Annotated in this window: 58 protein-coding genes, 1 tRNA gene and 4 pseudogenes (2 of these 63 only partly in view); 33 read left to right on the forward strand and 30 right to left on the reverse strand. The window is 31.7% G+C overall.

Annotation, left to right across the window (positions count from 1 at the left end; translation table 11 throughout):
- From AAHN00_RS01335 to AAHN00_RS01355, 5 genes are all read right to left on the reverse strand, one after another.
- On the reverse strand, nucleotides 1-168 hold the 5' end (the start) of the coding sequence (locus AAHN00_RS01335) for a type I secretion system permease/ATPase (RefSeq protein WP_342271886.1). 1,590 nt of this gene lie to the left of the window's left edge; 168 of the gene's 1,758 nt are visible here — the first part of the coding sequence; it begins with the start codon at nucleotides 166-168; the stop codon falls past the left edge of the window.
- A 175-nt stretch (nucleotides 169-343) separates the two neighbouring features.
- Nucleotides 344-523 (reverse strand): hypothetical protein, encoded by a 180-nt coding sequence (locus AAHN00_RS01340; RefSeq protein ID WP_342271887.1) that lies wholly within the window; start codon nucleotides 521-523, stop codon nucleotides 344-346.
- A 136-nt stretch (nucleotides 524-659) separates the two neighbouring features.
- The gene (gene asd, locus AAHN00_RS01345) at nucleotides 660-1,685 is read right to left on the reverse strand and encodes an aspartate-semialdehyde dehydrogenase (RefSeq protein WP_342271888.1); all 1,026 of its coding nucleotides are present in this window, start codon (nucleotides 1,683-1,685) and stop codon (nucleotides 660-662) included.
- 25 nt (nucleotides 1,686-1,710) lie between these two features.
- Nucleotides 1,711-2,061, reverse strand: coding sequence for an HIT domain-containing protein (locus AAHN00_RS01350; RefSeq protein WP_342271889.1), 351 nt, complete (start codon nucleotides 2,059-2,061; stop codon nucleotides 1,711-1,713).
- 51 nt (nucleotides 2,062-2,112) lie between these two features.
- Nucleotides 2,113-2,478, reverse strand: a complete 366-nt coding sequence (locus AAHN00_RS01355) for a DUF2628 domain-containing protein (RefSeq protein ID WP_342271890.1) — start codon at nucleotides 2,476-2,478, stop codon at nucleotides 2,113-2,115.
- Between the two features lie 90 nt (nucleotides 2,479-2,568).
- On the opposite strand from AAHN00_RS01355, the gene hslV reads away from it, so the two are divergent.
- From hslV to AAHN00_RS01390, 7 genes are all read left to right on the forward strand, one after another.
- Complete coding sequence (gene hslV / locus AAHN00_RS01360) at nucleotides 2,569-3,129, forward strand: ATP-dependent protease subunit HslV (RefSeq protein WP_342271891.1); 561 nt, start codon at nucleotides 2,569-2,571, stop codon at nucleotides 3,127-3,129.
- Entirely contained in the window at nucleotides 3,126-4,490 is a 1,365-nt protein-coding gene (gene hslU / locus AAHN00_RS01365; RefSeq protein ID WP_342271892.1) for an ATP-dependent protease ATPase subunit HslU, read from the forward strand. The genes hslV and hslU overlap by 4 nt, the downstream gene beginning before the upstream one ends.
- A gap of 2 nt (nucleotides 4,491-4,492) precedes the next feature.
- Nucleotides 4,493-5,086, forward strand: a complete 594-nt coding sequence (locus AAHN00_RS01370) for a magnesium chelatase domain-containing protein (protein WP_342271893.1) — start codon at nucleotides 4,493-4,495, stop codon at nucleotides 5,084-5,086.
- Nucleotides 5,087-5,127: 41 nt separating this feature from the next.
- Complete coding sequence (locus AAHN00_RS01375) at nucleotides 5,128-5,820, forward strand: ATP-binding protein (RefSeq protein ID WP_342271894.1); 693 nt, start codon at nucleotides 5,128-5,130, stop codon at nucleotides 5,818-5,820.
- A gap of 224 nt (nucleotides 5,821-6,044) precedes the next feature.
- The gene (locus AAHN00_RS01380) at nucleotides 6,045-7,127 is read left to right on the forward strand and encodes an IS5 family transposase (RefSeq protein WP_342271895.1); all 1,083 of its coding nucleotides are present in this window, start codon (nucleotides 6,045-6,047) and stop codon (nucleotides 7,125-7,127) included.
- A 277-nt stretch (nucleotides 7,128-7,404) separates the two neighbouring features.
- Nucleotides 7,405-7,638 carry a hypothetical protein gene (locus AAHN00_RS01385; RefSeq protein WP_250310741.1) on the forward strand — a complete coding sequence of 78 codons (234 nt, stop codon included), beginning with the start codon at nucleotides 7,405-7,407 and terminating at the stop codon, nucleotides 7,636-7,638.
- 215 nt (nucleotides 7,639-7,853) lie between these two features.
- Nucleotides 7,854-9,050, forward strand: a complete 1,197-nt coding sequence (locus AAHN00_RS01390) for an IS66 family transposase (RefSeq protein ID WP_342270935.1) — start codon at nucleotides 7,854-7,856, stop codon at nucleotides 9,048-9,050.
- On the opposite strand, the gene tnpB is transcribed toward AAHN00_RS01390, so the two are convergent.
- Both tnpB and AAHN00_RS01400 read right to left on the reverse strand, forming a co-directional pair.
- Nucleotides 9,047-9,400: an IS66 family insertion sequence element accessory protein TnpB gene (tnpB, locus tag AAHN00_RS01395; RefSeq protein ID WP_342271896.1), complete on the reverse strand. Its 354-nt coding sequence runs from the start codon at nucleotides 9,398-9,400 to the stop codon at nucleotides 9,047-9,049. The genes AAHN00_RS01390 and tnpB overlap by 4 nt on opposite strands.
- Nucleotides 9,388-9,813, reverse strand: a complete 426-nt coding sequence (locus AAHN00_RS01400) for a hypothetical protein (RefSeq protein ID WP_342271013.1) — start codon at nucleotides 9,811-9,813, stop codon at nucleotides 9,388-9,390. Before AAHN00_RS01400 ends, tnpB begins: the two co-directional genes overlap by 13 nt.
- Before the next feature lie 172 nt (nucleotides 9,814-9,985).
- Here AAHN00_RS01400 and AAHN00_RS14930 point away from each other — a divergent pair.
- Both AAHN00_RS14930 and AAHN00_RS01410 read left to right on the forward strand, forming a co-directional pair.
- Nucleotides 9,986-10,129, forward strand: a pseudogene (locus AAHN00_RS14930) (IS5/IS1182 family transposase); the annotation flags it as partial.
- Between the two features lie 212 nt (nucleotides 10,130-10,341).
- Nucleotides 10,342-11,604 (forward strand): IS256 family transposase, encoded by a 1,263-nt coding sequence (locus AAHN00_RS01410; protein WP_342270914.1) that lies wholly within the window; start codon nucleotides 10,342-10,344, stop codon nucleotides 11,602-11,604.
- Nucleotides 11,605-12,015: 411 nt separating this feature from the next.
- Here the strand turns inward: AAHN00_RS01410 and AAHN00_RS01415 are convergent, their stop codons facing one another.
- The gene (locus AAHN00_RS01415; protein WP_342270950.1) at nucleotides 12,016-12,534 is read right to left on the reverse strand and encodes a transposase; all 519 of its coding nucleotides are present in this window, start codon (nucleotides 12,532-12,534) and stop codon (nucleotides 12,016-12,018) included.
- A gap of 118 nt (nucleotides 12,535-12,652) precedes the next feature.
- Between AAHN00_RS01415 and AAHN00_RS01420 the strand changes: the two are divergent.
- Nucleotides 12,653-12,874, forward strand: a pseudogene (locus tag AAHN00_RS01420) (DNA adenine methylase); the annotation flags it as partial.
- Between the two features lie 285 nt (nucleotides 12,875-13,159).
- Here the strand turns inward: AAHN00_RS01420 and AAHN00_RS01425 are convergent.
- On the reverse strand, nucleotides 13,160-16,144 hold the full coding sequence (locus AAHN00_RS01425; protein WP_342271898.1) for an NB-ARC domain-containing protein: 2,985 nt from the start codon (nucleotides 16,142-16,144) through the stop codon (nucleotides 13,160-13,162).
- Nucleotides 16,145-16,419: 275 nt separating this feature from the next.
- Between AAHN00_RS01425 and AAHN00_RS01430 the strand changes: the two genes are divergently transcribed.
- Nucleotides 16,420-17,055, forward strand: coding sequence for a bifunctional (p)ppGpp synthetase/guanosine-3',5'-bis(diphosphate) 3'-pyrophosphohydrolase (locus AAHN00_RS01430; RefSeq protein WP_342271899.1), 636 nt, complete (start codon nucleotides 16,420-16,422; stop codon nucleotides 17,053-17,055).
- Nucleotides 17,056-17,152: 97 nt separating this feature from the next.
- Here AAHN00_RS01430 and AAHN00_RS01435 read toward each other — a convergent pair whose 3' ends face one another.
- Together AAHN00_RS01435 and AAHN00_RS01440 are read right to left on the reverse strand one after the other, a co-directional pair.
- Nucleotides 17,153-18,871 carry a hypothetical protein gene (locus AAHN00_RS01435; protein ID WP_342271900.1) on the reverse strand — a complete coding sequence of 573 codons (1,719 nt, stop codon included), beginning with the start codon at nucleotides 18,869-18,871 and terminating at the stop codon, nucleotides 17,153-17,155.
- A 44-nt stretch (nucleotides 18,872-18,915) separates the two neighbouring features.
- Complete coding sequence (locus AAHN00_RS01440; RefSeq protein WP_342271901.1) at nucleotides 18,916-19,155, reverse strand: hypothetical protein; 240 nt, start codon at nucleotides 19,153-19,155, stop codon at nucleotides 18,916-18,918.
- Between the two features lie 781 nt (nucleotides 19,156-19,936).
- On the opposite strand from AAHN00_RS01440, the gene AAHN00_RS01445 reads away from it, so the two are divergent.
- Together AAHN00_RS01445 and AAHN00_RS01450 are read left to right on the forward strand one after the other, a co-directional pair.
- Nucleotides 19,937-20,080 (forward strand): hypothetical protein, encoded by a 144-nt coding sequence (locus tag AAHN00_RS01445; protein ID WP_342271902.1) that lies wholly within the window; start codon nucleotides 19,937-19,939, stop codon nucleotides 20,078-20,080.
- Nucleotides 20,077-20,400 (forward strand): Arm DNA-binding domain-containing protein, encoded by a 324-nt coding sequence (locus AAHN00_RS01450; protein WP_342271903.1) that lies wholly within the window; start codon nucleotides 20,077-20,079, stop codon nucleotides 20,398-20,400. Before AAHN00_RS01445 ends, AAHN00_RS01450 begins: the two co-directional genes overlap by 4 nt.
- Here AAHN00_RS01450 and AAHN00_RS01455 read toward each other — a convergent pair.
- On the reverse strand, nucleotides 20,368-21,258 hold the full coding sequence (locus AAHN00_RS01455; RefSeq protein WP_342271904.1) for an IS982 family transposase: 891 nt from the start codon (nucleotides 21,256-21,258) through the stop codon (nucleotides 20,368-20,370). The two genes, AAHN00_RS01450 and AAHN00_RS01455, sit on opposite strands and share 33 nt — an antisense overlap.
- An 83-nt stretch (nucleotides 21,259-21,341) precedes the next feature.
- Nucleotides 21,342-22,457 carry a hypothetical protein gene (locus AAHN00_RS01460; protein WP_342271905.1) on the reverse strand — a complete coding sequence of 372 codons (1,116 nt, stop codon included), beginning with the start codon at nucleotides 22,455-22,457 and terminating at the stop codon, nucleotides 21,342-21,344.
- A gap of 429 nt (nucleotides 22,458-22,886) precedes the next feature.
- Here AAHN00_RS01460 and AAHN00_RS01465 point away from each other — a divergent pair, with 429 nt between their 5' ends.
- From AAHN00_RS01465 to AAHN00_RS01490, 6 genes and pseudogenes are all read left to right on the forward strand, one after another.
- Entirely contained in the window at nucleotides 22,887-23,333 is a 447-nt protein-coding gene (locus AAHN00_RS01465; protein ID WP_342271906.1) for a DUF6978 family protein, read from the forward strand.
- Nucleotides 23,330-24,100: a DUF1828 domain-containing protein gene (locus AAHN00_RS01470; protein ID WP_342271907.1), complete on the forward strand. Its 771-nt coding sequence runs from the start codon at nucleotides 23,330-23,332 to the stop codon at nucleotides 24,098-24,100. The genes AAHN00_RS01465 and AAHN00_RS01470 overlap by 4 nt, the downstream gene beginning before the upstream one ends.
- Nucleotides 24,101-24,419: 319 nt before the next feature.
- Nucleotides 24,420-24,995: pseudogene (locus tag AAHN00_RS01475) on the forward strand (IS110 family transposase); the annotation flags it as partial.
- Nucleotides 24,996-25,100: 105 nt separating this feature from the next.
- Nucleotides 25,101-25,295, forward strand: coding sequence for a hypothetical protein (locus AAHN00_RS01480; RefSeq protein WP_342271908.1), 195 nt, complete (start codon nucleotides 25,101-25,103; stop codon nucleotides 25,293-25,295).
- Complete coding sequence (locus AAHN00_RS01485; RefSeq protein WP_342272716.1) at nucleotides 25,291-25,806, forward strand: transposase; 516 nt, start codon at nucleotides 25,291-25,293, stop codon at nucleotides 25,804-25,806. Before AAHN00_RS01480 ends, AAHN00_RS01485 begins: the two co-directional genes overlap by 5 nt.
- Before the next feature lie 36 nt (nucleotides 25,807-25,842).
- A complete protein-coding gene (locus AAHN00_RS01490) occupies nucleotides 25,843-26,721 on the forward strand; it encodes a transposase (protein ID WP_342271909.1) in 879 nt (292 codons plus the stop codon).
- Nucleotides 26,722-26,849: 128 nt separating this feature from the next.
- Here AAHN00_RS01490 and AAHN00_RS01495 read toward each other — a convergent pair whose 3' ends face one another.
- A complete protein-coding gene (locus AAHN00_RS01495; protein WP_342271910.1) occupies nucleotides 26,850-27,020 on the reverse strand; it encodes a hypothetical protein in 171 nt (56 codons plus the stop codon).
- Nucleotides 27,021-28,221: 1,201 nt separating this feature from the next.
- Here AAHN00_RS01495 and AAHN00_RS01500 point away from each other — a divergent pair.
- The gene (locus AAHN00_RS01500) at nucleotides 28,222-29,175 is read left to right on the forward strand and encodes an IS982 family transposase (RefSeq protein ID WP_342271911.1); all 954 of its coding nucleotides are present in this window, start codon (nucleotides 28,222-28,224) and stop codon (nucleotides 29,173-29,175) included.
- Between the two features lie 411 nt (nucleotides 29,176-29,586).
- Here the strand turns inward: AAHN00_RS01500 and pheT are convergent, their stop codons facing one another.
- Together pheT and pheS are read right to left on the reverse strand one after the other, a co-directional pair.
- Entirely contained in the window at nucleotides 29,587-31,968 is a 2,382-nt protein-coding gene (gene pheT, locus AAHN00_RS01505) for a phenylalanine--tRNA ligase subunit beta (RefSeq protein ID WP_342271912.1), read from the reverse strand.
- Entirely contained in the window at nucleotides 31,965-33,014 is a 1,050-nt protein-coding gene (gene pheS, locus AAHN00_RS01510; protein ID WP_342271913.1) for a phenylalanine--tRNA ligase subunit alpha, read from the reverse strand. Before pheS ends, pheT begins: the two co-directional genes overlap by 4 nt.
- A 223-nt stretch (nucleotides 33,015-33,237) precedes the next feature.
- Between pheS and AAHN00_RS01515 the strand changes: the two genes are divergently transcribed.
- From AAHN00_RS01515 to AAHN00_RS01535, 5 genes and pseudogenes are all read left to right on the forward strand, one after another.
- The gene (locus AAHN00_RS01515) at nucleotides 33,238-34,317 is read left to right on the forward strand and encodes an LptF/LptG family permease (protein WP_342271914.1); all 1,080 of its coding nucleotides are present in this window, start codon (nucleotides 33,238-33,240) and stop codon (nucleotides 34,315-34,317) included.
- Between the two features lie 300 nt (nucleotides 34,318-34,617).
- Nucleotides 34,618-35,658: a rod shape-determining protein gene (locus tag AAHN00_RS01520; protein WP_341751642.1), complete on the forward strand. Its 1,041-nt coding sequence runs from the start codon at nucleotides 34,618-34,620 to the stop codon at nucleotides 35,656-35,658.
- Between the two features lie 3 nt (nucleotides 35,659-35,661).
- A pseudogene (mreC, locus tag AAHN00_RS01525) lies at nucleotides 35,662-36,496 on the forward strand (rod shape-determining protein MreC).
- Between the two features lie 175 nt (nucleotides 36,497-36,671).
- The gene (locus tag AAHN00_RS01530) at nucleotides 36,672-37,478 is read left to right on the forward strand and encodes a palindromic element RPE1 domain-containing protein (protein WP_342271915.1); all 807 of its coding nucleotides are present in this window, start codon (nucleotides 36,672-36,674) and stop codon (nucleotides 37,476-37,478) included.
- 116 nt (nucleotides 37,479-37,594) lie between these two features.
- Nucleotides 37,595-38,485, forward strand: a complete 891-nt coding sequence (locus tag AAHN00_RS01535) for an IS982 family transposase (protein ID WP_342271500.1) — start codon at nucleotides 37,595-37,597, stop codon at nucleotides 38,483-38,485.
- Between the two features lie 70 nt (nucleotides 38,486-38,555).
- Here AAHN00_RS01535 and AAHN00_RS01540 read toward each other — a convergent pair whose 3' ends face one another.
- The gene (locus tag AAHN00_RS01540; protein ID WP_342270914.1) at nucleotides 38,556-39,818 is read right to left on the reverse strand and encodes an IS256 family transposase; all 1,263 of its coding nucleotides are present in this window, start codon (nucleotides 39,816-39,818) and stop codon (nucleotides 38,556-38,558) included.
- A 255-nt stretch (nucleotides 39,819-40,073) separates the two neighbouring features.
- On the reverse strand, nucleotides 40,074-40,274 hold the full coding sequence (locus AAHN00_RS14935) for a PH domain-containing protein (RefSeq protein WP_410521465.1): 201 nt from the start codon (nucleotides 40,272-40,274) through the stop codon (nucleotides 40,074-40,076).
- 119 nt (nucleotides 40,275-40,393) lie between these two features.
- Between AAHN00_RS14935 and AAHN00_RS01545 the strand changes: the two genes are divergently transcribed.
- Complete coding sequence (locus AAHN00_RS01545) at nucleotides 40,394-40,564, forward strand: hypothetical protein (protein ID WP_342271910.1); 171 nt, start codon at nucleotides 40,394-40,396, stop codon at nucleotides 40,562-40,564.
- Between the two features lie 128 nt (nucleotides 40,565-40,692).
- On the opposite strand, the gene AAHN00_RS01550 is transcribed toward AAHN00_RS01545, so the two are convergent.
- The 10 genes from AAHN00_RS01550 to AAHN00_RS01595 form a co-directional block, all read right to left on the reverse strand.
- Nucleotides 40,693-41,523: a transposase gene (locus tag AAHN00_RS01550; RefSeq protein WP_342271916.1), complete on the reverse strand. Its 831-nt coding sequence runs from the start codon at nucleotides 41,521-41,523 to the stop codon at nucleotides 40,693-40,695.
- 192 nt (nucleotides 41,524-41,715) lie between these two features.
- Entirely contained in the window at nucleotides 41,716-42,276 is a 561-nt protein-coding gene (locus tag AAHN00_RS01555; RefSeq protein WP_342271917.1) for a transposase, read from the reverse strand.
- 202 nt (nucleotides 42,277-42,478) lie between these two features.
- Nucleotides 42,479-44,533 carry a S9 family peptidase gene (locus AAHN00_RS01560; RefSeq protein ID WP_342271918.1) on the reverse strand — a complete coding sequence of 685 codons (2,055 nt, stop codon included), beginning with the start codon at nucleotides 44,531-44,533 and terminating at the stop codon, nucleotides 42,479-42,481.
- Nucleotides 44,534-44,540: 7 nt separating this feature from the next.
- Complete coding sequence (locus AAHN00_RS01565) at nucleotides 44,541-46,157, reverse strand: proton-conducting transporter membrane subunit (RefSeq protein ID WP_342271919.1); 1,617 nt, start codon at nucleotides 46,155-46,157, stop codon at nucleotides 44,541-44,543.
- Nucleotides 46,158-46,197: 40 nt separating this feature from the next.
- Complete coding sequence (locus tag AAHN00_RS01570; RefSeq protein WP_342271920.1) at nucleotides 46,198-47,025, reverse strand: type II CAAX endopeptidase family protein; 828 nt, start codon at nucleotides 47,023-47,025, stop codon at nucleotides 46,198-46,200.
- 335 nt (nucleotides 47,026-47,360) lie between these two features.
- Complete coding sequence (locus AAHN00_RS01575; RefSeq protein WP_342271921.1) at nucleotides 47,361-48,830, reverse strand: proton-conducting transporter membrane subunit; 1,470 nt, start codon at nucleotides 48,828-48,830, stop codon at nucleotides 47,361-47,363.
- Nucleotides 48,830-50,236, reverse strand: coding sequence for a proton-conducting transporter membrane subunit (locus AAHN00_RS01580; RefSeq protein ID WP_342271922.1), 1,407 nt, complete (start codon nucleotides 50,234-50,236; stop codon nucleotides 48,830-48,832). The genes AAHN00_RS01575 and AAHN00_RS01580 overlap by 1 nt, the downstream gene beginning before the upstream one ends.
- A complete protein-coding gene (locus tag AAHN00_RS01585; RefSeq protein ID WP_341752284.1) occupies nucleotides 50,233-50,589 on the reverse strand; it encodes a Na+/H+ antiporter subunit C in 357 nt (118 codons plus the stop codon). Before AAHN00_RS01585 ends, AAHN00_RS01580 begins: the two co-directional genes overlap by 4 nt.
- 36 nt (nucleotides 50,590-50,625) lie before the next feature.
- Nucleotides 50,626-51,372: a P-type conjugative transfer protein VirB9 gene (gene virB9, locus AAHN00_RS01590; RefSeq protein WP_342271923.1), complete on the reverse strand. Its 747-nt coding sequence runs from the start codon at nucleotides 51,370-51,372 to the stop codon at nucleotides 50,626-50,628.
- Nucleotides 51,369-52,070 (reverse strand): VirB8/TrbF family protein, encoded by a 702-nt coding sequence (locus AAHN00_RS01595; protein WP_341747699.1) that lies wholly within the window; start codon nucleotides 52,068-52,070, stop codon nucleotides 51,369-51,371. The genes virB9 and AAHN00_RS01595 overlap by 4 nt, the downstream gene beginning before the upstream one ends.
- A gap of 236 nt (nucleotides 52,071-52,306) precedes the next feature.
- Between AAHN00_RS01595 and AAHN00_RS01600 the strand changes: the two genes are divergently transcribed.
- From AAHN00_RS01600 to AAHN00_RS01610, 3 genes are all read left to right on the forward strand, one after another.
- Nucleotides 52,307-52,381, forward strand: a tRNA-Gln gene (locus AAHN00_RS01600).
- Nucleotides 52,382-52,916: 535 nt separating this feature from the next.
- Nucleotides 52,917-53,084, forward strand: coding sequence for a hypothetical protein (locus AAHN00_RS01605; RefSeq protein ID WP_342271924.1), 168 nt, complete (start codon nucleotides 52,917-52,919; stop codon nucleotides 53,082-53,084).
- A 20-nt stretch (nucleotides 53,085-53,104) separates the two neighbouring features.
- Nucleotides 53,105-53,278 (forward strand): hypothetical protein, encoded by a 174-nt coding sequence (locus tag AAHN00_RS01610; protein ID WP_342271925.1) that lies wholly within the window; start codon nucleotides 53,105-53,107, stop codon nucleotides 53,276-53,278.
- 11 nt (nucleotides 53,279-53,289) lie between these two features.
- Here the strand turns inward: AAHN00_RS01610 and AAHN00_RS01615 are convergent, their stop codons facing one another.
- Entirely contained in the window at nucleotides 53,290-54,552 is a 1,263-nt protein-coding gene (locus tag AAHN00_RS01615) for an IS256 family transposase (RefSeq protein ID WP_342270914.1), read from the reverse strand.
- Nucleotides 54,553-54,686: 134 nt separating this feature from the next.
- Entirely contained in the window at nucleotides 54,687-55,871 is a 1,185-nt protein-coding gene (locus tag AAHN00_RS01620; RefSeq protein WP_342270912.1) for an IS3 family transposase, read from the reverse strand.
- A 185-nt stretch (nucleotides 55,872-56,056) separates the two neighbouring features.
- Between AAHN00_RS01620 and AAHN00_RS01625 the strand changes: the two genes are divergently transcribed.
- The 4 genes from AAHN00_RS01625 to AAHN00_RS01640 all read left to right on the forward strand — a co-directional run.
- Nucleotides 56,057-56,866, forward strand: a complete 810-nt coding sequence (locus AAHN00_RS01625; protein ID WP_342271585.1) for a transposase — start codon at nucleotides 56,057-56,059, stop codon at nucleotides 56,864-56,866.
- Between the two features lie 34 nt (nucleotides 56,867-56,900).
- Nucleotides 56,901-57,044 (forward strand): hypothetical protein, encoded by a 144-nt coding sequence (locus AAHN00_RS01630; RefSeq protein ID WP_342271926.1) that lies wholly within the window; start codon nucleotides 56,901-56,903, stop codon nucleotides 57,042-57,044.
- A 36-nt stretch (nucleotides 57,045-57,080) separates the two neighbouring features.
- On the forward strand, nucleotides 57,081-57,266 hold the full coding sequence (locus AAHN00_RS01635) for a hypothetical protein (RefSeq protein WP_342271927.1): 186 nt from the start codon (nucleotides 57,081-57,083) through the stop codon (nucleotides 57,264-57,266).
- 157 nt (nucleotides 57,267-57,423) lie between these two features.
- Nucleotides 57,424-57,671: the 5' portion of a transposase gene (locus AAHN00_RS01640; RefSeq protein WP_342271928.1), read on the forward strand. The gene runs 82 nt beyond the window's last position; 248 of the gene's 330 nt are visible here — the first part of the coding sequence; the start codon lies at nucleotides 57,424-57,426; its stop codon lies off the right edge, out of view.

Genomic DNA, 57,671 nt, shown 5'->3' on the forward strand with positions numbered 1-57,671 from the left:
TCCTATAACCCGATCAAGAACTTGCAAGGAATAAAGAGGTGTTATCAACATTAACAAGTTAATAACAAACGCAAAACTAAAAACTATCCAAAACGCAATTTTGCACTTCTCAAGAGCAGTAGTTAGGGGATTTATTACTTGAGATACTAATGCACTATTATTTCTCATATTACCATTGTTATATTATATTTTTCTGAATTAATAATCTATATCATCTAACACAAATTAAATTAGCCTGTCCTGATAATAGTAGTTATCCGAACCTGATGGCTTCCTGGCTCTATTATATTTTTTACTGCTAATTGGTAAAAATTATACTATTTGTAATATTTTTTATTTGACTCTACACTATACGCAAAATAAATAATATGGCAACCTCTTTATTGTCCCACTTTGGGAGAAAAACCCCGCACTTGCAGTGCGTCGTTTCAACATAAATTTTAAATATCTTATCAAGAAAAGATAGGATATTTTTTAACAAAATCTTACACTTCACAGATATATTCTTTTTGTGTTGTGACACTTTCTAAATGAGCCATACACAAATAGTTTCTAACTTTTAAGTTAGTACATACATGAGGCATTCATGCCGTAATATTAAGCTCTGCACTTGCAGTGCAGAGTGGTTAACTAGACTTAGAGCCTAAAATATAACCTAATTACTTTTTCGACAAATATCCTTTTATCAACTCCTCAGCAATTTGTACAGCGTTTAAAGCTGCTCCTTTCCGTAAATTATCTGCTGTAATCCATAAATTAATGGTATTTTTTTGACTATGATCATTTCTAATTCGCGAAACATAAACAATATCTTTACCAACAACATCTATGGGAGAAACATATTGTGTTTTATCCAAATGAGAATTAACTACAATAGAGTCTGATTCTTTTAGTATTTCTTCTATTTCTTTAGCATCTATCTCTCCGCTAAACTCAACATTCACTGAAATAGAATGACCAACAAACACTGGCACTCTTACGCAAGTTATACTAAATTTAGCATGTGATCCTATAATTTTTTTTAACTCCAAAGCAATCTTAGATTCTTCACTAGTAGAACCATCTTCATTAAAACTACCTATATAAGGAAATAAATTAAAAGCTATTTGCCTAGGGAAAATTTTAGGCTCGATGTCCTTAAAGACATATTTTGCCTTGGTTTGCTCATAAAGCTCTTCCATTCCTTTTTTGCCCGCTCCTGAAGTCGATTGATAAGTCGATATCACCATTCTCTTAATCTTTACTGCATTATCCAAAGGCTTTAATACAGTAGCTATAGGAGCAGTACAACAATTTGGATTAGCTATAATATTTTTAATAGTATAATCTTTTAGGCTGGCTAGATTAGCTTCTGGAACTATCAAAGGAACATTAGGATCAAGTCTAAAAAATGACGATTTATCAATAACTATGCAACCTTGTTCTGCAACCTTGGGTACATATTTCTTTGATATTTCTGAACCAGCTGAGAAAAAAGCAATATCGATTTTACTAAAATCTACACTGTCTATGTCAGATATTTTTATAGTGCCATCTCCAAAGCTAACCTCTTTACCATTAGACTCACTCGAAGCTATAGCGTGGATATTATTAATTGGAAAATTTCTCTCAAACAAAATTTCTAAAGTTTCTCGCCCAACATTACCCGACGCACCAATTACCGCAATATTATATTGTTTTGTCATCTACATTTATCTTTTTATCAATTGACTATATCAGCTTAGAAATAGTTTTTCCCCCTATAATATGGAAATGAAAATGGAACACACTCTGTCCAGACTTTACCCCTTTATTAGTAATCAAACGATAGCCATCTTGATCTAAACCAACTAGCGATGCAATATAGGCTAGTTTGGTGAAATAATCTTTAATTTCATCGCTAGAAGCTTTAAGGATAAAATCACTATAGTCAATATACTCTTTTTTTGGTATAATTATTATATGTACTGGAGCTACAGGATTTATATCATTAAATGCTATTAGATTATCATCTTCATATATTATCTCTGCTGGAATATCTTTACCAATAATTTTTATAAAAACATTATTCTTGTCATACATATTATACTCTCATTTTTATTATCTACTCCCAAATGTTAATATTTGAGATTACTATAACACATTTTTTTTATCCACTAAGCGTTCTAAAAATTTTAATTCAGCTTCTATCTCAGATTTTGCTAATATTATGTCTGTAAGTTGGTATTTCTTTTTTTGCAAATCATATTCTCTCATATCATCGCTGAAAAAACCAAATATCAACATAATGGCGAGTTGACTTACAGAAATAAAATTAGTACAACCTAAACTTGATATAAAAATACTTAATATCAAAGTAGTTATTAGTGGTAACCACATTCTATGATATAATGCCCAAAACACGCTTAAAAACGCAGCAAATAATGAAAAACCTTGCTTGATAAGAATAAAATCATTATCTTTTTTTTGAGGATTAACATATATTGAATAAATATTCATAGGAAAGTCTTGTAATTACGATATTAAATGATTACTTAAATAGCATAATAATAAACAAATAGCCAAACATCAATATTTAAAAGATTCTTTATGTCAGATAACTCGCCCGGTCCTGTCACATTACACGGTACTACTATACTGTGCTTAAGAAAAGGTGGAAATGTTGTAATCGTAGCAGATGGTCAGGTCTCCCATGGTAATACAATTTTAAAATCTACAGCAAGAAAATTAAGAGTCATGTTCAATAATAGTATTATTGCTGGCTTCGCTGGATCTACTGCAGATGCTCTAACTTTATTTGAAAAATTAGAATTAAAGTTGGAGAAATATTCGTATCAGTTACTGAGAAGTGCTGTAGAACTGGCAAAAGATTGGCGTAGCGATAAATATTTACGTAAACTTGAAGCAATGATGATCGTTGCAGATCAAAAAAATATATTAATTTTAACTGGTAATGGTGATGTAGTTGAACCTGATGGTGACGTTGCTGCCATTGGCTCTGGTGGATTATATGCACTGTCTGCTGCTAGAGGTTTAATGTCTTTTGATAATAACTTAACTGCCGAAGAGATTGCTTTAAAATCAATGAATATTGCAGCCGACATCTGTGTTTTCTCCAATCATAATATTATTTTAGAAAAAGTTATATGAGTACTAATATTAAGAAAAAATCAGTGGGATTAACTCCCGCTAAATCTATGGGATTAACTCCCGCTAAAATCGTAGCTGAACTTGATAGATTCATTGTTGGGCAATATAAAGCTAAAAAAGCTGTTGCGATAGCGTTGCGGAATCGCTGTAGACGTAGAAATGTAGACGAACCACTTCGTCAAGAAATAGTGCCAAAAAATATTTTAATGATAGGGCCAACTGGCGTAGGTAAGACTGAAATCGCTAGGCGACTTGCTAAGCTTAGCGGCTCACCATTTCTTAAAGTAGAAGCAACAAAATTCACTGAAGTAGGATATGTTGGACGAGATGTTGAGTCAATAATACGAGACTTAGTGGAAATAGCTGTTAACACCCAAAAAGCTAATGCTAAAAAAGCAGTGATTGCTAATGCACATTTAAAAACTGTAGAGAGGATTTTGGATGCTTTAGTCGGCAAATCAGCATCAACTGAAACTAGAGAAAAATTTTGTCGCAAGCTTGAAAAAGGTGAACTTGACAATACTGAAATTGAAATAAGTATAACAGATTCAGGTGGCTTATTTGGTAGTAGTAATTTTGAGATTCCTGGTATGCCAGGAGCTGCCATGGGCGTATTAAATATTTCTGATATGATCGGCAAAGCTATTGGTACTAACAAAATAAAAACTAAGAAAATGCTGGTTAAAGATGCTCGTTTAATTATTTCTGCCGAAGAGTCAGAAAAATTGATCGATCAAGAAAAAATTATTCAAGATGCCTTAGTGCTAGTACAAAATGATGGTATAGTATTTTTGGATGAAATAGATAAAATCACCTCAAGAGCTGAGGGGAAAAGTTCAGAAATTAGTAGAGAAGGAGTACAAAGAGATTTATTACCTATTATTGAGGGTACAACTGTTAATACAAAACATGGACCTATAGAAACTGCACATATATTATTTATAGCATCAGGTGCTTTTCATTTATCAAAACCATCTGATTTGTTACCTGAATTGCAAGGAAGGCTACCTATTAGAGTAGAGTTAAGCTCACTTACTAAGGACGATATGATAAAAATTTTAATTGAACCAGAATCAAGTTTAATAAAACAATATTCAGCCTTAATTGCAACCGAAGGGGTAAAATTAAAATTTACTGATAATGCAATAGATAAAATTGCTACTTATGCAGCAAATGTTAACTTAGAAGTTGAAGATATTGGAGCAAGAAGATTACATACTATTCTAGAAAATTTATTGGAGGAGATAAGCTTCAATGCAAGTGATACGAAAGAAAAAGAGATAGTTATTGACGAACATTTTGTCGACCAGCAATTATCAAAAATTATCAAGAATCTTGATCTAGTAAAATTTATTTTATAAAAATGATAGTTCACCTTGGTAGTTTAACTTTTAGCGGTATAGATATTATCGATGTTGATGTGCAAGTACAGATATCGCCAGGTATACCTAATTTTACTATAGTAGGACTTGCTGATAAAACTATTGGCGAGTCTAAAGAACGAGTTAGAGCAGCACTTTCTTCAATAGGTCTTGCCTTGCCTGCTCAAAAAATACTGATAAATTTAGCTCCAGCTGATTTGGTTAAAGAAGGTAGTCATTTTGACCTTGCTATTGCTTGTGCTATACTTAGCAGCATGAAAATTTTACCAGCTGAGGAAATACAAGAATATCTAGTAATAGGCGAATTATCTCTAGATGGTTCTATTCTACCTGTCAGCGGTGCTTTGCCTGCTGCTATTGGTGCTTTGGCTAGAAATAAAGGGCTAATTTGTTCAAAATCTAATGGTCAGGAAGCTGCATGGTCGGGCAATAATAATATTTTGGTAGCAGGAAATTTAATAGAGTTAGTTAACCATTTTAAAGGCTCACAAATATTATCATCACCTGAATTAGAAATTGACTACTATAGCAAGCGTTGCAGGCAAGCTAGCAAACGGGAAACTATCAAGAGCTAGACCTTTTCGTACCCCCCCACCACTCATGCTCGATAGCAGCGATGGTCGGCGGTGGGGTTGGTAAAAGAGTAAAACCTGGAGAGATATCGTTAGCACATAACGGAGTGTTGTTTTTAGATGAATTACCAGAATTTCCACCTAACGTTATCGAATCTTTAAGGCAGCCAATTGAAACCGGAGAAATACTGATTGCTAGAGCAAATTCGCATATAAAATATCCTGCCAACTTTCAGCTAATAGCAGCAATGAATCCTTGTAAATGTGGTTATTTAAGCGATCCTCACAAAGCATGTTCTAAAGCCCCAAAATGTGGGAGCGATTATCAGATACGAATTTCTGGTCCTATCATGGATCGATTTGATCTACATATAGAGGTAGGATCTATCGACTCATATAACTATGATTTAATAGAAGATGATACAGAAGAAGAGTCGGGGCAGATAGCATACAGGGTCGAAATGGCTCGTAATATTCAACAAACTAGATATGAAGGATATAATATCAAAACAAATAACCGTTTGGATGGACAGTTGCTTATCGAACATGCATTGCCAGTAGATGACGGTAAGGATTTACTTAATGAAGCCGCGACAAAATTTCGTATATCCATGCGTGCTTATAACCGTATCTTACGGGTTGCAAGAACTATAGCGGATCTAGACGCTTCTTCCAACGTCTACAGGATACACATTGCTGAAGCACTAAACTATAGAAGAATAGGGGGTAGCTTTTGAATTAACCATTAGTCGTACTTCTGTATCATAGTACCCTAAATTTTTCTATAATCGTCATAGCAAGGCTCTTTAGATGCCGTGGAATCTGTATCACTTCTTAAAACAGTCTGTCCGGCAAAACTCTATAAGTCTTATAGATAATAGGTTTTAATGGCAGAAAATAATAAAGAAATCCATAAGAAAATGTTAAAATATGCTAATAAACCTTATGGATTTCAGTCAATATGCCAATAGAAAATATTATCAAATCACAAAAACAAGGAAAACTTTTTGGTTATAAATTAAAAGAAGAATTAAACTCAAATAATAAGCTATATAAATTAAGAGAATTAATAAATTGGTCTGGTCTAGAAGAATGGTTATCAAAAAATGTTTCTATTAAGAGATTTGGTAGAAATAGAAAATGTCATAGAGTGATGCTTGGTGTAACGATGCTACAAGCAATGTATAATTTTTCAGATTCATTAGCAGAGGAAGAACTAAAAGAAAACATGTATTGGCAATATTTCTGTGGGTGGGAATATATAGAAACAGATATAGCGATGTCGGAAACTAGCATAAGAAGATTTCGTAATTTATTAGGTGAATCTGGATATAACGAGATATTAGCAGAGTTGATAAGAGTTGGAATAAGAACTAACACAATTAAAAAAAAAGATTTGGAATTGATAATTGCTGATACAACGGTACAAATTAAGAATATCAAGCACCCACATGATGTTTATTTAATGGATAAAGCTAGGCTTAGTATTGTGAAGCTTTGCCAAAGTTTGGGTATAAGTTTAAACGAAACCTACGCTAGAACCTATAAGCGAGATATAATAAAGCTCTGGAAGTATAAAGAGCATAGCAAAGCCAAGAAGCGTTGGAAAATAATGAAGCATTTAAAAACGTTACTTGGTCGTTTGGTTAGAATATGTGAGCGTGAGATAAAAAATCAGAAATTAAACTTATCTATCAGAGATCAAGAAGTATTGAAAAAAGTAAAACAAATACATAGCCAATCTGTTTTAAAAAGAGAAGAGAAAAAGCAATACAAAGAACAGAATAAAATATTGTATAGTTTTCATGCCCCTGAGGTAGAGTGTATAGGGAAGGGAAAACGAAACAAGCCATATGAGTTTGGCAATAAAGTTGCGGTAGTAGTCAGTGGTCGTAGAAATTTTGTACTGTCAGCAAAATCGTTTCATAATAATCCTTATGATGGTCATACATTGCAGCAGAGTTTTGAAGCGGTAGAAAATGTAACTGGAATAAAGATAAAAAAATCGTTTGTTGATCTGTATACTTGCAGCAAAACTGCGTAACACTATCTAATTTTTTTGCTAGTATGAATTTATTGTATAAATTTGGGTTTCTACTATGCAAATATCACCGATTAATCAAAAGTTACGCTATGTTTTATGATAAGTGGCTTTGTACTGAGATATTATTAAAATTCTTTACTATGAAAAAATGGCTTTCAGCCAAGGTTTTTAGTCATACTTGAGATAACATAGCGTAAGTTTTGTAATAAAAACTAGTTGAAAAAGTACCAGTTATATTATAACATTTGAAATATTAATAATAATGATAATTAATCAAATGAAAAAACCAAAAGTAGCGACCTTAAGTGCTGAAGAACGAGAAGAACTAATACAACATGTCAAGGAAAGTTCATTAACGGGAGATGAACAGCAAACGATAGTAGAACTTGTGAAATTTTGTAATGAGCTAATAGACAAGCTAGCATCATCAAATATCAGTATAAATAAGCTTAAGGAAATGCTGATTGGTTTTAAGGCAGATAACAAAAAAAAGATAGTTCAGATTCATTAAAAGAACCGCCAAGTGAATCTGATAACGGGAATGGTGGTAATGAAGAAGAGTGCGATAAGCCCAAAAAGATAGATCGTAGTAATTGGCAAGGTAAATATGGGTTTGATGATTATAAGGATGCGAATACCAGCTATTTAACTCCTGAGAATTTTTGTAGTGGTGATAGCTGTCCTCACTGTTGTAATGGCAAACTATATAATAGTGAAGCTAGAAAATTGCTACAATTTACAGGTAATGCTCCAATTACAGTCAACAGATATGTAAAGAAAACGCTACGTTGTAATGCTTGTGATTATATAGTTATGAACAATAAAAATATCAACAAATGGACAAATAGTAGCAGAAGTGCAATAGTGTTACAAAAGACCTATGGTACTCCTTTCTACCGTTTATCTAGGCTGCAAAGTTTAAGTGGTGTTCCTGTGGCATATAGCTCGCTCTGGCAACAATATTTAGATGTTTGGCAAGAAGGTGGTGGAGCTGAAATTTACGGGGTATTATTGGAAATGGCTGCCGAATGTAGTTCACTGAACCTTGATGATACTAGAGCTAGGATTTTAGAAATTACTATAGCCAATAAGAAATTACGTACTCAAAATAAGAAAGGACGCAGCTGTTATACTACTACAATATGTGCTAAGACTGCAAATAATGAGGTGATAGTTTTATATTTTACCGGTAATAGGCATGGTGGAGAAAATATAGGTAACGTACTAAAGAATCGTAAGAATAGAACAGATTCTATCCAATTAATGACTGACGCAAGTAACAATAATAACCCGGTATTATCAGAAGCAGATCAAGAATTACTGGCAATAATAGTGATGATCAATTGTTTGTCACATGGTCAGAGAAAATTTACAGAGAATGAACTATATTACCCTGAAGAATGCGGATATTTTCTCAAACAAACACGAGGGATTTACCACAATGAACATCAATGTAAAGAGATGAGTCCTGAAGAAAAACTTGGGTATCATCAGGAACATAGCAGTAAATATATAGAAAACATATATAACAAAATAGACGAATTATTTAACGACAAGAAAGTTGAGCCTAATAGTAGGCTTGGACAAGCTATGAAATATTGGATAAATAATAAAGAAGGTTTGACCCAATTTTTAAAAATCCCAGTTAGCAATCTTGATAATAATTGGGCTGAGAGATCACTGCGTACCATTATTTTACAAAGGAAGAATTCATTATTCTTTAAAACAATCAATAGTGCTGAGATACATAGTGGTCTGTATAGTATAGTAAAGACTTGTAGTGAGAACGAGATCAATGCCTTTAAATATTTAAATTGGCTACAAGAGCAGAGTAGCAAAGCAAAGAAGCGTCCTGCGAATTATACGCCTTTTGCCTATGCAAGATATATGAATAATACGGAATTAATCGAGACAGCAGCTTAAACGACAGTAAGCCAATCATTAGAGAATTTGGCAGAACTAGGATCACCATTATGAATAAGAATGTGTAAGGTTCTATAACAAATTTGATAAGATGAATTATCAGATGGGAAAAGTTTTGCGGTAAATTTACCTTTGGATAGGCGTTTAGAGCATAGCCAAAAGCCTTGACCGTCAAAGGACAAAATTTTAATGGCAGTTCTGTTTTTATTATAGAATAAAAACAAGGAACCATTAAGAGGGTCAGAAGAAAGTTTTTGTCTACAAACAGCGATTAAGCCATCGATACCCTTGCGAAAATCGATGGCAATAGTGGCAACAAAAATAACTGACGCCGGGGTTAGTTGCAGCATAAAAATGTCTGAATTATGGTTTTTGGTTCTAGTGTTTGGATAATAAGTTTGGTACCATTTGGTTTAATAATGTGACAAGTATAGTGATTTTGTTTGGGTGCAGCTACAGGATCGGTATCTATAGAATTTAATAGTTGAAATGGGAGAAAATTAATATTTTGTTGTAGAGCTTGATTTGAAGTTGAGACAGGAGAAGTTTTGAGGGTAGGCTCATGGGCTTTTTTAATTGAACTGATTGTTGCTTTATTAATATTAAGATGTTTAGCTATCTCTTGGTAAGAATAATGATGGAGTAATTGGTAAACTAATTCCTTTAGATGGTTTGGTATAGGATCAAACTTATTAGTTTTAGTTTGACGCCAGGCTTTAAATTGCTGAGCTACTTGCTCAATAGTAATTGATGGTATTTGCATAGTATGAAACCCAAATGTATAAAAAATTCATACTAGCAAAAACATTAGATAAAGTTATGCAGTTTTGCTGCAGGTATACGTTGATCTTGGTTATACTGGCAGCAATGTTAAAGAGAAGAGTAAGGTATATACCCCAAAAACTCGGAAAAAGTTATTGAAAGAAGACAAGTGTATGATCAGGAGACGCAGTGCTATAGAACCAATAATAGGGCATTTGAAACAATATGGCAGGATGGGCAGAAACTTCTTGAAGGGTGTGATAGGAGATGTGATCAATCCAATAATCTCTGCTATAGGTTTGAATTTACGATGTATTGCCAATCATTTACACATCATGCCTAACTCTACATAAAAAAATTATCATTAAAAAACTTGCTAAACGATTAAAAAAAATCGTTAGAGTCTGTCCTATAGTTTGTGTAAGTTGCAAAGAAAGCAGTAAGAGATTACTGTTAGTTTGTGTAAGTTGCAAAGAAAGCAGTAAGAGATTACTGTAAAAAAAGTAACTTAAGCAAGCAAGGAGGAATTATGGCTAAAAAATTAGATACAGATAAAGATACATTAGACATCAGTAATCAGCTAGTAGAAGAATTATTATCAAAAGCAGATCCATCGGAGTTATTTGGTCGAGATGGTTTATTTCAACAGCTAAAGAAGCAAATAGTTGAGAAAATATTAGCAAGTGAGTTGGATCATGAATTAGGATATTCAAAACATAGCAAGATGCCAAAAGTAGATAATAATCGTCGTAATGGTAGCTATGAGAAGACAGTAATTGATGGGGATGGTCGTAAGCTGACAGTAGAAGTACCAAGAGATCGGGAAGGAGAGTATAATCCTCAATTAATACCAAAAGGGCTGAGGAGATTTAATGGATTTGATGAGAAAGTGATATCCCTTTATGGTCGCGGTATGACAGTCAGCGAGATCCGAGGGCATTTAGAAGAAATATATCAAACTGATGTATCTGGTGACTTGATATCCACCATAACAGATGGGGTGATAGAAGAAGTAACTAGGTGGCAAAATCGTTGTTTAGATAGGGTGTATCCAATATTATACTTGGACTGTATCTATGTAAAATCTAGAGACAATCACATAGTAATAAATAAAGCAGTATATTTAGCACTTGCTGTAAATATAGAAGGGAAAAAGGAGTTACTTGGCATTTGGATAGGCAAAAATGAAGGTGCTAAATTTTGGATGCAAGTAGTTACTGAGTTAAAGAATCGAGGAATTGAACAAATTTATGTTGCTTGTGTGGATGGTTTAAAGGGCTTTCCAGAAGCTATAAGCAGTGTATTCCCGAGTACTATAGTACAATTATGTATTGTACATATGGTTCGCAATTCAGTAAAGTATGTGTCATATAAAGATTTAAAAGAGGTCACATCAGATCTAAAACAAATTTATACAGCTAATAATGACGAAATGGCACGTTTAAAACTTCAGCAATTTGGTGTAAAATGGGATAAAAAATATCCGGTAATTTCTGATATTTGGCAACGTAATTGGTCTGGGATAATACCGTTTTTTGCCTTTCCTGAAGAGATCAGAAAGGTAATTTATACTACTAACACTATAGAATCTGTAAATCGTCAAATTAGAAAAATTATCAAAAATAAGGGGGTGTTTCCAGATGATAAGTCAATTCAAAAAATAATATTTTTATCCCTACAAAATGCAGCCAAAAAATGGACCATGCCTATTAAAGATTGGTCTTTAGCTTTAAATCAATTTGAAATACTTTGTGGAGATTTTAAATATGATTTATTGGAAAATAAAAAATGAACTTACACAAATTAAATGATTGACTCAATCGTTAACAATAAGCTCATGTAAAAATTTTACTAAAACAGAAATTTTTCACTCAATAACAACCAGCTGAAGCTGGTGGGTTGATATCTAGACTGGAAGTCGCTATTACTCTAAAGAGATATTACTAATGCCTGTGCTATCTCTCTGATCCTAATTCTTATAAGTTACCCTGCAATACTTTGTAGCGATATTTAGTGATCCAAACAACATGAAAGCGATGGTAAAATACAGTGTGGCTAGTCTTGTTATAATCTGTCATATATGATATTTTAATATACATAAGAGCAAGCTCTTCATGTATATTAAAATATCATATATTCAAGTTATAGTGAATTGAAATATTAGAACAAGGACTGAAGTCTTTCCCAGCTGAAGCTGGGGGTTTTAACCAAAAAGGTGACTATAAACATCATGTGGGTGCTTGATATTCTTAATTTGTACCGTTGTATCAGCAATTATCAATTCCAAATCTTTTTTTTTAATTGTGTTAGTTCTTATTCCAACTCTTATCAACTCTGCTAATATCTCGTTATATCCAGATTCACCTAATAAATTACGAAATCTTCTTATGCTAGTTTCCGACATCGCTATATCTGTTTCTATATATTCCCACCCACAGAAATATTGCCAATACATGTTTTCTTTTAGTTCTTCCTCTGCTAATGAATCTGAAAAATTATACATTGCTTGTAGCATCGTTACACCAAGCATCACTCTATGACATTTTCTATTTCTACCAAATCTCTTAATAGAAACATTTTTTGATAACCATTCTTCTAGACCAGACCAATTTATTAATTCTCTTAATTTATATAGCTTATTATTTGAGTTTAATTCTTCTTTTAATTTATAACCAAAAAGTTTTCCTTGTTTTTGTGATTTGATAATATTTTCTATTGGCATATTGACTGAAATCCATAAGGTTTATTAGCATATTTTAACATTTTCTTATGGATTTCTTTATTATTTTCTGCCATTAAACCCTATTATCTATAAGACTTATAGAGTTTTGCCGGACAGACTTTATACTAGATTGCCATTTGATGAACAAGAACAAATGAGACTAAGAGATTTTGCTAAGGAACTAGATAATAAAGCTGTTAAGTTTATGATTTCTAATAGTGATACTCCTTTTATTAGAAGTTTGTACAAAGATTTTAATATTAATACTATCAAGGTTACTTACTCTATGCCCCAAACAAGAAAAACTTCTAATGAGGTAATTGTTACAAATTATGTATGACAAGGTCGTGTTTAACATTTATAAGATGATTAAATCTATTGTTTTACTAACAGTACTGATACAAGTATTGTAGTAATTCTTTGTTTGAAGCTATCAGGACAATGTATTTGGCTCGTAAGAGAATCTAAGTTGTGTTTGATCATATCAAAACTACTTTTTATCAATATACAACAGCTGTAACTCAATTAATAGATACCTTATTACTACCTCCTACAAAAGAGCTTTTCCCACTCTACACTTTTCCTTACAAAAATTGTGGTACTATGCTGTAAGCCCTACTCAACTTTATTGCAGTGAGGCTTTAATAGTTTTCTCTTTATTGTTAATATTATTTAGTGCATCGTTAAGATGCAATCTTTCTGCTTGTTGTTTAGCCTTACCACAATACTCCAAAGCTTTATTGAAATCACCTTTACTAAAATAAGCATCTGAATAAGTTATATAAAAAAACATTTTAGTTCTGTTATCAGCTACTTGCTCAATTAAGTTATTATATTTATTAAACTCTATTATTACTTTATCAGCTTGGTTGGCTAAAATAAATAATTTTCCATATAATATTATGGATCGTAAAAAGTTTCTAGTGTTATGAGTTCCCTTGAATAAAAATATTGCTTCTTGAATTGATTTTATAGCAGTCTCTATTTCTAGTATATTTATATTGATTTTATCCTTTGCTTTATTTATGACTAAGATAAGACTAGCTTTATTCGACAATAAATTTGCCTTTAAATTTGTTATATCATTATCTTTTTCTGACTTACTTATTTTTATATTATTATACTCATAAAATGCTTCATTTATTTTTTCTTCAGCCTTGTGATAATTACCAATTTTACGAAAATATAGTGAGTATAAACCTAGAATTTTACACTTTAATATTTCTAAACCATCAGTTTTTTGCAAATATGTATTAACCTGATCAAGTATCTTTAGAAAATCTTCATATTTCTCTTGCTCAAAGTAGACCAAAGAAATTATTAAGTCCATTGCTGCAAGATTTTCATTATATTTATCCTTAAATTTAGTTTTAAATTGCTGACCAGTTTCAATAAGTTGTTGAAAAGAATTAGTTAGTTTAAATTCGTATTCATTATTTATAAAAAATTGTAATAGTGATTCAAACCATCTTAAATTTAAGGTAGAATAAATATTATTTTTGCTCTCTGACACTTGACTTATCTGGTGATATAAAACTGCTTGTACTAGGCGATGAATAGCAATATTATCATTATCATCATAATTGATCATAGAATATTGCCATAATAGAGCAATATGTTTATTTAATGTTAATTGTGGAGACAATAAATGTGGATAAGCTGTTTGTAGCCATGTCAGTAATAGTTTACGAGAGATTTTGTCTGGAGCTAGATATGCACATACCGCTAAAAGTTCAATAGCTATAGGGGGTTCATTATTAATTTTAGTATCTCTAACAATTGCCTCTAAGCTAATATTCCAGGTTATTGCCACTGGATAGTTATAGCCTTTTGTTTCTTCTAAAAAAGAATTATCCGCTAATAGTTCTGATTCATACCTCTTATAAAGACCTAAATATTCTGGAATAGTGATATGTTTTTGCTTAATATAAGAACCAGCTTGTACTAGTGCTAAGGGTAAATATCCTAAAACTTCTACTAATTCTTTTATAGCATCTTGTTCTTCTGCTGATATATCTCGCTCTATTAAAGTCTTTATTGTTTTGATAGCTTCCTCTTCTGTCATGATATTAACCGGTAATATTGAAAACTTTGTTGGCCAATAACGCTGACGAGTTGTTAAAATCACATGTCCACCAGCTTCTGGTAGAAATGGTTCAATTTCACGATAGTTGTTTACGTTGTCATAAACTAAAAGCCATCCTGGATTGTCAATTAGCCATTGTTTAATATAAGCAATAATGTTTTCTTTTGTATAGACGGCTTCTGTGTATCCTAATAACTTAGCAAATTCAACATATTTATTATACAAATCATCAATGTTCTCTGCAGAAAACCAAGCTTTAAGTGTATAAGGATGTTTTGTATGATTTATATATTGCAAGGCTAATTGTGTTTTACCAATTCCCCCAAGTCCAGCACATGCACTAATTGCTAAATTGCTTATTCCTTTTGGTGTATGATTCTTATGCAATTTATTGTATAAATCACTCAATAGTTTTTCTCTTCCAACAAAAACATTATCTTGTCTAGGTATATTCCAACTAGTCAAGTTCTTAGGAAGTATTACTGATTCTTGTGTTTTAAGATATGACACTTCTGCTTCTTGACTTTTAACCGTTTTTTTAATAGTTGGGCTAAATATTAAAAAATAAGTACTACAAATAATCAAAATCAATACACCAACTATTAGTAGATAAATATTCCTAGCTTTACCTTGAACACTTTTATTTGTCAAATAAGATTGAGGAGAAAGTGAAGCAGAATTATTTGATATAATATTATTATACCTTTCCTTGAACTTAATAATAATGTTGTTTACATTCATATTAGGAAAAATCTTTGTAATAATTTCTAAAAAAACAAAATAATATTGTTTGGACAAAGAGAGATTAATATATTCAAAATTAGTTTGTTTAGATGAAAATTTTATACATTCCTGCGGTATAAGAAAAAATACTTTAGATATATCCTGCTCATTAAACATAATAACAGAATTATCACCTTGCTGTTGTTTAGATATATTAGCTTCATTTACAGGTAAAATATAGACAGTACATTGCCTTAATTGCTTTCTGCCTTCATCATGTGTCTCCTTGTGCCTTAAAACTATAGGAGTGTTATCAAAATTTTCCCGTAGTTCTATAAAAACTGTTATGCCTATAAGTTGTAAATCACTACGTATCTTATTAATTATCAAGTTTAAATCATTGTTTTCTAGCATCTGTAAAACAATAAAAAATGATATATTATCAGACTTTGTTAATATTAAAATTTCCTTTAAGATTTTTTTAAATTCTTGTTGAATTAACAAACTTAAATAATAATTTTGTATTAGCTTGTATTTATCAGATGTTTCTATAAAGTTTATAATTCCCTCTCGGGTATTTGTTCGTATTTTCCGTTTGATATTAGAGATATGACTTTCAATAGTTCTTATCTCGATCTGTTTATCCTCATTTGATAGGAAATTAGCTATTCCTTTTGTGTTTTTCCCATGCATAATGCATGCTATCACGTCTATTTCTCTTGATGTAAAGCTGATATTGTTAATTATTATCAAGTGCTTTTCATAAATATCTTGTGGACATAGTATCTCTTTATCTTCCATAAAATCTAATTTATTTAAACTATTATTATTCTATCAGGTTATAGAACCATTTGGTAAATACAAACATAAATAATAGAAAGAGTCTCTACATTATATTTAAGTATTTTACTTACGTATAATACTTAATGTTTTTTTAAGAGTTGGAATAATTCTAATTTAGGTTTTAATAAATTCTTCTAGCTTAGTAGGTAAGGAAGTTAAACTACACTTAAATTATTGTAAAATAATAAATATTTTTAAATAAATTTACTACAACTAATAGCAGAGTATTAATTATGCAAAATACTAACGATTTACGTAATATCATAGGTGCTATTAGTACTAAACTGTATAAAAATGATATAGTAGCTGAAATACATTACAGATTAAAAGATCCTTGTTCTGCTTTAAAGAAGATATTAAGAAAGAGTATTGCTTTGAAAGAATTAACTGACCTAATTGCTTTTAGAGTTATAGTTGATAAAAAAGAAGATTGTTATAAAGTATTGGCTATTATTCACAACATCTATTCTGTTAATATAGAAAAGTTTAAAAACTATATTGATAATCCTAAGAATAATGGCTACCGTTCTCTGCATGTCATAGTTGTAGCTAATATCTATGAACGTAACATAGAAATACAAATACGGACTAGAGAAATGCATAATTTCGCAGAATTTGGTACAGCAAACCATTATGACTATAAAAAAATGCAGGAAAGAAAGTTAAGAAGATTATTATCTAATACAAGACTTAACATAACTAGTATTAATACTAAGATCAATAATGCATATAATATTTTTAGCCAGTTTAATTGGACTATATCAGAACTAATCACTTATGAGCAAGCGATTGAGAATCTTTGTCATAATTTGTATGATGTACAATTAAATAAAGTTATCAAGGAACTTATCTTTTCGTCTAAAAGTTAAAACAAGGCTTTACTAGACTAAAATCCTTTTACATCAAGCATTTCAATTACCTAAACTACCTAATATTTTAGGGAAAAATCATCAAGCTGACTAATTTTTAAGTAATAATATTGTAATTATCATTCCAGCTAATTAATTCAAAGCTACAATTTTGAGCTTGAAAAGCGGCTTCTAAATCTTGCATATGACGATTTCTAATATAATAATCGTAAAAGGCTGAAGTGGGTTTAAGAGTTACTTTTTTATTAATGTTATCTTCTTGCAGTACTATTAATTTACTAAAGGTAGCGATATCAACATATTTATTGTATCGTTCAATTAAAAATTTTCTAGCTTTATACCATAATGAATCAGGATTTAATTGCTTACTTAGCTCAAGCAAATAAGCATGATTTTCATCTTTAGTATTATTTTCTTGTATCGTTGGTATAGATTGCTTGTATGGCATAATTTGTAACTTTGTTATTTTATTACCATACACCATTTGTACTTGCTGTAATATTTTAGTTTTAACATGTTCTGATAAGGAAATATCTTTTAATAATTTGAGCTGAAATTGATCCCCTAAAACTTTACCAAATGTACAAGCAGTTAACAACTGATAAGCTGTATCAGTATCAAAAGCACCAGAAATTTTACGTTTTAACTGAGCCTGCCGGCTAGTATCAGTACTATATTCTATCTTTTGTAAGTACTGCTCTTTCGCTTTATTCTCATCACTAGATTTAAACTGGAAATTGCTAGAATTAGCTTTAGTAGTTTCTTGTAGTTCATTGCTTAAAGCTTTAGCCATATAGTTCAACAGCACTTTCTTATGACCAAAATGATGATTTGAATATTCCCCAGCTAACTTTAATAACAACTTATTGATAAAGTCTAAGTTAAATTCTCGATTTGATTTAATCTGCAATAAATCAGCATCTTCTTGAGTTAGAGGATAAAAATCAGCTAATCTTTTTCTTCTGAACCAGCTATTTTTATGGTTTACAACTGGAATGCCTGAACTATTGGAGCAATTTGACTCTACTACTGGCTGACATTTCTGTGAGACTTGCTGAACAACTTTTTGTAATGTCGTACTGAGTGGCAAGGCATCTCTCATAGGGTTTTCAGTAGATGTATTAGTATTATCAACTTGTGCTTCATCTGATAATTCTTGTTCAAATTGTAAAATTTGCTCAATCTTTTGCTGTGGTAATTGCTGGTTATTATCAATTTCATTCGCATCAACTTGATTTTTTTCATTTTGAAAAATTTCAGATTTGGTAGATCTAGATTTATTAGATATATTTTTATTATTATCTATATATATAGAGTGGTCCAAACTTTTTTGGGGTTGAGGCAAAAATTCTTTGGGGTTAGCCCCAAAAGTTTTTTGGGTTGAGTGTAAAATTTTTTCATTTTCAGTAGAAAGTGATTGAGAATGAGGTTGGAAATTTCTTGCCAGTTTAATACAAGGGACATTACGACACTTAATGCCATATTTGACTATGGTTGCTTTACGAAGATCAATAAAGCTAGCTTTCTGCAACTCCAGCAAACATTGTCTAACCCGTTCTTGGCAAACTCCTAGAGATTGTTCAAAGAAGTTATAAGTTTCCTGGAGTTCATCTAAGCTATTATTATGATAGATTTGCAAGCGAAATACGATCAGTGATAGGAGTTGTCTAGCAGTTTTACTTAAAACTTTACCAGTGTTGGAAGAAAGGTCACGCCATTCAGGTGGCACAAAATTACCAACGAAGTTGTAAAATATTACGGAATTACTACTGCTTTTAGTAGCAGATTTAGATAAGTTACAGCATATATGCAGCATATAGATTCCTTCTAAACATCATTATAGAAGGACTTTCAGGACAATTATACTACTATTTTTACAGCATATATACAGCATAAAAATTTTTCATAAAAAAGCAGATTATTGCAATATAATGAAAAAGCTTTGAGGTAGGTGGTGCCGCTAGGAGGGGTTGAACCTCCGACCTCATCATTACCAATCACTAGGTCAGGGGTTCGATTCCTGTCTTTCTCCCCAGCTTTTTTATTAGTTGTAATCCTTAAAGTCCTAGTACTCATAAGCTTTCCTCCTATAATTTGCATTAATATTTAAAGACTATCTAAACTTAATATATTTGTCAATTTATGATAAAAATTGGGGTAATTTCTTGCAAAACCAAAATAAAACCTACATGAAAAATAATAGTTTTTAGTCACATTCTTAGTTGAATTATTATTTTAATATTAAACTAAAATAGGTTAATTAAATAAGTTAATTTTTTTTAATTATTTTTTGCTTAAAACTTAATATTAATAATTAAATTAACAATAAATATCACAAAAATTGTCGGTATATAACTCAATACACATTAAGTAGCTCAATTAAGTGCTTACTTATCAGATATTTAGACGCCAACTATAATAACAATTTTAGTTGATGTTACTAAGTTGACACTATTCTAAAAATTTAAAAAAATTTTCTAAATCTAGTAAAAATCCCCTGTACTATCAGGAATAATGGGTGTATTTGTAGAACATGGAACTGCGTGGTGTAGTATCAAGCACCGAGGTTAAAATGATAATAGTCAAATTTTTAATTCTAACCTCAGTGTCTATTTTTCAGAAAACAAAAAACAGGATTTTACTCTATGCCCTCCTATATTAAAAATCAATAAAAAATCACTTAAATCTAAGTTAACCACTCTGCACTGCAAGTGCAGAGCTTAATATTACGGCATGAATGCCTCATGTATGTAATAACTTAAAAGTTAGAAACTATTTGTGTATGGTTCATTTAAAAAGTGTCACAACACAAAAAGAATATATCTGTGAAGTGTAAGATTTTGTTAAAAAAATATCTTATCTTATCTTATCTTATCTTTTCTTGATAAGATATTTAAAATTTATGTTGAAACGACGCACTGCAAGTGCGGGGTTTTTCTCCCAAAGTGGGACAATAAAAAATACCAATAACATCATCCGTGACAGCATCACTGAAACTAACGATATAATTAAGGTAGATTTATGACAACTGAATTAAATTTTACTCAAGAAGCTATAAGCAAAATTATTTCTCATAAAACTAAACAAGAGGTTTATGTTGATACCAAAGAACCAGGCTTGATTCTCATAGCATCGCCCGGAAAGAACAACACTAAGGTTTTTTACTTACGCAAAACAGTGGATGGTACATACCGCACAATTAAATTAGGTAAATTTCCCTATATGTCGGTAGCAGAGGCAAGAAACAAAGCTATTGAGCTGAAAGCCCAAATTGCTAGCGGCATTAACCCTATTAAAAAATTAGCTATCACGTCAATTTGGGATAAGGATATTGTGAACATGTAGATTAAAATCAAATTTTGTTGAAGGTTTATTTTTCTTTAATGAGTAAGCAACAAGAGTAGATAATATATGGACAAAGGAATTTATTGGTGATCTATGTCTAGTATGTTCAAGGTTCATTTTATTTTTTAGATAATCAAAAACTGTTTCAATTAAGTTACGCTTTCGAAGTAAGATTTTTTCTTTCAAATCCATTAATTTATTTTCCATATTCTTCTTAATTCCATGAATCATTTTTAAGCCTCTTTCATATAAATTTAAGAACAAATTTTGCTTAATATAACCTTTATCAGCTGCTATAATTCCAGTTAATCTTTTTGTTAACTCCGGTACTGGAACCCTATCATCTACATTGCCTTTGGTCACTTTTAATGCCATAAACTCCCCTTTATTATTGATTATTACATGTAATTTAAAACCATAAAAATACCCCATAGAGGATTTACTATGTTTGGCTAATCCTTTAAAAACTTTATTGCTATAACGCCTTTTATTGTGACAAGCTTTAATCGTTGTAGAGTCAATAAAATAAATACCTGTTTCCTCACCAAACAACAAATGAATCAACATATTTAGCGGTATGAATAATCGTGCCATTAATTCAACAAATCTATTATAACTCAAGGCTTTGGGAAAATCATCCTTATGCATGCACTCTATATAACTTTTATAGAAAAATTTAAAATTCTTAGCATAGGATGTATGAAACATAATTATTATTGTTAACATTTCACTTAGACTCATGCTACAACAGCGATTTCTTTGCTTATTTGATGGTAATAACTTTCTCTGTTCATACTCCAAATAAATTTTACAAAAATCATCTATAAAACTATATAATTCTGTGATATCTTTTCTCATGCCTGTAGTTTGTTTTTTTGTTTAAAAATATAAATACTGCAGGCACTCCTTTTTGACAATCCTTTTATCTATTACTATTTCATCTATATCTTATCCCGAACTGACGTTTTATGGATTTTAACAAACTCTCCCTTAGCTCGATCTCCTTCTTTGACTAAATAAATGCCGTCACTAGTACCTAATAATAATTCATCGGCAAAAGGCACTGACCACAGGACATTATCAAAAGTAGATGAAGAGAAAGTTGCTGAAAAAGCACTTAACGGGTTACGAGCTTCTAGTAAAATCCTATATGCCATCCTAAAATCACTAAAATCTCCTTTATAGCTTGCCCAAATTGAATGAATATTTTTATTAACCCCAAAGCACCATAATCGGTTTTCAAAAGTAACCACTGAAGTACAATATAATTTCTCCGACGTGGCTTGGTAGATATTGCTTTGCCCAGTTGATAGGTTAGCTGCTCGTTGGTGAATAGCTTTTAGCTCATCATTAATTTTGTCTACCTCTGCTCCGTAGATTACTTCATTAAAAGGTTTTTGTATTAAGCGTTCTCTTTGGTCACTTCGTCCTGTCGAAAAATAGTTAACTTGGCATTTTAGTGGTTCAATGATAAACATCTTATCTTTGTTAGGGAAATTGCTGGCTAGCTCATAGCTGCTACTGGACGCTATCTCAGCTCTTTCACCATATTCTACCTGTCTCTTTCTTGCCTGCTCTTCAATATGTTGGTAAAATTGCTCGACAATTTGCGGATCAATGGAGAATTTAAAAATTGGTCTCTTATCACCAAATGAAATATAAGCAATTCCTTGAAACACTACATAAGAAAAATCCTTAGGACGAAAATGAAAATTTTGCCCTTCATCCTGTATAACTTTACTAGTTAACAACAATTCACCACCAACAAAGAATAAGCAACGAGTTTCTAGCTGATGCGATTCAAAAACCAGCAAGTAGGATAATTTCCTTGAGAACATCACAGCTGCCATTTTTCTTGGTACATTGTCACTGAACAAATGAACAAACTGCGTACCATGTCTTCGCATAATGCCCCCTGAGGGTAACAACATGAAGTTGATCAGCTTCTTAACGCCGTTTTGATACAAAGCCAGCTCTGTTCTTCCCTCAATAGTTGGGGTTAGCTCACCACCTGAGAAGTTATTTTTTTGCGAGTAAACAAATTGTTCTTGTTGCATAATATTTTTTAATTATTAGTAGTTACTTTACTCAATAACAACCAGCTGAAGCTGGTGGGTTGATATCTAGACTGGAAGTCGCTATTACTCTAAAGAGATATTACTAATGCCTGTGCTATCTCTCTGATCCTAATTCTTATAAGTTACCCTGCAATACTTTTGTAGCGATATTTAGTGATCCAAACAACATGAAAGCGATGGTAAAATACAGTGTGGCTAGTCTTGTTATAATCTGTCATATATGATATTTTAATATACATAAGAGCAAGCTCTTCATGTATATTAAAATATCATATATTCAAGTTATAGTGAATTGAAATATTAGAACAAGGACTGAAGTCTTTCCCAGCTGAAGCTGGGGGTTTTAACCAAAAAGGTGACTATAAATATTAGCAACTAATTTTTTTATAAAAATAATTAGATTTTAAAATGACACAGATTAACATTACACAAGATGAAGCTGATTTTCTGTTTAAAATGAAAAAAATTAAAATGGATAATAATATTTGGAATCTTCCGGATCTTGGCGGTAAAATAGCAGTACCTTTGATATCTCTTGATAAAAGAGAAAATTTTATACTGGATATTAGTAGAGGAAGACTAGACCTTAAAAGACAAAAATATCAAAATCGTTCTAGAGAAGTCATAGTATTGGCACGCTTAGATTTAGGGAGTAGTCATAGAAATCCTGATGGTGAAGAAGTAGGTATACCACATTTGCACTTATATAGAGAAGGATATGGTGATAAATGGGCATTTGCTATCCCAAATAATATTTTTCGAGATATAGATGATTTTTGGCAAACTTTACATGATTTTATGGGGTATTGTGAAATTATTGAAGTTCCAAATTTTACAAAAGGATTATTCTCATGACTCCAAGCTTAAATATAGAACTTCTTTTAGAAAATTACTATAAATGGTTAAGAGATAAAACAGCATGGAAACAATTAAAAGATTGGCTTGAGATAACTACCCCTTATCTTGACCCCCATAATGACTACATACAAATTTATCTAAAACAAGAGGGGAATAGTTATATCCTGACTGATGATAGTTGGACTATTGATGATTTAGAACAATCAGGATGTTTGCTGGATTCTGATAGACGACAGAAATTTTTAGAGATGACTCTTAATGGTTTTGGTGTACATAAAAATAATAATGAAATGTTTGTTAAAACCAATCAACAAAATTTTGCTTTAGCCAAGCATAATCTCATTCAAGCAATTCTTGCCGTTAACGATATGTTTTACTTAGCAAGACCTAACATTGCTTCGTTATTTTATGAAGATGTACAAATGTGGCTAGATGCTTGTGATATCCGATATTCTGAAAGAGTTGCATTTTTAGGTCAATCCGGTTACCTTAGACATTTTGATTTTCTTATTCCAAAATCAAAATATGCCCCTGAGCGTATGATTCAGACAGTAAATACTCCAAATAAAAATAAAGCAACTAGTATTATGGGAGATTGGTTTGATACGAGAGAAGTACGTTCATCTGACGCAAAAGCATATACTTTTATAAATGACAATGAGAAGCCTATACCAGAAAATTTTCAAGATGCTTTAAAAAATTACCAAATTATCCCTATACCATGGAGTAAACGAGATAATTTTAAGAGTGAATTAACTGCTTAGTATTAAAAATGAGATTTTAATACTAACTGATTAATTACCTTAAAAAAAATTTTTGCAAACGCCCCCCTATACCCCATTTTTCGACGCGTACACCCCCCGGGTGATTCCGCGAACAATTTTTGCCAAAAAATGTAAAAAGTCTGTCCGGCAAAACTCTATAAGTCTTATAGATAATAGGGTTTAATGGCAGAAAATAATAAAGAAATCCATAAGAAAATGTTAAAATAATGGTATGGACCTACCCTATATACAGAATGAGAAGCGTATGCTAATCTTCTAGGATAGGAAATGAATCCTAATCAACAATAAGGAGGTCCATATGGAAGTTACCACAATTGGTATAGATATTGCAAAAAGAATTTTTCAAATTCACGGTGTAGATAAAAATGGCAAGACAATATTAAAGAAGAAATTAATGAGAGAACAGGTTTTAACTTTTATGGCTAACGTACCAAAATGTCTAGTAGGCATGGAAGCTTGCGGTGGAGCTAGCTATTGGGCAAGAGAATTAATAAAATTAGGTCATAATGTAAAACTAATGGCACCACAGTTTGTTAAGCCTTATGTCAAAACCAATAAAAATGATCAAGCTGATGCAGAAGGAATATGTGAGGCAGTAGCAAGACCTAGTATGAGGTTTGTACCCATTAAAACTGTAGAGCAACAAGATATTTTATTTATTCATAGGGTAAGACAGAGATTGGTAAAAAATCGTACTGCACTTGCTAATGAGATTAGAGGGCTATTATATGAATTTGGTTTTACTATTCCGCAAGGAATCAATAAGATTATAACAAAATTAACTGAGATTTTAGACGAAGGGGATTTAAGTCAGCTAAGCTACCAAACATTTAGTGAGTTAAAAGAAGAATTTGTAGAAAATGATAAAAAAGTTAACCACTCTGCACTGCAAGTGCAGAGCTTAATATTACGGCATGAATGCCTCATGTATGTACTAACTTAAAAGTTAGAAACTATTTGTGTATGGTTCATTTAAAAAGTGTCACAACACAAAAAGAATATATCTGTGAAGTGTAAGATTTTGTTAAAAAAATATCTTATCTTATCTTTTCTTGATAAGATATTTAAAATTTATGTTGAAACGACGCACTGCAAGTGCGGGGTTTTTCTCCCAAAGTGGGACAATAAATTGGTCTGGTCTAGAAGAATGGTTATCAAAAAATGTTTCTATTAAGAGATTTGGTAGAAATAGAAAATGTCATAGAGTGATGCTTGGTGTAACGATGCTACAAGCAATGTATAATTTTTCAGATTCATTAGCAGAGGAAGAACTAAAAGAAAACATGTATTGGCAATATTTCTGTGGGTGGGAATATATAGAAACAGATATAGCGATGTCGGAAACTAGCATAAGAAGATTTCGTAATTTATTAGGTGAATCTGGATATAACGAGATATTAGCAGAGTTGATAAGAGTTGGAATAAGAACTAACACAATTAAAAAAAAAGATTTGGAATTGATAATTGCTGATACAACGGTACAAATTAAGAATATCAAGCACCCACATGATGTTTATTTAATGGATAAAGCTAGGCTTAGTATTGTGAAGCTTTGCCAAAGTTTGGGTATAAGTTTAAACGAAACCTACGCTAGAACCTATAAGCGAGATATAGTTAACCACTCTGCACTGCAAGTGCAGAGCTTAATATTACGGCATGAATGCCTCATGTATGTACTAACTTAAAAGTTAGAAACTATTTGTGTATGGCTCATTTAGAAAGTGTCACAACACAAAAAGAATATATCTGTGAAGTGTAAGATTTTGTTAAAAAATATCTGTATGATTCATTCTTATCTTTTCTTGATAAGATATTTAAAATTTATGTTGAAACGACGCACTGCAAGTGCGGGGTTTTTCTCCCAAAGTGGGACAATAAAGCTCTGGAAGTATAAAGAGCATAGCAAAGCCAAGAAGCGTTGGAAAATAATGAAGCATTTAAAAACGTTACTTGGTCGTTTGGTTAGAATATGTGAGCGTGAGATAAAAAATCAGAAATTAAACTTATCTATCAGAGATCAAGAAGTATTGAAAAAAGTAAAACAAATACATAGCCAATCTGTTTTAAAAAGAGAAGAGAAAAAGCAATACAAAGAACAGAATAAAATATTGTATAGTTTTCATGCCCCTGAGGTAGAGTGTATAGGGAAGGGAAAACGAAACAAGCCATATGAGTTTGGCAATAAAGTTGCGGTAGTAGTCAGTGGTCGTAGAAATTTTGTACTGTCAGCAAAATCGTTTCATAATAATCCTTATGATGGTCATACATTGCAGCAGAGTTTTGAAGCGGTAGAAAATGTAACTGGAATAAAGATAAAAAAATCGTTTGTTGATCTTGGTTATACTGGCAGCAATGTTAAAGAGAAGAGTAAGGTATATACCCCAAAAACTCGGAAAAAGTTATTGAAAGAAGACAAGTGTATGATCAGGAGACGCAGTGCTATAGAACCAATAATAGGGCATTTGAAACAATATGGCAGGATGGGCAGAAACTTCTTGAAGGGTGTGATAGGAGATGTGATCAATCCAATAATCTCTGCTATAGCTTTGAATTTACGATGTATTGCCAATCATTTACACATCATGCCTAACTCTACATAAAAAAATTATCATTAAAAAACTTGCTAAACGATTAAAAAAAATCGTTAACAATAAGCTCATGTAAAAATTTTACTAAAACAGAAATTTTTCAATAAAATTGAAAATAATTTTTAATTTTAGTGCAAATATTAGAATTTTTTTTGTAAAAATTTTATTGTCCCACTTTGGGAGAAAAACCCCGCACTTGCAGTGCGTCGTTTCAACATAAATTTTAAATATCTTATCAAGAAAAGAAAAGATAAGATATTTTTTAACAAAATCTTACACTTCACAGATATATTCTTTTTGTGTTGTGACACTTTCTAAATGAGCCATACACAAATAGTTTCTAACTTTTAAGTTAGTACATACATGAGGCATTCATGCCGTAATATTAAGCTCTGCACTTGCAGTGCAGAGTGGTTAACTCAATCATAGATTATGGGGGGCTTTAAATATTTTTGGCGGACGGACTAAAAAAAGTAACAAAATTTGCTTAAAATCTTGGCAAAATAGCTATAAATAGCAATTTAAGGTACACCCTTATGATTCTTTATCAGAGGTTCGTACACTTATAAGCCGCATTACTATCAAGTTTTTTAAGTTTTGATAATTTTTTATAGTCACCTTTTTGGTTAAAACCCCCAGCTTCAGCTGGGAAAGACTTCAGTCCTTGTTCTAATATTTCAATTCACTATAACTTGAATATATGATATTTTAATATACATAAGAGCAAGCTCTTATGTATATTAAAATATCATATATGACAGATTATAACAAGACTAGCCACACTGTATTTTACCATCGCTTTCATGTTGTTTGGATCACTAAATATCGCTACAAAAGTATTGCAGGGTAACTTATAAGAATTAGGATCAGAGAGACAGCACAAGCATTAGTAATATCTCTTTAGAGTAATAGCGACTTCCAGTCTAGATATCAACCCACCAGCTTCAGCTGGTTGTTATTGAGTTTGGTTTTATTTTGGTTTCAACCCTAATTAAATAATTCTTGATTATTATTAACCTTATCGTAATCATTTTTTTCTCGCTTAATACAATTAGTTTCATCAACTTAACTACCAATTCAAATTTTTGTTTGTTATTGCAATAATACCTTAAATTTCGCAAATACAGACTCGTACAATAGTGCTATTTGTTTTTAATATTTTTAAAAAGCTAAAAATTAAAATCCTTCTATAAAGATATTTAAAATAGCTTTAGATGCTATTTGCCACAGCTTACAGCCCAGCCATTCTATCGACTTTCATAAACTCAAAAGTATAATTCAGTTTACTGCAAGCATATTCCAAATCTTTGCTGTACTTATTCTTAATCCAATCCCCAATAAAGGCAGTAGCTGGTTTGAGAATAAGCTTATTGCAAGTCGTATCTTCTTCAATTGCTTCTAACTTACGTCAGTTCGGGATAAGATATAGATGAAATAGTAATAGATAAAAGGATTGTCAAAAAGGAGTGCCTGCAGTATTTATATTTTTAAACAAAAAAACAAACTACAGGCATGAGAAAAGATATCACAGAATTATATAGTTTTATAGATGATTTTTGTAAAATTTATTTGGAGTATGAACAGAGAAAGTTATTACCATCAAATAAGCAAAGAAATCGCTGTTGTAGCATGAGTCTAAGTGAAATGTTAACAATAATAATTATGTTTCATACATCCTATGCTAAGAATTTTAAATTTTTCTATAAAAGTTATATAGAGTGCATGCATAAGGATGATTTTCCCAAAGCCTTGAGTTATAATAGATTTGTTGAATTAATGGCACGATTATTCATACCGCTAAATATGTTGATTCATTTGTTGTTTGGTGAGGAAACAGGTATTTATTTTATTGACTCTACAACGATTAAAGCTTGTCACAATAAAAGGCGTTATAGCAATAAAGTTTTTAAAGGATTAGCCAAACATAGTAAATCCTCTATGGGGTATTTTTATGGTTTTAAATTACATGTAATAATCAATAATAAAGGGGAGTTTATGGCATTAAAAGTGACCAAAGGCAATGTAGATGATAGGGTTCCAGTACCGGAGTTAACAAAAAGATTAACTGGAATTATAGCAGCTGATAAAGGTTATATTAAGCAAAATTTGTTCTTAAATTTATATGAAAGAGGCTTAAAAATGATTCATGGAATTAAGAAGAATATGGAAAATAAATTAATGGATTTGAAAGAAAAAATCTTACTTCAAAAGCGTAACTTAATTGAAACAGTTTTTGATTATCTAAAAAATAAAATGAACCTTGAACATACTAGACATAGATCACCAATAAATGCCTTTGTCCATATATTATCTACTCTTGTTGCTTACTCATTAAAGAAAAATAAACCTTCAACAAAATTTGATTTTAATCTACATGTTCACAATATCCTTATCCCGAATTCACGTAATTCAGGAGGATTGGGTAGCAGGAGCGGTGGAGTGAGTATCACAACTGTTGGAAGTTAAAAAATCGTCTATTAGCGAAGTGCTGTTGTAAGGCTTAAACCGTCATTGCGAGGAGTCGCTGCAAGCGGCGACGTGGCACAATCTTGTGAAGAAGGTCTTGACTATCATGAAGATTGCCACAGTGCCTAACGGCGTTTAGACGATTTTTTAACTTCCAACAGTTGTGCCTTCGTGGAACATCGAGAATAGACCTCTTTCGAAACTCGCTTGTGCGCAAGGGTGTGAAGGAGACGCTTCACCTCGAACCGCAGCGTACTCTAATTCCGTTACGGATTCGAGTACCGCATCATTGTCCAAATCACCAGCAGAAGTAGAGTTTCGAAAGAAGTCTAATGTTAAATCCATGTCTCATATCGATACTTAGGTTACTTTAGCATTTTTTGGATATATATTTAGTCTGAAAGTAGGAGTTTATTCTCTTAACTTACCTTGGAATTTCTCATGAACAATTGTAACAATTTCTTGACTTAACAAATTTAGGTCTGCTTCATTTAACGTCCGATCATCTGCTTGAAATTGCACCTTAATTGCCACTGATTTTTTACCGGAAGGTAGTTTATCTCCCGAATAAATATCAAATAGATCAACAGACTTTATCATTTTTTTATTAGAATTCTTGATATAAGCAATTATCTTGCTAACCGGCTGCTCTAGATCAACTACAAAAGCATAGTCTCTAAAGGTTGGCTGGAAGTCAGAAACAATAAACTCGTCTCTTTTAGCAAATTTTGCTTTAGCAAATGGTATATTGGCAATATCTATTTCAAAGGCAAATATCTGACAGTCAATATCAAAATATTTTAATATAGAGGGATGAATTTGCCCAAAATAGGCTATAATATTTTTACCAAGTTTTATAAGGGCTGATTTTGTCGGATGGTAATAAGGTAACTCAGTTGGACAAAATTGGCACTTATCAATCGGTAGACCTACATAATTTAAAACATTTTCTAAGTCAGATTTAATATCAAAAACATCTACTAAGCGAGCTGCAGAATGATAATCTTTTTCATTATATAGCCCACATCTTACTGCAGAAGCAAAAACTAACTCACCATCAGATTTACAAGAGTTAAAGATTGGCCCTATTTCCATCAAGGCAATTTCTCTAATTGATCTTGCTAAGTTTTTTTGAACTAATTTAAGTAAATTTGCAATGATGCTAGGTCGCATATAATTATTATCAACATTAATAGGATTTAGTAGAAATAATTCCTCTTTTATTGGAGCAAATAATTTTGCTATTTCACTATCCATGAATGAGTTTGTTACAACTTCATCATACCCGCAAGTGGCTAAAATTCTTTTAATATCAGAAATTCTTCGTTGCTCTTTAGGTATAATCCTTGTTAGTTGCATTTCTGGTAATTTAATCGGCTCTAATTTGTCATAGCCGTAAATACGAACAATTTCTTCAACAATATCTTCTTTAATTGTGATGTCATGTCGCCAAGATGGTATGGTAAGTTTGAGAGTATCGCCTATATCTACTATAATAAAGCCAAGATTTTTTAAAATGTTACAAATCTCTGTTTTGCTTAAGTTTAGACCGGTTATTTTAGCTAGGCAATTTATAGGGAAGTCCAAGGATTTTTGCACAAAAGCAAACCCTTCATTATACACTATATCAGAAATTTCACCTCCACAAATAGCTAAAATCATTTTACTTGCAATATTTAAGGCTTTTAAGGTAAATGCCTGATCAATATTGCGTTCAAAACGATAACGCGAATCAGTATCAATCTGTAGAGATCTCCCCGTTTTAGTAATATATTTAGCAGAAAAACACGCCGCTTCTAGCAAAATATTTTGCGTTCCAAGTTCACTTTTACTACTATCACCTCCTATAATACCAGCAAGAGTAAGTACTTGCCTATCATCTTGAATTACCAAAGATTCTTCATCTAAATCATATTCTTTGCCATTTAAAGCTAGAAATTTAGTTTTCTCTTTAAGTAGTGTAATTTGCAGCTTATCTGATAATTTACTTCTATCATAGGCATGCATTGGTTGCCCGAAACTATACGATATATAGTTAGTGACGTCCACTAGGGCTGAAACCGGTTTTAGCCCAATATTTTGCAATAATTGCTTTAACCAATCAGGGCTTGTCTTGTTTTGTAAATTTCTTATTTCCCGAAAGCAGAATAATGGGCATGCTTCTTTATTCTCTACCTGCAAGGTTAATGTAGATTCAAATTCTCCAGCAATTGATGGCACTTCTAATTCTTTAAGCGTACCAATACCCTTGCTAGCTAGGTCTCTAGCTATACCATAGACACCAAGAGCGTCACCACGATTAGGGGTAACATTAATATCAAAGATTGGATCACCATACCCATAATATTGTATAAGTGACTCTCCTATCTTAGCATCGGGCATCAGTTCTATTATACCATCAGAATTAGTGCCCACTAATAGTTCTTCTTCAGAACATAACATTCCGCAACTTTTTTCTCCGCGAATTACTGATTCTTTAATTTTAAATTTACCATTAGCGATTTCACAACCTATTTTTGCCAGTACTACTTTAATATTTTCCCTAGCATTACTTGCTCCACAAACTATTTGTAAAATTTCCTCATTAGTTTGGACTTGACATATCTTAAGTTTATCCGCCGATGGATGGGGTGTAGTAGATAATATGTGAGCTACTTCAAAATCTTTTAGCTCCGTCCTTCTATCTACTATTTCTTCCACTTCTAGACCAAGCATGGTCAAACAGTCAGCAATTTCCTCAACAGAACTCTCGGTATCTAGGAATTTTTTTAACCAAGATAAAGTAAATTTCATCTTGTTAATCCTCCAGCTAGAGTTGGCAAGTCAAAAGCAGAGAAGTTATAGTGTTTTAACCATCTTATATCTCCTTCAAAAAATTGCCTGAAATCCTTGATAGCATATTTTAACATAGCAAAACGCTCAACACCTAGACCAAAGGCAAACCCTTGATAGAGATCACTATCTATATTAACATTTTTAAGAACATTTGGATGAACCATACCACAACCAAGCACCTCAAGCCATTTATTGCTACCCTGCATCTTAATATCCACTTCTGCCGATGGCTCGGTAAACGGAAAAAAACTTGGTCTAAAACGTATGTCAATATTTGTTTGTTCAAAAAAATCCTTGATAAATTCAGTGATAACATATTTTAAATGCCCCATATTGATATTTTCATCGATCACTAAACCCTCAATCTGATGGAACATTGGTGTATGTGTCATATCGGAATCAGACCTATAAGTTCTACCAGGAGCAATAAATCTAAAAGGCGGTTTACCATGTTGCATCGTCCTGATTTGTATGGGTGAAGTATGAGTACGTAACAATAGGGGGTATTCTGCCTCTTTTGCCTTTAGATAGAAAGTATCGTGCATCTGCCTTGCTGAGTGATCTTCATAAAAATTTAGGGCAGTGAAATTATACCAATCGTTCTCAATAGTTGGACCATCCTTAATGGTTAGCCCAAATTTTGTAAATACTTGAATTAATTCTTCAGTAGCTTGGGTAATGGGGTGTATGCTCCCCTTCTTATACTGCCGAGCTGGAATTGTTAAATCTGTCTTTTCTTCAGCAAATCGTTTATTTAATTCAATTTCCTCCAAGGCTGCTTGTTTTGCTTCTAGCAAATTACTAATCTGTTCTTTAAGCAGATTAACTGCCTCGCCTAACTTTTTACGATCATTTTGCTCAAGACTACCAAGCTTTCTCATTTCTTGGTTAAGTAAGCTTTGTTTCCCAAGAAACTCCACCCTAATTTGTTGCAACTCTGATAGAGCTTGAGTTAATTCTATTCTGCTTTGTGCAGATTTTAATATTTGGTTTAGATGATTCATAACAAGTTAATAATAATATCGAGCCATAAATATTAGACTATATCTCTAGATTAATTAGAAGCAAATGTCAATAACATGTTATTGACAATGACTTAGAAAAAAACTTGATTATCGAGTATTATTACTGATATAGTTATTATATTAGTAATAGTGTTTTATAATAGTTTTTATTTCACTTTTGGTTGTAAAATCATCCACTACGGTCACCAATTTTTATTTTAAAATGATTAATTTTAAAACTCTTTCAATTTACCTACTCAGGCTATATTGTAGCTATTTCATCGGTATATTGCTTCTGCTTATCGGGGTTTTAATTCTTTCAAATATCTTTGACCTTTTGCAAAAATTTAAATCTGTATATATCCCAACACATTTTTTTTGGAAACTTGTATTATATAAAATACCTTATTTAGTTAATGAAGTAGCTTCTCTTCTTAGCTTCATTGCGATGTTATTTTTTCTAAAAAGACTAACTAAACATAACGAACTAATAACTATTTTATGCAATGGTATCCATATTTGGAGGGTTATTGCTGTTCCAGTTTTTGCAACGGTGATTTTTGGTATAATACTAATAACTATATGCAACCCTATTGGTACATTTGGTTTACAAAAATATGAATCTTTAGAAGCAAAATTGAGTAAAAAGACATCTAATAATTTGATAATATCAAAATTTGGTTTACTATTTTTTGAGAATTATCAAGGCGATAAAAGAATTATTCAGGCTGGGTCTATTGATGTAGTGAACAATAAGTTAAATAAGATTATTATATTATTTTTAGATGACAAAAATAATTTCTTAAAAAGAATTGATGGGGAATATGCTATTTTAGTTGATAATAATTTAAAACTAACTTCTGTAAAAATTTCGGATAACTATAATGTCAAACAATATGAGCATTTTACCGTTCCAACAAATTTATCAATAAGTAACTTACTAAATAGTTTTATAAATCCTGAGATGATTGCTATTTGGGATTTACCAGATACAATTAAACATTTAATAGAATTTGGTTTGCCAATAACTAACTATCAAATTTATTTCTATAAACAATTATTTAAGCCTATAATTATGGCTACCACAGTGATTTTAGCAGCCTGCTTTTTTAGTCTCAAGCAACGTGATAATTCTCAAGAAAAAATCTTAGTAATTGGCTTATTTCTAGGTTTTATTATTTATTTCCTATTAGAGATTTTGTTTAAAATACTCGCATATAATGCAACCCCCCCTTTCTTAGCTATTTTATTGTCCCACTTTGGGAGAAAAACCCCGCACTTGCAGTGCGTCGTTTCAACATAAATTTTAAATATCTTATCAAGAAAAGATAAGATAAGATAAGATATTTTTTAACAAAATCTTACACTTCACAGATATATTCTTTTTGTGTTGTGACACTTTCTAAATGAGCCATACACAAATAGTTTCTAACTTTTAAGTTAGTATATACATGAGGCATTCATGCCGTAATATTAAGCTCTGCACTTGCAGTGCAGAGTGGTTAACTGCCAAATATATGTATATTATTTTTCAGTAATTTTGTTATTATGCATTCTCAAGAAACCTGATGCGTTAAAATGATTTGATTTTGGAGAAATAAAAATGCTAACAAACTTTTTCAGGAAATTTGTATGTGATATGGCCATAGATCTTGGTACGGCTAATACTTTAGTGTATGTCAAAGGCAAAGGAATCGTACTTAACGAACCTTCTGTAGTTGCGTTGATTAAAGTGGACGGAGCATTTAAGCCATACGCATTTGGTCAGGAAGCAAAAAATATGTTAGGACGTACCCCAACAGACATTGAAGCAAAAAGACCACTAAAAGATGGTGTTATAGCCGACTTTAAGGGAGCTGAAGAAATGATAAAATATTTCATCAGAACAGTACATAATCGTAGATCATTTACTGGTCCAATGATTATAATTTGTGTACCCTCAGGTTCTACACCAGTTGAGCGTAGGGCTATTCAAGAAGCAGCAGAGAGTGCAGGAGGTAGAGATGTATACCTTATAGAAGAACCTATGGCAGCAGCAATTGGTGCCGGCTTACCAGTAACAGAAGCAACTGGTTCAATGATTGTTGATGTAGGTGGAGGGACAACAGAAGTAGCCGTCCTATCATTAGGTGGTATTGTGTATGCTAGATCAGTACGGGTAGGTGGCGATAAAATGGATGAGTCTATTATTTCTTATATTAGAAGGCATTATAATTTACTAATCGGCGAAGCTACAGCAGAAAAAATCAAAAAGCAGATTGGAGCTGCTTACGTAGATGATAGTTTAGAACCAAGAGTAATGGAAATTAAAGGACGAGATTTAATCCATGGTATCCCTAAAGAAATGCTACTAAACGAAAGACAAATTGCTGACAGTCTAATTGAACCAATTAGTCAAATTGTAGAAGCAGTAAAAGTGGCGTTGGAATGCACTCCTCCAGAGCTTTCATCCGATATTGTAGATACAGGAATTGTTATGACTGGTGGTGGGGCATTACTCCGAAACTTAGATCATGTCCTAAAAGAAGCAACTAAACTGCCGGTAATTATTGCTGATCAAGCACTATCATGCGTAGCTCTTGGTACGGGAAAAGTACTAGAAGATTTTCAAAAATTTAAGCATGTGTTATTTAAACAAGATTAACCAATGGCATTACTTGCAAACAGAATAAAGCGTTCTAGTAAAATGGTAGAGTTTGCTAGATTTATACTTGTTACTTTGAGACGTGTTTTCGTTTTATTTTTTGTTATCGCCTCACTTTACTTATTTCTTGCTGCTCCAAAAAGATTTTCTTCCATTTCTCTTGAAGTCGTTGGACATGTTATTTTTGGTGGATTGCTAATTCATGAAAACATATTTAAGCAAATTAATTTAATAACCCAAAATTTTATTTATTTACGAGACTTAGCAAGAGAAAATATCGAACTACAATTAGAAGTGGCAAGACTAAGAAAGTTACAGAGTAATGAGTAATATATATTTGATCCAATCTGAGAATAAAGAACTACTATCAGTTGTAGAAGAAGAACAATATAACTATGTCAGTGCTAAATTACTAAGTGTTTCATTAAACCCCTTCAGTAAAACTGCTTTAGTGTCAGCTGGAGTAAGACATGGTGTGGAAGTTGATCAGATAGTTACCAACAGTGAAGGATTAGTTGGGCGAGTAATACAAGTAAGCAACAATTACTCTAAAATAATTTTAGTTAATGACGTAAACTCTCGAATCCCGATCACTACCGTGTCTTCAAAAGAGAAAGGTATCATGAGTGGTTATGGTAATGGTAGCAAAATACTCTATTTACCAAAAACTCATCTTGTCCAAAAAGGTGAAAAAGTTATAACATCTGGTTATGGTAATATTTACCCTTACGGCATAACGGTAAGTTACGTAAAAAAAGCAAATGCAGAAAAGGTTCTTGTAAAGCCTGTAGTTGACTTATCAAAAACTGAGTTTGTCAGTATATTGCTTCCTCAATGAATCTAATAATTGGCTTTTATACTGCTATTATTTCAAGAGTTGATAGACGAAGAGGTCAATTTCAAGAAGAGCTATGCAGTAGCAAAGTCGAGCAGCTAGGCGTACATGAGTAACTAGGCAGCTGAAATCTTTAGACACAACGACCTTAATTCTTGAAGTTCTACCTGAGTATATTATGTTTGGACAAAATCCTAAAAGACCAGCAATATTTAATGATGGAACTAATCTAGAAATCAAAAGTATTTTTAAGACTATTCAGGGAGAAGGGCCTTTTGTAGGTATGCCTGCTATTTTTATTAGGCTTGGCGGATGCAATCTTGCTTGTAATTTCTGCGATACCGACTTTGAAGATTTTAATATATTAACTATTAACAATATTATCGAAGAAGTTGAAAAACTGGCAATTAATAGACCTCTTGCAGAATTCGCTTCTGCTAGGGAATTTGCAGGAGTCATGGAATCTCAATCCCCAGCGTATTTAGATCTACGTGAGGGGCAGAGTACCGGTAGCACGCACAAATTACCAGCAAAAGTAGAATTATGCAAGATATCTAATATCAAATTAGTGGTTATAACTGGTGGTGAGCCTTTTCGTCAACCTATAGAATTATTGTGCTACAAATTATTAGATTTGGATTATATAGTGCACATTGAAACTAATGGCACATTATATCGTGATCTTCCAGATAAAGTCCATATAGTTTGCTCACCAAAAGCTGGGAAAAATGGTTATGCACTATTGAGAGATGACTTACTATCTCATATTAATGCCCTAAAATTTTTGGTGGCTAAAAATATACCCAAATACTCTAACATACCAGAAGTAGGACAAAGGAAGTATAATATACCAGTATTTATTCAGCCTATGGATCAAAATAATCTGTTGCTAAATAAAGAAAATGAACGGTTAGCTATTGATTTGACCATTAAGTATGGTCATCGCCTTTCCTTACAAACTCATAAGATTTTGGGTATTGAGTGATTATATATTACGTCAGTTCGGGATAAGATATAGATGAAATAGTAATAGATAAAAGGATTGTCAAAAAGGAGTGCCTGCAGTATTTATATTTTTAAACAAAAAAACAAACTACAGGCATGAAAAAAGATATCACAGAATTATATAGTTTTATAGATGATTTTTGTAAAATTTATTTGGAGTATGAACAGAGAAAGTTATTACCATCAAATAAGCAAAGAAATCGCTGTTGTAGTATGAGTCTAAGTGAAATGTTAACAATAATAATTATGTTTCATACATCCTATGCTAAGAATTTTAAATTTTTCTATAAAAGTTATATAGAGTGCATGCATAAGGATGATTTTCCCAAAGCCTTGAGTTATAATAGATTTGTTGAATTAATGGCACGATTATTCATACCGCTAAATATGTTGATTCATTTGTTGTTTGGTGAGGAAACAGGTATTTATTTTATTGACTCTACAACGATTAAAGCTTGTCACAATAAAAGGCGTTATAGCAATAAAGTTTTTAAAGGATTAGCCAAACATAGTAAATCCTCTATGGGGTATTTTTATGGTTTTAAATTACATGTAATAATCAATAATAAAGGGGAGTTTATGGCATTAAAAGTGACCAAAGGCAATGTAGATGATAGGGTTCCAGTACCGGAGTTAACAAAAAGATTAACTGGAATTATAGCAGCTGATAAAGGTTATATTAAGCAAAATTTGTTCTTAAATTTATATGAAAGAGGCTTAAAAATGATTCATGGAATTAAGAAGAATATGGAAAATAAATTAATGGATTTGAAAGAAAAAATCTTACTTCGAAAGCGTAACTTAATTGAAACAGTTTTTGATTATCTAAAAAATAAAATGAACCTTGAACATACTAGACATAGATCACCAATAAATTCCTTTGTCCATATATTATCTACTCTTGTTGCTTACTCATTAAAGAAAAATAAACCTTCAACAAAATTTGATTTTAATCTACATGTTCACAATATCCTTATCCCGAATTGACGTAATATACCATAGTCATCTCAGAGTTTGCTACTTTTGCTACTGAGTCAATCATTTAATTTGTGTAAGTTCATTTTTTATTTTCCAATAAATCATATTTAAAATCTCCACAAAGTATTTCAAATTGATTTAAAGCTAAAGACCAATCTTTAATAGGCATGGTCCATTTTTTGGCTGCATTTTGTAGGGATAAAAATATTATTTTTTGAATTGACTTATCATCTGGAAACACCCCCTTATTTTTGATAATTTTTCTAATTTGACGATTTACAGATTCTATAGTGTTAGTAGTATAAATTACCTTTCTGATCTCTTCAGGAAAGGCAAAAAACGGTATTATCCCAGACCAATTACGTTGCCAAATATCAGAAATTACCGGATATTTTTTATCCCATTTTACACCAAATTGCTGAAGTTTTAAACGTGCCATTTCGTCATTATTAGCTGTATAAATTTGTTTTAGATCTGATGTGACCTCTTTTAAATCTTTATATGACACATACTTTACTGAATTGCGAACCATATGTACAATACATAATTGTACTATAGTACTCGGGAATACACTGCTTATAGCTTCTGGAAAGCCCTTTAAACCATCCACACAAGCAACATAAATTTGTTCAATTCCTCGATTCTTTAGCTCAGTAACTACTTGCATCCAAAATTTAGCACCTTCATTTTTGCCTATCCAAATGCCAAGTAACTCCTTTTTCCCTTCTATATTTACAGCAAGTGCTAAATATACTGCTTTATTTATTACTATGTGATTGTCTCTAGATTTTACATAGATACAGTCCAAGTATAATATTGGATACACCCTATCTAAACAACGATTTTGCCACCTAGTTACTTCTTCTATCACCCCATCTGTTATGGTGGATATCAAGTCACCAGATACATCAGTTTGATATATTTCTTCTAAATGCCCTCGGATCTCGCTGACTGTCATACCGCGACCATAAAGGGATATCACTTTCTCATCAAATCCATTAAATCTCCTCAGCCCTTTTGGTATTAATTGAGGATTATACTCTCCTTCCCGATCTCTTGGTACTTCTACTGTCAGCTTACGACCATCCCCATCAATTACTGTCTTCTCATAGCTACCATTACGACGATTATTATCTACTTTTGGCATCTTGCTATGTTTTGAATATCCTAATTCATGATCCAACTCACTTGCTAATATTTTCTCAACTATTTGCTTCTTTAGCTGTTGAAATAAACCATCTCGACCAAATAACTCCGATGGATCTGCTTTTGATAATAATTCTTCTACTAGCTGATTACTGATGTCTAATGTATCTTTATCTGTATCTAATTTTTTAGCCATAATTCCTCCTTGCTTGCTTAAGTTACTTTTTTTACAGTAATCTCTTACTGCTTTCTTTGCAACTTACACAAACTATAGGACAGACTCTTGCTACTCGGTTTTTGGCTTGAGTTATCAGAAGTTTTATATCCTCTATCAAAGAATTATGGTCATTCGTTATTATTTGGTTCATTTGTTTTTCCTATCATTGCATATGGTTATTTTAATTATGATTTCTTATGCTCAGCTATTCTTGCTTGAATCAACTCGTAAACTTCATGGGGATTTTAAGTTGAAAAAATCAATCCCTGCACCTTCTATACTGGCATTAGTAGTCATTGAAATTATTCCAAGTTCAAACCACCTTTGAATAAAATTTTGCTTTAAAGTGATTTCTTTAATATCTTCGTATTTAATGTTCTTTTGTTTATAATTTATAAAACTATTGGTATAAGATATTTTATCTTTGTCAATTATAAATTCATCAAGTTAACCACTCTGCACTGCAAGTGCAGAGCTTAATATTACGGCATGAATGCCTCATGTATGTACTAACTTAAAAGTTAGAAACTATTTGTGTATGGCTCATTTAGAAAGTGTCACAACACAAAAAGAATATATCTGTGAAGTGTAAGATTTTGTTAAAAAATATCTTATCTTTTCTTTTCTTGATAAGATATTTAAAATTTATGTTGAAACGACGCACTGCAAGTGCGGGGTTTTTCTCCCAAAGTGGGACAATAAAATTTTTACAAAAAAAATTCTAATATTTGCACTAAAATTAAAAATTGTTTTCAATTTTATTGAAAAATTTCTGTTTTAGTAAAATTTTTACATGAGCTTATTGTTAACGATTTTTTTTAATCGTTTAGCAAGTTTTTTAATGATAATTTTTTTATGTAGAGTTAGGCATGATGTGTAAATGATTGGCAATACATCGTAAATTCAAACCTATAGCAGAGATTATTGGATTGATCACATCTCCTATCACACCCTTCAAGAAGTTTCTGCCCATCCTGCCATATTGTTTCAAATGCCCTATTATTGGTTCTATAGCACTGCGTCTCCTGATCATACACTTGTCTTCTTTCAATAACTTTTTCCGAGTTTTTGGGGTATATACCTTACTCTTCTCTTTAACATTGCTGCCAGTATAACCAAGATCAACAAACGATTTTTTTATCTTTATTCCAGTTACATTTTCTACCGCTTCAAAACTCTGCTGCAATGTATGACCATCATAAGGATTATTATGAAACGATTTTGCTGACAGTACAAAATTTCTACGACCACTGACTACTACCGCAACTTTATTGCCAAACTCATATAGCTTGTTTCGTTTTCCCTTCCCTATACACTCTACCTCAGGGGCATGAAAACTATACAATATTTTATTCTGTTCTTTGTATTGCTTTTTCTCTTCTCTTTTTAAAACAGATTGGCTATGTATTTGTTTTACTTTTTTCAATACTTCTTGATCTCTGATAGATAAGTTTAATTTCTGATTTTTTATCTCACGCTCACATATTCTAACCAAACGACCAAGTAACGTTTTTAAATGCTTCATTATTTTCCAACGCTTCTTGGCTTTGCTATGCTCTTTATACTTCCAGAGCTTTATTATATCTCGCTTATAGGTTCTAGCGTAGGTTTCGTTTAAACTTATACCCAAACTTTGGCAAAGCTTCACAATACTAAGCCTAGCTTTATCCATTAAGTTAACCACTCTGCACTGCAAGTGCAGAGCTTAATATTACGGCATGAATGCCTCATGTATGTACTAACTTAAAAGTTAGAAACTATTTGTGTATGGCTCATTTAGAAAGTGTCACAACACAAAAAGAATATATCTGTGAAGTGTAAGATTTTGTTAAAAAATATCTGTATGATTCATTCTTATCTTTTCTTGATAAGATATTTAAAATTTATGTTGAAACGACGCACTGCAAGTGCGGGGTTTTTCTCCCAAAGTGGGACAATAAACATCATGTGGGTGCTTGATATTCTTAATTTGTACCGTTGTATCAGCAATTATCAATTCTAAATCTTTTTTTTTAATTGTGTTAGTTCTTATTCCAACTCTTATCAACTCTGCTAATATCTCGTTATATCCAGATTCACCTAATAAATTACGAAATCTTCTTATGCTAGTTTCCGACATCGCTATATCTGTTTCTATATATTCCCACCCACAGAAATATTGCCAATACATGTTTTCTTTTAGTTCTTCCTCTGCTAATGAATCTAAAAAATTATACATTGCTTGTAGCATCGTTACAGCAAGCATCACTCTATGACATTTTCTATTTCTACCAAATCTCTTAATAGAAACATTTTTTGATAACCATTCTTCTAGACCAGACCAATTTATTAATTCTCTTAATTTATATAGCTTATTATTTGAGTTTAATTCTTCTTTTAATTTATAACCAAAAAGTTTTCCTTGTTTTTGTGATTTGATAATATTTTCTATTGGCATATTGACTGAAATCCATAAGGTTTATTAGCATATTTTAACATTTTCTTATGGATTTCTTTATTATTTTCTGCCATTAAACCCTATTATCTATAAGACTTATAGAGTTTTGCCGGACAGACTATTTATTGTGTAAATCATAAATCTCATGTTACCATTTATAAAAATACGAGTCAATAGCTGGTTAATAATAATCTTAATATAGTCAATTGATTATACCAAAAACCCTAAATATAAATATTATATCATCAGCTGCTTCTTTTAGATAATCGAAACGACCAGAAGAACCTTTATGCCCTGAATCCATATTAGTTTTTAGCAATAATATATTATCGTCGAGTTTTGTTGCTCGAATCTTTGCTACCCATTTAGCCGCTTCCCAATAGCCAACTCTAGGGTCAGAGATTCCAGCAGTGATAAATAGACTTGGGTAATTTTGGGCTTTTATATTATCGTACGGAGAATAAGACTTAATATAGTTAAAATACTCTAATTCTTTAGGATTACCCCATTCCTTAAATTCACTAGGGGTTAATGGCAATTGTTCATCGAGCATAGTATTTAATACATCAACAAAAGGTACATGGCCAAGTGCTGCTTTAAATAATTCTGGCTGTTTATTAATGACCGCACCAATTAACATCCCCCCTGCACTTCCGCCACAGATTACTATATTACCTTGGCTAGTATATTTTTCTTTAATTAGCTCTTTACTAACCGCAATAAAGTCATCGAAAGTTCTTTTTTTATTGAGGAACTTGGCAGCCTCATACCAATCATGCCCGAGATCATCTCCCCCTCTAATATGGGCAAGAGCGTAGACAAACCCACGATCTACAAGAGAAATAGCTGTATTCCGAAAAGATACTGGTATGCTAACACCATATGAACCATAACCATATAAATATAAAGGATTTTTTCCATCCTTGTTAAATAACGATTTTTTATATAATAAGGTAACTGGTACTTTAACCCCATCATTATCAGCAAATATCCTTTCTACCATATATTCTTCAGGATTAAAGCCACTTGGGATTTCTTGTACTTTCAATATCGACAATTGGTCACTATCAAAATCATAACTATAAGTGGTGTTTGGTCTAGCAAGTGAAGAATAATTTACTCGAATATCATCTTCATCAAAATTAGTAGACATGGCTGAGGCAGTAAAAGCAGCATCCGGGAAGTGGATAATTTTCTCATCCTGTTCTTTAAGATGTTTTATTTTAATAACTGGTAATCCTTGATCACGATAATTAACTATCAAATAATTTCTAGTGATGGCAAAGCTTGACAAATATTTACCCGAGTCTTCCGGTATATAATCATTTTTCCATAAATCATTTTGAAAATTATGTACATTTACTAATACTATACGAAAGTTCTTTGCCCCCTCGTTGGTATTAATATAAAAATTATCACCATTATGCTTAACATTATAAAAAATCCCATCCTTTGCAGCTCTAATAAGTTTAGGATGGAAGCTATGATCACTCATTTCTATAGCATATATTTCATTTTCATTATGACCAAAAATATCAATAAAAATATATTGTCGACTAGATGATTTGCCTGCATTCAACTGATATAATGGATTTGTTATATGATGTACTAACTTATCATTGGAAATTACATCTCCTAAAGAGTGGAACATTAATTTATCACAACGAGAATTCTCATTAATCGGCATATAAAAGAACCCTTTCAAATCTTCATGCCAAATTATATTGCGACTAACATTATGTATTTCATCTGGTAAATATTGTTTGGTCTTTAAATTATAGATTTTAATTGTATATTTCTCATCACCGGTAAAATCAACACTATAAGCTAGTAACGTATGATCAGGAGAAACGGCTACTAGACCTACATCAGTAAATTTATTATCTTTGGCAAGAACATTGATATCTAATATAATTTCTTCCGAAGCATCCACTGACCCTATCTTTCGGCAATATATCGGATATTCGGTATTTTCTTCAGTTATAATATAATAATAATTATTATCTTTTTTTACATAAGTTGACTGATCAGCAAGCTTAATCCTGCCTTTTAATTCTTCAAAGATTTTATCTTTTTCTTCTTGTAACGGCTGAAAAAATTGCTCGGAATATTTATTTTCTGCCTGTAAATATTCTATGATTTCTTTATCGTTAACATTAGGCCATTTGATATCTCTAAGCCAGTGATATTCATCTGTAATTTTCTGACCGTGCAATGTAAAGCTATAATCGATCTTATTAGCTATGGGTGGCTTCATTTTATCCTCATCTAGTGCTGATTATTATAAAAGTAATTAATGATATCATTACTACTAATAGAGATGTTGACTGATTATGCCAAGATTTCATCTTACGTAAAGTATTTTTTTCTACTCTCTTAAAAACAGGGTACTCCGCCCCTAGTCTATCATGAAACCCCTGCCCCACTAAGTGATATTTAGAATAAATACGACGAATATTATTTTCAATAAACTGAAATAAGTCTAAATTTATGTTGGCAGTTGAACGCCTAGAAATCGTTTTACTAAGAACTAAGGCGAATATTATACCTATTACTATTATTACCATTTGTTTTACTAAATCCAACCAATTTGTATCAATTATTTCAATAGGATAAGATGACCATACTAGTTTCAAACCTTCTTCTAAACAAAAGCTAGTTGCTAATAAAAACGATAGCATGACAAATAAACTAACTTTAGTTAGAATATTTAACTTAAGGTAAAAACCACTAATCAAAGATTTGTATTTAACCGCAGAAAATAAAGCAATGCATGTGACAATCTTGAGTAGGAAAATAGCATAATAATTAATATCTTGCTCCAAAGCATTGGTTACAACAATTTTGGTAACAAAACTAGCAAAAGGAGGCAAGGCTATAATGAACAATACACTAACTATTAAACTACCAAGCAATAAAGGGCTTCTCCATGAGTAAAGTCCTTTTATTTCAGAACAATTCTCTATATTTTCTTTGTCTATTAATATAGCAACGTATAAACAAAATAAAGCTTTATACAGTATATGGACAAAAAGAAAAACTAAGATTCCTAAATTTGCTTGTTGAGATTTTGTGCCAATAGCAATTAGCATGAATCCAAGCTGAGAAACAGTAAGATAACCTACTAATCTTTTGATGTTATCTTCTAGGCAAGCATAAACCACGCCATATATAATCATTAATAATCCAAAGAATTTAAGTATTTCTAAGCCACTAAATAGTTTAAGGAGTATAATTATCGATATTTTACTAGTAAAGCTAGTTAAATATATCATCCCTGAGCTTGAAGCAAATGGATAGCAATTAACAATCCATCCAGAAAAAGGTATGCTAGCTACATTAATCAAACAACCACAAAGTATTAGAGCATAAAATATAAAACCAGCCTCTTGATTTTCTGTCAATGAGGTAAGAGAAATAATTTGTGAACTAGAGGTGTGAGTAATTATATAACTAATCCCTATTAAAATAAGACTACCACTTATAAGATGGGTAAGCAAATATTGTCTTGCTGCTCTAACACTATTTTTGTAATTGCCATAAAAAATCAACAAAGCAGCAAATATCATCATCATTTCTAGAGAAGCAAACATCGAAATAAAATCCCCAGCAAATAAACAGATCAAAGAAGCTGTTGAATATAGACTACCTATCAGTACCTCAAATTTTCTGTTTTGACTAATGGCATATAAGTTAGTAGCCAGCGTTACAACAATAAAAGCAAGTGCTATTAGCTTATTTTCACTACTAAAATTAATAACAAAACTATTATTGTATAGATTAACTACCATCTCATCTTTGTTGTTAATTAATAATATGCCAGCAACTATAGGATAGATTATTGCAATAATATAAAATATTTTATAAAATGCATTTCTCATTATTTAGCCTCAATTTGATGAAGAGATAGGTTAACCTGACTTATATATTTGCAGCAGGATAGCTAAATAACATTAAGTGGAATAAATTTAATCCAAAATGCACCATCATTGCACATATGATCCTATTTGTTTTATCGTAAGTATATCCGTAACATAAAGCACAAATCGTGGCTAATATTATATAAATGCTACCCCCTTGAAAATGAGCTAAACCAAATATAAAAGATGCAATAATAATATGAGCATTTTTACCTCCTATCCCTAAAATATTAAATCCTGCAAGTGGTTCTAATAAAGTTTTTAAGGTATTCTGTAAGAATCCACGAAAAATTACTTCCTCTGCCATACATACAAAGAATAAGTTATTAATTGCCCAAATCAATAACACATTTAGTATCTTCGGATCGAATTTTACATATCCACTAATAAAAGCAGGGATTAAAACTCCTGCAATACAAAGTAAAAGAAAACAAGCTGTTTGTTTTAAAGATTTTACATCTATAGTTTTCTCTAAAATATAAAAATTACTTATAGAATAGAGTATTAGTGCAGACATAGTTTTGTCAAAATTTAAAAACATAGAAAATGGACGTGACAACTCAGAAAGCTGGACTTTATTTAAAACTAATATATTAAAGAAGTTTGGTATTAAATGAAAAGCAAATCCAGCTATGAAAGAGGATACTCCTATAAAGAATAGAATTTTTAAAACTTTATTGACATTATTAAGGTGGAAATATAAGTATGTCATTATACTAAAGCAACACAACAAAGTTAGTCCAACGATATTTATTACGCCCTGAGATAATCCTACAATATTTGTTATAATGATGCTTATGTATAAAAACTTTTTATCTCTATGAAACAATGCAATAATTACTGTAATAATTAATAAAATATAAGTTATGTTCATCTGATTCCTTTATATACTCGGTGAACTTCAAGAATTGGCGTTGTCGTGTCTAAAGATCGAAGCTGCTCCGTTACTCATGTACGCTACGCTGCTCGACTTTGCTACTGCCTAGCTCTTCTTGAAGTTATACTATCGTCTACCAACTCTTCATTTACGAGCAGTATATTTGTGTTAAGTTATTTTAGCACCCCTGTTTTGGTGCTAGATATAGAATGTCTAAAACACCCTTCCTGTCTATTTCTTTAGATTACCGCATATGCGAGAATAATATCAATTCTATCACCACGAATTCAAGTTATAAATACAAAAAACTTCTTAATAAAAATCTGTATAAAATAAAATAATACCACCATGCACGAGCATATAACTAAACTCAATAGCATAGAATTAGGTAATTTATTTTCTATAGAAAATATTTTAGAATTATTATCAATAGGCTTATAAATAAATATTATCAGCTTTGCTAAATACAGTGCAGAGAACAGCGTACTTAAAGCTAGTACTACCATAACTAATATTTGATTTTGTTCTGCAGCAGCTAACATAATATAAAATTTACTAATAAAACCACCAAAAGGAGGAATGCCTATTAAGGATAAACTGGCAATAAGTACCATAAAGCTGGTTTTAGGCATTTCTTTAGCAGTAGCTATAAGATCAGAAACTTGGTTAGTTTTCTTTAAGCTATAAATACTTCCCATCCCATAAAACAAACAGATTTTAGTGAATGAATGTGAACATAAATGTAGGATAGCAGCTCCTATAGATTTTGAGGTAAACATGAAGCTACTCAATAAAGCTATCCCTAACTGGTTAATCGTAGAATAGGCTAGAATCTTCTTAATATTATCACTAGTTAAGGCTTTAAAGGAACTATAAAATATGGTGATAATAGGAAAGAAAAGAATCCAATTAAATTCTGCAAAAATAGATTGTAAATATTTAAGACCAAAAATATATATCAGAATCTTATAGATACAAAAAAGCCCAGTTTTAACAACTACCACCGCATGTAGTAAGGCACTTACTGGGTAATGTGCTACCATTGCTGCTGGTAACCATTGATGCAAAGGGTATAAGGCTGCCTTCGATATGCCAAAAATAAACATTAATAATAAAATTATTATTTGACTCCTAGAAAAATAATGTTCGATAAAACCTTGTGATGTAAAATCACCATGCCCTGCTTTAGCATAAATAATTATTAAGGCTGGCAAGAATAGTAATATCCCCGAGATCATCAATATTTTTAAATATTTATAGACCCCGACCATAACTTTATCTCCACCACTATGACCAATTAATGGAGCAGTTGATAATGTTAATATTTCATAAAAAATAAACATAGTAAAAAGATTTGAAGATAATGCTACCATCCCACCAGATAACACACTTAGATTAATGAAGAATAGAAAACGACTGGAATTATCAATATTATTGATTGCCAAATATTTGGTGGTGTAAATTAACGCACAAATCCATAAGAAACTCAGTAAAGTTAAGAAAATGAGGCTTAGGGCTTCTAAATGCAGCCCTATAGAAAAATTACCATATATGTTTATTGACAGATTTGCTTTTACACCTTTCAGAAATAACCAATCAATAATTAAAATATTGACAAAAAAGAAGCTGCTAATAGTAATTAATAAGGAGTTACGCGTATTATTATCACTATTACTAATAAAGGGAGTAACTAAATTTAGCATAGCTAGCAGTAAAGTTGATAAAATCAAAAAACTAGGGGTAATATAAGGGTACATTACTGTCCCCCTAATATTTGTAATTGGTTTAAGAATATTGGTAGAAAAAATTGCATTATACTAATAAAAATTAGTCCACAATACTTAGTGTTCGATTTTAATTGTGTATAGTCATAGTGATCCCAACATAGTTTTTTGGCAATTTTATAATGATAAAGTAACGACATAGCAGAACTTATGACAATAATAACAAACTCTAGCCACATATCTTCCACAACCAACAACTCAAAAATACTAAGCTTAATGAAAAACATACTACTTATTGGCAAACCACAACTGCAAATTAGGCTAAAAACTACCAAGACCCGCCATAACATATTAAACGGTTTCGAAATATCAGAATAAGCAATGATCAGAAATAAAGCAATCTTGTTAATGCTATCAGCAAACAAAAAGGGAAATAACAGTGATTCACCTCTAGGAATAACTAAAAGCAAAAACATATAACCAATTTGCACCGCCGAAGAATAGATAACAATATTTCTAACTTTTTGACTTCTGTAAGCAAAATATGTACATAAAGTAATAGTTATCAAAGCGATTAAGCTGATAAAATTTGATAGATACTTAATGATCACATTGTAATCAATAGTAAAATGAATGAACCTCAAGATTATATAAATACCAATTATACTGGATATACTAGCAAGATATGTCAGAATAACCGGAGCAGCTGAACTATAGGCTCTGATCATCCAAAAATGCATAGGGAAAAAAGCTGTTTTTAGTATAGAGCCAATCAGAAAAAAACTAATGCCTAGCATCACTATTTTGGAGTCATAATGCGTCTTAAGAAGCATTGAAACGTCTAACATATTAAGGCTGCCTGTGCTGCTTAATAAAAATCCAATGCCTATTAATATCAAAGTTGCCCCAACCGTACCGAGCATCAGATAATCAAAAGCACCGATGACAGCCTTGGGGTTATTACCCTGTGCCATTAGTGCATAGGTACTTAATGAAGATATTTCAATGAATACATAAAGATTAAAGAGGTCATTAGTACTTAATATACCAAGATAGCCGCTATGGGCAAATAATAGAACTGCGTAAAATAACGATTGCCTTTTGTTATCAATAAATTTAAGTACGGTAGTTGTAAGCAATTTGTTACAAAAAATTAGAAAAAATAATAATACGCAATTAATATAGATGATTATAGGTTGGTTCAGATAATCTAGCTTATATTCAATACCTATAGGGGCATGCCAATCACCAAAATCATATGACACAGCACCTTTATTAATTGCTGATAAACCACAAATACTTAAAAATAAACTTAGTGCAATCGAAATAACTGCTATAATTCGAGTGGCAAGCCTATAGCGAAAAGTGAGTATTGAGAATAACGCTCCAAAAAATGGCAGCAATACTTGCAAAGCAGGAAAATGTTTAATTAATGTCATTCACTTCGATCATTAGTCGTTTCACTAAAATTAATCTCACTTTCTGATATAGTATTAAATTGCTTAGAAATACGGTAAATCAAGCTAAGACCCAATGATAAAGTAGCAAATCCAACAACAATAGCCGTGAGCATTAACACCTGAGGGAGTGGACTTGAATAGCTATGTAGTGTTGTACGTTCAATTGGTACAATACCTCCACTTACCTTACCAAGCATAAGGTAAAAAATTAGCACCGAACTTTGCATTACACTAAGCCCAATAATTTTACGAACATAATTATCACTGGTTAGCATTATAAACAAACCACTAACTAACACTAGTAGTGTAAAAAAATATAAAATTTTTGAGATATATATAGTTTCTAAAAACATTGCTACTTAACTTAATTAATACGGCTTAAATGCTTCATTAAACACACATACTATTTTTTTACCGTGACGTATTGACAGCTTGTGAAATACTTGTTCAATAATCACCATATTAGCGTTATCTTGTGAGAGTCTATAATTTACCATCGACTCTCTAAGAGCTTCATCAACTGCAAAAATAGCTGGTAACTCAGCATTTTTATCTCTGAATTGTAGGTAAGTATACACTCCATCATCAAAAATTTTAATTGGTGCAATCGATTCATTACCACTTATGGAATAATTAAAATTATATTTTTCAGGATGCGATAAATCAAGGTTAGCTGAAGATGTAACGTAATTTTGTAAGTGATCTCCAGAATTTTCATCATCAGGATAAATAAACCTTAAATTAAAAACCATATCTGGATCTCTCATATCTAAGGCTTCTGTAGCATATAGTTCAAAAAAGTAAGTTCGCTTATTAGTAATAAGCGTCATATTAGTTGTAGCATCTTGTTCCATCGGTTTAATGAATATCCTATGCCCCGCTGGTACTATTTGCCAAGAAGTGGTATCTCCCATAGAAATACTAACTATTTCTTCATCTTTTGCTAGCTCTATACTAGCCTGATAACCATAATATCCAGTAAACTTAAATACATCATCAGGACTATAAACCATTACCCTGATTCTACTATCAATCAGCATTGGTCTAGATTCCCTAACGGCTAACGCAGTATTTACAAAAAATACTGCTACAAAAAATATTATTAGTTGCTTCATCTTATTTTTTTACTTTTATCTTCTATTAACTTAAGTTTGTAACCAGTGACAGCAAAATTAAATCTTGAGTTAGGCGGTAGATGTATATTAATTGCATCTATTTCAAAATTTATTGTAGCTTGCCACACCATATTTTCTAAAATATCATTAGAAGCGTTTTTTGCCAAAGATGTAAATGTAACTTCAGCCTTATTATTTTTATGATAAACCACTGATGATATATTAACAGAACGCTTTAAGGACTTTTGGTAACGCATAACTGGAGACAATGGATTGTCAATATTCATAAAATTGGCAAATTGTCTAAATATTATACGCGTAGAATTATTTTGCATAAATATATACTGAGGACGAAGTAAGTCATAGTCATATGATTCTCTATGTATAACGTAATTTCTAATCATAATATCTGCAATAGAATTAATTGCATTATGCTTAATATGATTAGCGTTAGTTATTGTTGCACTTTTAAGGGATTTAGCACTAATTGCGTATCTCACCTGACGCTTTACTGGTAATAAAGTCTCAAAATTAATCACCACACTTAGAAATAATACAAAAAGAACTACACTAAATATCAACAAAAATGTTCTGTGTACAAGTGGATATATATATTCAAAATTATACCATCTTTTCGCATCAACAAAATATTCACCAGACTTAATATATTCTTGAACAGAATTTAACAGCTTATCCATTAGTTTTAAATAATTGCTTACCTATATCGGATTCTAACACATATTAGAAAAGATGTTATAATTTTTTATAAAAATTATTCTTTTAGCCTGTTCAAAAAGCTAATTTTGTGTCTACAATACCAATAAAAATTGGTATTAAGAATAGTCAAATTAAAAAGAATATTTGACTCAAGAAATGTTTGTTGTTATAAGCTCTGTATATATTAAGTGTACACTTATACACTAGTATTTAATGATGGGGCGTAGCCAAGTGGTAAGGCAACGGTTTTTGGTATCGTCATTCGGTGGTTCGAATCCATCCGCCCCAGCCATTCTCCGATTTTAGTGCATTTTACGAATGCATCAAACGGTGGACGTAGCATAAAGTCTAGCTTTCCCTCTTTTAATTTTAGGTTCGAAAAGACAAGATTTAACAATTTGCGTTTTTTTCCAATATTTGAACCTTTAAAGGTTTCTAACGCTCCGGAAGCCAGTTCTACTAGGTTAATCAATAGTTCTGAAAATTCATCATCAGCATAATTATGGCTTTCTATTTCTCTCACGATATCTTCACGTTTTTGTATTAATTGCTGACGGTTTTCTTCATGATCTTCCTTGCTAATATCACCATCTAAAAGTTAACCACTCTGCACTGCAAGTGCAGAGCTTAATATTACGGCATGAATGCCTAATGTATGTACTAACTTAAAAGTTAGAAACTATTTGTGTATGGCTCATTTAGAAAGTGTCACAACACAAAAAGAATATATCTGTGAAGTGTAAGATTTTGTTAAAAAATATCTTATCCAGGAGTTTCGCACTTAGCAAAAAATATGTTAATCTAGCAAGAAAGAGTTTTAGTTAAGCATGGCAAGATCAAAATGTAGCAAAGACTTATATAAATCATTTTTACAAGCAAGTAGCGTAAGATATAGTGGTAAAGCATTATCTGAAGTAAGTCCAGTTAACCACTCTGCACTGCAAGTGCAGAGCTTAATATTACGGCATGAATGCCTCATGTATGTACTAACTTAAAAGTTAGAAACTATTTGTGTATGGCTCATTTAGAAAGTGTCACAACACAAAAAAATATATCTGTGAAGTGTAAGATTTTGTTAAAAAATATCCTATCTTTTCTTGATAAGATATTTAAAATTTATGTTGAAACGACGCACTGCAAGTGCGGGGTTGAAACTGGACTGATTTTTCAAGACGAGTCAATCATTTAATTTGTGTAAGTTCATTTTTTATTTTCCAATAAATCATATTTAAAATCTCCACAAAGTATTTCAAATTGATTTAAAGCTAAAGACCAATCTTTAATAGGCATGGTCCATTTTTTGGCTGCATTTTGTAGGGATAAAAATATTATTTTTTGAATTGACTTATCATCTGGAAACACCCCCTTATTTTTGATAATTTTTCTAATTTGACGATTTACAGATTCTATAGTGTTAGTAGTATAAATTACCTTTCTGATCTCTTCAGGAAAGGCAAAAAACGGTATTATCCCAGACCAATTACGTTGCCAAATATCAGAAATTACCGGATATTTTTTATCCCATTTTACACCAAATTGCTGAAGTTTTAAACGTGCCATTTCGTCATTATTAGCTGTATAAATTTGTTTTAGATCTGATGTGACCTCTTTTAAATCTTTATATGACACATACTTTACTGAATTGCGAACCATATGTACAATACATAATTGTACTATAGTACTCGGGAATACACTGCTTATAGCTTCTGGAAAGCCCTTTAAACCATCCACACAAGCAACATAAATTTGTTCAATTCCTCGATTCTTTAACTCAGTAACTACTTGCATCCAAAATTTAGCACCTTCATTTTTGCCTATCCAAATGCCAAGTAACTCCTTTTTCCCTTCTATATTTACAGCAAGTGCTAAATATACTGCTTTATTTATTACTATGTGATTGTCTCTAGATTTTACATAGATACAGTCCAAGTATAATATTGGATACACCCTATCTAAACAACGATTTTGCCACCTAGTTACTTCTTCTATCACCCCATCTGTTATGGTGGATATCAAGTCACCAGATACATCAGTTTGATATATTTCTTCTAAATGCCCTCGGATCTCGCTGACTGTCATACCGCGACCATAAAGGGATATCACTTTCTCATCAAATCCATTAAATCTCCTCAGCCCTTTTGGTATTAATTGAGGATTATACTCTCCTTCCCGATCTCTTGGTACTTCTACTGTCAGCTTACGACCATCCCCATCAATTACTGTCTTCTCATAGCTACCATTACGACGATTATTATCTACTTTTGGCATCTTGCTATGTTTTGAATATCCTAATTCATGATCCAACTCACTTGCTAATATTTTCTCAACTATTTGCTTCTTTAGCTGTTGAAATAAACCATCTCGACCAAATAACTCCGATGGATCTGCTTTTGATAATAATTCTTCTACTAGCTGATTACTGATGTCTAATGTATCTTTATCTGTATCTAATTTTTTAGCCATAATTCCTCCTTGCTTGCTTAAGTTACTTTTTTTACAGTAATCTCTTACTGCTTTCTTTGCAACTTACACAAACTATAGGACAGACTCTTCAAGACAAATTTTTCACTAATTTTGTTTCCCATTTTACATAATTTTTAAGCTGCATTTTGTAAGTAATCAAGATACACGTTCATCGGTTTTTTATAACCAATACTTGAATGGAATCTTTGATTGTTATATTTATCCATGTATTTATCAATACCATCTTTAAGTTCTGCGATATTTTTAAAATCATTTATAAATATACAATTATATTTTAAAGTTCTAAAAAATCTTTCAATCACAATATTATCAATGCTTCTACCCTTACCGTTCATTGAGATTTGTATATTATTCTCTTTTAGAATTCCCGTATGCTCATGTCCAGTATATTGACTACCCTGATCACTATTGAATATTTGTGGTGCAGGGTATTTATTCAGTGCATCTTTTAATACATCGGTTACAAGTGATGCATCCATAGAATTAGATACTTTATAACTTAGTATTGCCTTACTATGCCAATCTATAATCGCCACAAGATACATAAATCCTCCGTTAGTTCTAATATAAGTAATGTCACCACTCCACACTTGATTAACATAAGGTACATGAATAGTTCTATTCGTTCCTGATTTGTGCCAGTACGGCTCAAGCAAATAGCTATAAATTTTATGTTGACCATCCTTCACAGAAGTAGATTGCTTTTTATGAGGATGAATAGCTTCTATACCCATTATTCCCATATATTTAAGCACCCTATCTCTGCCCACATTAAAGCCGTCTTCCAATAATTGTTTGTATATATAACGATAACCATACTCAGGGTTATCCGTATATATTTCATCTATTCTATTTAAAATATCAAGATTATATAAGCTCATTACTTTAGCTTTATAATATACTCCAGATCTGCTTATCTTTAATAGTTCACATTGCCTTGTCTTTGCTAACGTACTCAGCTTGGGGTCGACAAGACTTTTCTTATTTGATAAGTCCAAGCTGTTTAGCTTTCCCACCGCCCAGTCCCTCTCGACTGTAGCCTTACCTAATGCTTTTGCAAGTTCATCGTTTTGATTCTTAAGTTCACTAATCTGCCCTTTGTACTCACTAACAGCTTTTGCTGGCTCAAATGCCAATGACGCATTATCTAAAAATTGTCGTTTCCAGTTTTGCATAGTTTTAGCCGTTACTTCATATTTGACCGATAACTGACCTATTGTTGATTCTTCTTTTAACATCTCTAATACTATTTTAGTTTTTGCTTCTGCACTAAAATTTTTAATTTGTTTTTTACCCATTTGTTTCTCTTTAATTTTATTTATTATTCTATACTTATTGAGAAACAAAAATACCTGCTTCTTTGTCTAATTTTTTCAGTCCATTATAGTTTTTCTCCCAAAGTGGGACAATAAACCTATCTCATGATAGTGCAAGTCGATGGTTAAATAGTAAGGATTTCCGCCCTAGCGGGATCTACAGAGAAGTGTCAAAATATATTGATAGGGAAGCTTCTTGTTTATTAGTGGGAGATGACACGTTATTGTCAAAGCAATACAGTAAGAAAATTGAGCTTGTACATTATCAATATTCTGGAGCTGTACATGATGTTATACCTGGTATAGGGATGGTCAACTTACTGCATTACAATGCTAAAACTGATCAATCTACCCCTGTAGATTATAGAATATATGATAAAGAAACTGATGGAAAAACAAAGAATGAGCATTTTTGTGATATGCTTACTTTAGCTAAGGAAAGAGGGATCAATCCTGATGCAGTAGTAATGGATGCGTGGTATAGCGGTTTGGAGAATTTGAAACATATACGTAATTTAGGTTGGACATGGGTTAGTAACCTAAGAAAAAATAGAAAAGTTAATCATAATGTTAGCTTAGAAAGTTTAGAGATTCCTGATGAGGGACTAAAAATTCACCTACGTGGATACGGTTGGGTTACGGTATTTAAGTTTGTGGCAAAAAATGGTCGCATTGATTACATAACAACTAACTTAGAAAATCCAACACGTGAACAAATAGAAAAAATTGTTAAGGCACGGTGGTCTATAGAAGTTTATCATCGAGAATTAAAACAAACTTGTGGTATTGAACGCTGTCAGGCACGCACGGGTCGAGCTCAGAGAAATCATATTTGCCTTGCTGTATTTGCTTGGCTCGATATGAACAAAAGGAGGATAAATGAAAAAATTACTTTATATCAACAAACTTGGGAAGTTATAAAAACATCAATTCAGAACAACATTAGATGCCTTTTAGCTGATTCGCAATTTTGCTAACTGCGAAACTCCTGTTATCTTATCTTATCTTTTCTTGATAAGATATTTAAAATTTATGTTGAAACGACGCACTGCAAGTGCGGGGTTTTTCTCCCAAAGTGGGACAGTTAACCACTCTGCACTGCAAGTGCAGAGCTTAATATTACGGCATGAATGCCTAATTTATGTACTAACTTAAAAGTTAGAAACTATTTGTGTATGGCTCATTTAGAAAGTGTCACAACACAAAAAGAATATATCTGTGAAGTGTAAGATTTTGTTAAAAAATATCTGTATGATTCATTCTTATCTTTTCTTGATAAGATATTTAAAATTTATGTTGAAACGACGCACTGCAAGTGCGGGGTTTTTCTCCCAAAGTGGGACAATAAATCAGTTAGCCTATCCATACGAGTTTTGATCTTAGTATGCTCAGTATGTAGCTCTCCTATACACATTTTATAAAAACCTTGCTCTATTTTTGCTGAAGCTTTAATAGACTATAATGGTCTCCATATTTTGGACACAAAAATAGAAGAAAAGAGATAGAATTCTTTAGCAAACAAGGAGAGCTAGAGATGAAAAAACAAGTAAAGCAATATAGTGCTGAGGAGAAATCAAAAATTGTCATAGAGAGAATCAAGGGCGAGCTAACAATAGCCCAAATAACTAGTAAGTATGGTGTTCATGCAACGCAGATAAGTAATTGGAAAAAACAAGGGCTTGAATTATTAGTACAAGGCTTTAAGAGTAAAACACAGAGTGCTGATCCAAATCAGCAGGAGTTAATCAAGAATCTATATGAACAAATTGGTCAGTTAAGTGT

The sequence above is a fragment of the Candidatus Tisiphia endosymbiont of Parasteatoda lunata genome, from assembly GCF_964030955.1.
Classification (GTDB): domain Bacteria; phylum Pseudomonadota; class Alphaproteobacteria; order Rickettsiales; family Rickettsiaceae; genus Tisiphia.

Bases quoted from the DNA above. Each gene is read 5' to 3' on its own strand.
- asd (WP_342271888.1), bottom strand. From the start codon at position 1,685: ATGACAAAACAATATAATATTGCGGTAATTGGTGCGTCGGGTAATGTT.
- AAHN00_RS01350 (WP_342271889.1), bottom strand. From the start codon at position 2,061: ATGTATGACAAGAATAATGTTTTTATAAAAATTATTGGTAAAGATATT.
- AAHN00_RS01355 (WP_342271890.1), bottom strand. From the start codon at position 2,478: ATGAATATTTATTCAATATATGTTAATCCTCAAAAAAAAGATAATGAT.
- hslV (WP_342271891.1), top strand. From the start codon at position 2,569: ATGTCAGATAACTCGCCCGGTCCTGTCACATTACACGGTACTACTATA.
- hslU (WP_342271892.1), top strand. From the start codon at position 3,126: ATGAGTACTAATATTAAGAAAAAATCAGTGGGATTAACTCCCGCTAAA.
- AAHN00_RS01370 (WP_342271893.1), top strand. From the start codon at position 4,493: ATGATAGTTCACCTTGGTAGTTTAACTTTTAGCGGTATAGATATTATC.
- AAHN00_RS01375 (WP_342271894.1), top strand. From the start codon at position 5,128: ATGGTCGGCGGTGGGGTTGGTAAAAGAGTAAAACCTGGAGAGATATCG.
- AAHN00_RS01380 (WP_342271895.1), top strand. From the start codon at position 6,045: ATGCCAATAGAAAATATTATCAAATCACAAAAACAAGGAAAACTTTTT.
- AAHN00_RS01385 (WP_250310741.1), top strand. From the start codon at position 7,405: ATGAAAAAACCAAAAGTAGCGACCTTAAGTGCTGAAGAACGAGAAGAA.
- tnpB (WP_342271896.1), bottom strand. From the start codon at position 9,400: ATGCTGCAACTAACCCCGGCGTCAGTTATTTTTGTTGCCACTATTGCC.
- AAHN00_RS01400 (WP_342271013.1), bottom strand. From the start codon at position 9,813: ATGCAAATACCATCAATTACTATTGAGCAAGTAGCTCAGCAATTTAAA.
- AAHN00_RS01410 (WP_342270914.1), top strand. From the start codon at position 10,342: ATGGCTAAAAAATTAGATACAGATAAAGATACATTAGACATCAGTAAT.
- AAHN00_RS01415 (WP_342270950.1), bottom strand. From the start codon at position 12,534: ATGCCAATAGAAAATATTATCAAATCACAAAAACAAGGAAAACTTTTT.
- AAHN00_RS01425 (WP_342271898.1), bottom strand. From the start codon at position 16,144: ATGGAAGATAAAGAGATACTATGTCCACAAGATATTTATGAAAAGCAC.
- AAHN00_RS01430 (WP_342271899.1), top strand. From the start codon at position 16,420: ATGCAAAATACTAACGATTTACGTAATATCATAGGTGCTATTAGTACT.
- AAHN00_RS01435 (WP_342271900.1), bottom strand. From the start codon at position 18,871: ATGCTGCATATATGCTGTAACTTATCTAAATCTGCTACTAAAAGCAGT.
- AAHN00_RS01440 (WP_342271901.1), bottom strand. From the start codon at position 19,155: ATGCAAATTATAGGAGGAAAGCTTATGAGTACTAGGACTTTAAGGATT.
- AAHN00_RS01450 (WP_342271903.1), top strand. From the start codon at position 20,077: ATGACAACTGAATTAAATTTTACTCAAGAAGCTATAAGCAAAATTATT.
- AAHN00_RS01455 (WP_342271904.1), bottom strand. From the start codon at position 21,258: ATGAGAAAAGATATCACAGAATTATATAGTTTTATAGATGATTTTTGT.
- AAHN00_RS01460 (WP_342271905.1), bottom strand. From the start codon at position 22,457: ATGCAACAAGAACAATTTGTTTACTCGCAAAAAAATAACTTCTCAGGT.
- AAHN00_RS01465 (WP_342271906.1), top strand. From the start codon at position 22,887: ATGACACAGATTAACATTACACAAGATGAAGCTGATTTTCTGTTTAAA.
- AAHN00_RS01470 (WP_342271907.1), top strand. From the start codon at position 23,330: ATGACTCCAAGCTTAAATATAGAACTTCTTTTAGAAAATTACTATAAA.
- AAHN00_RS01500 (WP_342271911.1), top strand. From the start codon at position 28,222: ATGAGAAAAGATATCACAGAATTATATAGTTTTATAGATGATTTTTGT.
- pheT (WP_342271912.1), bottom strand. From the start codon at position 31,968: ATGAAATTTACTTTATCTTGGTTAAAAAAATTCCTAGATACCGAGAGT.
- pheS (WP_342271913.1), bottom strand. From the start codon at position 33,014: ATGAATCATCTAAACCAAATATTAAAATCTGCACAAAGCAGAATAGAA.
- AAHN00_RS01515 (WP_342271914.1), top strand. From the start codon at position 33,238: ATGATTAATTTTAAAACTCTTTCAATTTACCTACTCAGGCTATATTGT.
- AAHN00_RS01520 (WP_341751642.1), top strand. From the start codon at position 34,618: ATGCTAACAAACTTTTTCAGGAAATTTGTATGTGATATGGCCATAGAT.
- AAHN00_RS01530 (WP_342271915.1), top strand. From the start codon at position 36,672: ATGTTTGGACAAAATCCTAAAAGACCAGCAATATTTAATGATGGAACT.
- AAHN00_RS01535 (WP_342271500.1), top strand. From the start codon at position 37,595: ATGAAAAAAGATATCACAGAATTATATAGTTTTATAGATGATTTTTGT.
- AAHN00_RS01540 (WP_342270914.1), bottom strand. From the start codon at position 39,818: ATGGCTAAAAAATTAGATACAGATAAAGATACATTAGACATCAGTAAT.
- AAHN00_RS01555 (WP_342271917.1), bottom strand. From the start codon at position 42,276: ATGCCAATAGAAAATATTATCAAATCACAAAAACAAGGAAAACTTTTT.
- AAHN00_RS01560 (WP_342271918.1), bottom strand. From the start codon at position 44,533: ATGAAGCCACCCATAGCTAATAAGATCGATTATAGCTTTACATTGCAC.
- AAHN00_RS01565 (WP_342271919.1), bottom strand. From the start codon at position 46,157: ATGAGAAATGCATTTTATAAAATATTTTATATTATTGCAATAATCTAT.
- AAHN00_RS01575 (WP_342271921.1), bottom strand. From the start codon at position 48,830: ATGTACCCTTATATTACCCCTAGTTTTTTGATTTTATCAACTTTACTG.
- AAHN00_RS01580 (WP_342271922.1), bottom strand. From the start codon at position 50,236: ATGACATTAATTAAACATTTTCCTGCTTTGCAAGTATTGCTGCCATTT.
- virB9 (WP_342271923.1), bottom strand. From the start codon at position 51,372: ATGAAGCAACTAATAATATTTTTTGTAGCAGTATTTTTTGTAAATACT.
- AAHN00_RS01595 (WP_341747699.1), bottom strand. From the start codon at position 52,070: ATGGATAAGCTGTTAAATTCTGTTCAAGAATATATTAAGTCTGGTGAA.
- AAHN00_RS01605 (WP_342271924.1), top strand. From the start codon at position 52,917: ATGGCAAGATCAAAATGTAGCAAAGACTTATATAAATCATTTTTACAA.
- AAHN00_RS01610 (WP_342271925.1), top strand. From the start codon at position 53,105: ATGGCTCATTTAGAAAGTGTCACAACACAAAAAAATATATCTGTGAAG.
- AAHN00_RS01615 (WP_342270914.1), bottom strand. From the start codon at position 54,552: ATGGCTAAAAAATTAGATACAGATAAAGATACATTAGACATCAGTAAT.
- AAHN00_RS01620 (WP_342270912.1), bottom strand. From the start codon at position 55,871: ATGGGTAAAAAACAAATTAAAAATTTTAGTGCAGAAGCAAAAACTAAA.